The organism is Bacteroidales bacterium (genome assembly GCA_012519055.1).
In the GTDB taxonomy this organism is placed as follows: Bacteria; Bacteroidota; Bacteroidia; order Bacteroidales; family Salinivirgaceae; genus JAAYQU01.
Genome location: JAAYQU010000010.1, coordinates 1 through 57,671, shown reverse-complemented (window position 1 = coordinate 57,671; position 57,671 = coordinate 1). Strand labels below are relative to the sequence as shown.

Annotated in this window: 42 protein-coding genes (1 of these 42 running past the window's edge); 17 read left to right on the top strand and 25 right to left on the bottom strand. The window is 36.6% G+C overall.

The window, feature by feature from the left end; genetic code table 11:
- A protein-coding gene (locus GX311_02040; protein NLK15159.1) for an N-6 DNA methylase crosses the window boundary here: on the top strand, nucleotides 1-421 show its final stretch. Its footprint begins 2,528 nt before the window's first position; only the last 421 of its 2,949 coding nucleotides appear in the window; the start codon falls outside the window, past its left edge; it ends in the stop codon at nucleotides 419-421.
- A 45-nt stretch (nucleotides 422-466) separates the two neighbouring features.
- Here GX311_02040 and GX311_02035 read toward each other — a convergent pair whose 3' ends face one another.
- Complete coding sequence (locus GX311_02035; GenBank protein NLK15158.1) at nucleotides 467-1,045, bottom strand: HutD family protein; 579 nt, start codon at nucleotides 1,043-1,045, stop codon at nucleotides 467-469.
- Between the two features lie 196 nt (nucleotides 1,046-1,241).
- Nucleotides 1,242-2,108, bottom strand: coding sequence for a radical SAM protein (locus GX311_02030; GenBank protein NLK15157.1), 867 nt, complete (start codon nucleotides 2,106-2,108; stop codon nucleotides 1,242-1,244).
- 135 nt (nucleotides 2,109-2,243) lie between these two features.
- On the opposite strand from GX311_02030, the gene GX311_02025 reads away from it, so the two are divergent.
- The 6 genes from GX311_02025 (at nucleotide 2,244) to GX311_02000 (ending at nucleotide 12,903) form a co-directional block, all read left to right on the top strand.
- Entirely contained in the window at nucleotides 2,244-2,780 is a 537-nt protein-coding gene (locus tag GX311_02025; protein NLK15156.1) for a hypothetical protein, read from the top strand.
- A 20-nt stretch (nucleotides 2,781-2,800) separates the two neighbouring features.
- A complete protein-coding gene (locus GX311_02020; GenBank protein NLK15155.1) occupies nucleotides 2,801-3,331 on the top strand; it encodes a hypothetical protein in 531 nt (176 codons plus the stop codon).
- A gap of 417 nt (nucleotides 3,332-3,748) precedes the next feature.
- Nucleotides 3,749-7,252, top strand: coding sequence for a DUF2723 domain-containing protein (locus GX311_02015; GenBank protein NLK15154.1), 3,504 nt, complete (start codon nucleotides 3,749-3,751; stop codon nucleotides 7,250-7,252).
- Between the two features lie 279 nt (nucleotides 7,253-7,531).
- Nucleotides 7,532-8,062 carry a porin family protein gene (locus GX311_02010; protein ID NLK15153.1) on the top strand — a complete coding sequence of 177 codons (531 nt, stop codon included), beginning with the start codon at nucleotides 7,532-7,534 and terminating at the stop codon, nucleotides 8,060-8,062.
- A 327-nt stretch (nucleotides 8,063-8,389) separates the two neighbouring features.
- A complete protein-coding gene (locus GX311_02005; protein NLK15152.1) occupies nucleotides 8,390-10,723 on the top strand; it encodes a glycoside hydrolase family 92 protein in 2,334 nt (777 codons plus the stop codon).
- Between the two features lie 254 nt (nucleotides 10,724-10,977).
- Nucleotides 10,978-12,903 (top strand): T9SS type A sorting domain-containing protein, encoded by a 1,926-nt coding sequence (locus tag GX311_02000; GenBank protein NLK15151.1) that lies wholly within the window; start codon nucleotides 10,978-10,980, stop codon nucleotides 12,901-12,903.
- Between the two features lie 70 nt (nucleotides 12,904-12,973).
- On the opposite strand, the gene GX311_01995 is transcribed toward GX311_02000, so the two are convergent.
- The 5 genes from GX311_01995 to ssb all read right to left on the bottom strand — a co-directional run bounded on the left by GX311_01995 (nucleotide 12,974) and on the right by ssb (nucleotide 16,711).
- Nucleotides 12,974-13,687: a geranylgeranylglyceryl/heptaprenylglyceryl phosphate synthase gene (locus tag GX311_01995; GenBank protein ID NLK15150.1), complete on the bottom strand. Its 714-nt coding sequence runs from the start codon at nucleotides 13,685-13,687 to the stop codon at nucleotides 12,974-12,976.
- The gene (locus GX311_01990) at nucleotides 13,668-14,300 is read right to left on the bottom strand and encodes a 4'-phosphopantetheinyl transferase superfamily protein (GenBank protein ID NLK15149.1); all 633 of its coding nucleotides are present in this window, start codon (nucleotides 14,298-14,300) and stop codon (nucleotides 13,668-13,670) included. Before GX311_01990 ends, GX311_01995 begins: the two co-directional genes overlap by 20 nt.
- A gap of 1 nt (nucleotide 14,301) precedes the next feature.
- A complete protein-coding gene (locus GX311_01985) occupies nucleotides 14,302-14,898 on the bottom strand; it encodes a gliding motility lipoprotein GldD (protein ID NLK15148.1) in 597 nt (198 codons plus the stop codon).
- A 3-nt stretch (nucleotides 14,899-14,901) separates the two neighbouring features.
- Nucleotides 14,902-16,107 carry a gliding motility-associated protein GldE gene (gene gldE, locus GX311_01980; GenBank protein NLK15147.1) on the bottom strand — a complete coding sequence of 402 codons (1,206 nt, stop codon included), beginning with the start codon at nucleotides 16,105-16,107 and terminating at the stop codon, nucleotides 14,902-14,904.
- A 175-nt stretch (nucleotides 16,108-16,282) separates the two neighbouring features.
- Complete coding sequence (gene ssb, locus GX311_01975) at nucleotides 16,283-16,711, bottom strand: single-stranded DNA-binding protein (protein NLK15146.1); 429 nt, start codon at nucleotides 16,709-16,711, stop codon at nucleotides 16,283-16,285.
- A 376-nt stretch (nucleotides 16,712-17,087) separates the two neighbouring features.
- Between ssb and GX311_01970 the strand changes: the two genes are divergently transcribed.
- Complete coding sequence (locus GX311_01970) at nucleotides 17,088-18,971, top strand: methylmalonyl-CoA mutase small subunit (protein ID NLK15145.1); 1,884 nt, start codon at nucleotides 17,088-17,090, stop codon at nucleotides 18,969-18,971.
- Between the two features lie 21 nt (nucleotides 18,972-18,992).
- Nucleotides 18,993-21,140, top strand: coding sequence for a methylmalonyl-CoA mutase (gene scpA / locus GX311_01965; protein NLK15144.1), 2,148 nt, complete (start codon nucleotides 18,993-18,995; stop codon nucleotides 21,138-21,140).
- 108 nt (nucleotides 21,141-21,248) lie between these two features.
- Here scpA and GX311_01960 read toward each other — a convergent pair whose 3' ends face one another.
- Nucleotides 21,249-23,141, bottom strand: coding sequence for a DUF2779 domain-containing protein (locus GX311_01960; protein NLK15143.1), 1,893 nt, complete (start codon nucleotides 23,139-23,141; stop codon nucleotides 21,249-21,251).
- A 343-nt stretch (nucleotides 23,142-23,484) separates the two neighbouring features.
- Here GX311_01960 and GX311_01955 point away from each other — a divergent pair, with 343 nt between their 5' ends.
- From GX311_01955 to GX311_01940, 4 genes are all read left to right on the top strand, one after another.
- Nucleotides 23,485-26,370: an insulinase family protein gene (locus GX311_01955; GenBank protein ID NLK15142.1), complete on the top strand. Its 2,886-nt coding sequence runs from the start codon at nucleotides 23,485-23,487 to the stop codon at nucleotides 26,368-26,370.
- Nucleotides 26,371-26,599: 229 nt separating this feature from the next.
- On the top strand, nucleotides 26,600-27,394 hold the full coding sequence (locus tag GX311_01950) for a thymidylate synthase (GenBank protein NLK15141.1): 795 nt from the start codon (nucleotides 26,600-26,602) through the stop codon (nucleotides 27,392-27,394).
- A gap of 15 nt (nucleotides 27,395-27,409) precedes the next feature.
- The gene (locus tag GX311_01945) at nucleotides 27,410-27,925 is read left to right on the top strand and encodes a dihydrofolate reductase (GenBank protein ID NLK15140.1); all 516 of its coding nucleotides are present in this window, start codon (nucleotides 27,410-27,412) and stop codon (nucleotides 27,923-27,925) included.
- A gap of 47 nt (nucleotides 27,926-27,972) precedes the next feature.
- A complete protein-coding gene (locus GX311_01940) occupies nucleotides 27,973-29,058 on the top strand; it encodes a bifunctional 3-deoxy-7-phosphoheptulonate synthase/chorismate mutase type II (protein NLK15139.1) in 1,086 nt (361 codons plus the stop codon).
- Between the two features lie 77 nt (nucleotides 29,059-29,135).
- Here the strand turns inward: GX311_01940 and GX311_01935 are convergent, their stop codons facing one another.
- The 8 genes from GX311_01935 to GX311_01900 form a co-directional block, all read right to left on the bottom strand.
- Entirely contained in the window at nucleotides 29,136-30,038 is a 903-nt protein-coding gene (locus GX311_01935) for a hypothetical protein (GenBank protein ID NLK15138.1), read from the bottom strand.
- Nucleotides 30,039-30,132: 94 nt separating this feature from the next.
- Entirely contained in the window at nucleotides 30,133-30,525 is a 393-nt protein-coding gene (locus tag GX311_01930; GenBank protein NLK15137.1) for an HIT family protein, read from the bottom strand.
- A gap of 14 nt (nucleotides 30,526-30,539) precedes the next feature.
- Nucleotides 30,540-31,019 (bottom strand): transcription elongation factor GreA, encoded by a 480-nt coding sequence (gene greA / locus GX311_01925; protein ID NLK15136.1) that lies wholly within the window; start codon nucleotides 31,017-31,019, stop codon nucleotides 30,540-30,542.
- Nucleotides 31,020-31,107: 88 nt separating this feature from the next.
- Nucleotides 31,108-32,151, bottom strand: a complete 1,044-nt coding sequence (locus tag GX311_01920; protein NLK15135.1) for a PorV/PorQ family protein — start codon at nucleotides 32,149-32,151, stop codon at nucleotides 31,108-31,110.
- A gap of 27 nt (nucleotides 32,152-32,178) precedes the next feature.
- Entirely contained in the window at nucleotides 32,179-36,420 is a 4,242-nt protein-coding gene (locus GX311_01915; GenBank protein ID NLK15134.1) for a T9SS type A sorting domain-containing protein, read from the bottom strand.
- Nucleotides 36,421-36,448: 28 nt separating this feature from the next.
- Nucleotides 36,449-40,162: a TonB-dependent receptor gene (locus GX311_01910; protein NLK15133.1), complete on the bottom strand. Its 3,714-nt coding sequence runs from the start codon at nucleotides 40,160-40,162 to the stop codon at nucleotides 36,449-36,451.
- 109 nt (nucleotides 40,163-40,271) lie between these two features.
- A complete protein-coding gene (locus GX311_01905) occupies nucleotides 40,272-40,661 on the bottom strand; it encodes a hypothetical protein (protein ID NLK15132.1) in 390 nt (129 codons plus the stop codon).
- Nucleotides 40,645-40,827 carry a hypothetical protein gene (locus GX311_01900; protein NLK15131.1) on the bottom strand — a complete coding sequence of 61 codons (183 nt, stop codon included), beginning with the start codon at nucleotides 40,825-40,827 and terminating at the stop codon, nucleotides 40,645-40,647. The genes GX311_01905 and GX311_01900 overlap by 17 nt, the downstream gene beginning before the upstream one ends.
- 305 nt (nucleotides 40,828-41,132) lie before the next feature.
- Here GX311_01900 and GX311_01895 point away from each other — a divergent pair, with 305 nt between their 5' ends.
- Complete coding sequence (locus GX311_01895) at nucleotides 41,133-41,534, top strand: hypothetical protein (GenBank protein NLK15130.1); 402 nt, start codon at nucleotides 41,133-41,135, stop codon at nucleotides 41,532-41,534.
- A gap of 165 nt (nucleotides 41,535-41,699) precedes the next feature.
- Here GX311_01895 and GX311_01890 read toward each other — a convergent pair whose 3' ends face one another.
- The 6 genes from GX311_01890 to GX311_01865 form a co-directional block, all read right to left on the bottom strand.
- Nucleotides 41,700-43,814 carry a hypothetical protein gene (locus GX311_01890; protein ID NLK15129.1) on the bottom strand — a complete coding sequence of 705 codons (2,115 nt, stop codon included), beginning with the start codon at nucleotides 43,812-43,814 and terminating at the stop codon, nucleotides 41,700-41,702.
- Between the two features lie 97 nt (nucleotides 43,815-43,911).
- On the bottom strand, nucleotides 43,912-45,174 hold the full coding sequence (locus GX311_01885; GenBank protein NLK15128.1) for an HlyC/CorC family transporter: 1,263 nt from the start codon (nucleotides 45,172-45,174) through the stop codon (nucleotides 43,912-43,914).
- 71 nt (nucleotides 45,175-45,245) lie between these two features.
- A complete protein-coding gene (gene lptC / locus GX311_01880) occupies nucleotides 45,246-45,842 on the bottom strand; it encodes an LPS export ABC transporter periplasmic protein LptC (GenBank protein NLK15127.1) in 597 nt (198 codons plus the stop codon).
- A gap of 35 nt (nucleotides 45,843-45,877) precedes the next feature.
- A complete protein-coding gene (locus GX311_01875) occupies nucleotides 45,878-47,224 on the bottom strand; it encodes a hypothetical protein (GenBank protein NLK15126.1) in 1,347 nt (448 codons plus the stop codon).
- A 35-nt stretch (nucleotides 47,225-47,259) separates the two neighbouring features.
- Complete coding sequence (locus tag GX311_01870; protein ID NLK15125.1) at nucleotides 47,260-48,528, bottom strand: hypothetical protein; 1,269 nt, start codon at nucleotides 48,526-48,528, stop codon at nucleotides 47,260-47,262.
- The gene (locus GX311_01865) at nucleotides 48,521-49,234 is read right to left on the bottom strand and encodes a type III pantothenate kinase (protein NLK15124.1); all 714 of its coding nucleotides are present in this window, start codon (nucleotides 49,232-49,234) and stop codon (nucleotides 48,521-48,523) included. The genes GX311_01870 and GX311_01865 overlap by 8 nt, the downstream gene beginning before the upstream one ends.
- A 193-nt stretch (nucleotides 49,235-49,427) precedes the next feature.
- Here GX311_01865 and GX311_01860 point away from each other — a divergent pair, with 193 nt between their 5' ends.
- On the top strand, nucleotides 49,428-49,820 hold the full coding sequence (locus GX311_01860; protein NLK15123.1) for a DUF1987 domain-containing protein: 393 nt from the start codon (nucleotides 49,428-49,430) through the stop codon (nucleotides 49,818-49,820).
- An 85-nt stretch (nucleotides 49,821-49,905) separates the two neighbouring features.
- Complete coding sequence (mfd, locus tag GX311_01855; protein ID NLK15122.1) at nucleotides 49,906-53,241, top strand: transcription-repair coupling factor; 3,336 nt, start codon at nucleotides 49,906-49,908, stop codon at nucleotides 53,239-53,241.
- 34 nt (nucleotides 53,242-53,275) lie between these two features.
- Here mfd and GX311_01850 read toward each other — a convergent pair whose 3' ends face one another.
- Nucleotides 53,276-54,529 carry an O-antigen ligase family protein gene (locus GX311_01850; protein NLK15121.1) on the bottom strand — a complete coding sequence of 418 codons (1,254 nt, stop codon included), beginning with the start codon at nucleotides 54,527-54,529 and terminating at the stop codon, nucleotides 53,276-53,278.
- Nucleotides 54,530-54,931: 402 nt separating this feature from the next.
- Here GX311_01850 and GX311_01845 point away from each other — a divergent pair, with 402 nt between their 5' ends.
- Nucleotides 54,932-55,303, top strand: a complete 372-nt coding sequence (locus GX311_01845; GenBank protein ID NLK15120.1) for a hypothetical protein — start codon at nucleotides 54,932-54,934, stop codon at nucleotides 55,301-55,303.
- Between the two features lie 31 nt (nucleotides 55,304-55,334).
- On the opposite strand, the gene GX311_01840 is transcribed toward GX311_01845, so the two are convergent.
- Both GX311_01840 and GX311_01835 read right to left on the bottom strand, forming a co-directional pair.
- Nucleotides 55,335-56,885, bottom strand: coding sequence for a leucine-rich repeat protein (locus GX311_01840; protein ID NLK15119.1), 1,551 nt, complete (start codon nucleotides 56,883-56,885; stop codon nucleotides 55,335-55,337).
- Between the two features lie 252 nt (nucleotides 56,886-57,137).
- Nucleotides 57,138-57,671 (bottom strand): T9SS type A sorting domain-containing protein (locus GX311_01835; protein ID NLK15118.1); only part of this gene is annotated, 534 nt, incomplete at its 5' end.

The window sequence follows — 57,671 nt, the reverse complement described above, 5'->3', positions numbered from 1 at the left end:
AAGAACAATGCACTTCTATAATCCTATAAGTGAAAAAACACCTTTTAAATATAAAGACATTGACCAACAACCCTTTATCGACAAAGCCGACCAAATGCTTTCGTTAAACAAGTCTCTGCAAGAAATATTGCAAAAATTTACACGTATGCTTGAACGCCGTTTTGAGATTGACAAAATACCTAATCGGCTGCAAGAGTGGCATACACTTTCGTTCAACGAGTTCCTTAATGAACTACGTAAAAGAAAAGTTAAATTATCGTTGGCACAAGAGACAGAGTGGGAAGATTACTTTCACGCCGAAAAAGAGAAAGCTACCACTATCGCAGAACAAATTTCTGCAACCGACCGCGAAATAGACCAAATGGTGTATAAACTATATGATTTAACCGATGAGGAGATAGAAATAGTAGAAAAGGGGTAAATCTTTAAAGTTTTAACTCAATTGTTCATTGCACATTGCTAATTGCTAATTGATTAAGGTGAGTTCAACAACAATAACATCCGCTTTCGTGACAGCCTTAATATCAACGTTTTCATGATTAGACGGAGTGTCAAAAAATAGAACATCGCCACTATCTACTATTTTGTCACATATTTGTAACTTGCCAGAATAGATGTAAAAAAGAGCTTTCTGTGTTTTTGTGCTAAAGTTCACTGTTTGAGCACTTTCTGCGCTTAACCCCAAGTGTCTAATATGACCTCTTACGTTACCTTTTGTCATTAGGTTAAAATCCGTAGCCTTGCCAATGCTTCGGGTATCCCACTCTCCGGAAAATGTGTCGGTATCGAACTTACCTAACGTTTTGGAATAACGCCCCTCGTGTATTAACTCTATTTCTCCGTCTAAAATCATTATCTCGCGATTTACATCGGCAAGTTTTGTAAACTGAGACTCCTCAATCTCGATGGTTGCCGTGCTTACACGAAACAGAAAGTTTCGCTTTTGATAGTCACTTCCTTTTGGATAGATAAAAAGCTCTGTGGTGGTTCCTCCCGACCAGTTTGTTGTTTTGTGTGATTGCTTCTGTATTACAAGTATTTCCATATGTTTGAATAATTTAATTTCTATTTCATGTTTGGGCTAAAGCCCACTAAACACACACATAATCACATTCCACGACTTAAAAGTCATGGCTATTGACATGATAATCAGCTAACTAATTAACAATTCTTCATTCGTAACTTGTAACTCGTAATTCGTAATTCATAATTCGTAACTCGTAACTCGTAACTCGTAATTATTAATCAAAAAACCTGCATCTTTGGCAAAGAGGCTCAACTTTTTGAAAATTTCTAAACCCGTTAATAATAGCCGTTGCTCTTGGGGAATTGATAATCTCCTGCAAGTCGCGCTCAAAAATATTTTGCAAATTAATAACTCCCTCACTATCAATGCAGCATGGAACGACCGTGCCATCACTTAATATTGCTATTTGGTCACGTAGCCCTAAGCAAGTTCCTTTGGTTCCTAAAATAGGCAGAGAGAGATTAGCCCACTGGAACTCAAAATCGGAATTCAACCACAACTTGTCGTTTATTTTCAACCCTACGGCGGGTTTTAGCGTTTCTGCAATGCTAAAATCTAAATTAAACTCTGTTTCAATGGCTCTAAAAAGCTCTGTATTAGATAGATGTGTCTCTCTACTGTCATTAGATTGGTTCCAAAATCGTAGCGATATTACAATATCAGTCTCTCTGTGCGCTAACCTTATAAAACTGAACACGGTTTGCAAGTAAAGCTCTTTTGACAGGTTTTTCGGCAACTCGCTATAGCAGTGTAACGATATGTTAATCTGCTTAATAGCCGTTTTTGAAATCAAAATATCGCTTGCGCTGTTTAGTAAAGTTCCGTTTGTTACCAAAACTGTTTTAAGTTTGTATTGTGCGCACAGATCGAGTATATCGCTCAGGTTCGGGTGCAAAAGAGGTTCACCTTTAACGTGCAGATAAATATAGTCGGTAAACTGATGCGTCTTTTGCAATATCAGCTCAAAATTGGCAACCGACATATACAGCTTTTCCCGTTCGGATACTGAACAGAAGCTACAACTGAGATTGCACTCGTTGGTTATCTCGACGTATATTTTTCTGAATCGTTTTTTGGGCATGGTTAATTCTACAAACCGTCCTCCACTTTGCTTGACAATAAATGAATAAAAGTATAGATTATTATTCGTAGGCGCAACTTTTTATGCTAAATTTGTGAGTAAATAAATTACATTTATTAGTTGAATCTACCGATCATGAGACTTATATTACTACTAATCGGAATATTGCTTTACTCAAGCAGCTGTATAAGAGATATATTGGCAGATGATAAGCTGACTCTAAAAAAAGAGCCCTACATCGGAAACCAGCTAAGAATTGATGGATACTATTATGTGATGGATTTAAATAACTCAGTGATATCTACACTATTTTTTTACAGAAACGGGCTACTACTTTACGGTGGTGGCGGAAGACCTGGCTCAGTAGGGTTTGACGAGCTAGAAGCCGATTTATTTACATCTGAAACGTTTCTTAACACGATTAAAAATCATAAATCGTGTTGGGGAATTTTTCAAATAATTGATAATGAGATACGATATGAAAAGTGGTATCCATCATCAGGAGGAGGAATGCCTGCTTATTTAAGTATAGGCGAGATACAAAACGATACCACCTTTGTAATTACAAAGGCAATACGACCGAAAACAGATGAGACATTGGTGCTAAATGAAGTTTTCCACTTCAGAGCATTTGCTCCTAAGCCAGATAGTACGAACAATGTTATACCATAGGATAAATAAAAGTATTAAAAGTGAAAAGAATAATTATATCTCTCATAATAATTTGTTCTGCAAAACTCGCCCATTCTCAAATGTATTGCGATGACATACATGAGCAACTTGACACTATCCAATTCGAAATTTTTACCCAAATATGGAACGACAAACAGTTTTCCGAAATAAAAGAGAATATCATTACCGAGTGCAATAAAACAGATGATAGCTTATTGATATGTTCATATTCGTTTGAAATAGTTTTTACCAGCAGTAATATGCCGTATCAATGTTGTTACACAGAAGACATGAAAATTATTTATGAGAAAAAATACAGAAAAAAACATGGATATAAGATGATAGATCAAATTAAGATGTTAGACTCGCAAATGAACTTTCTTAAATCTGTTGAAGATAACAACAAAATCCCGATGGAGATGATTAATTACTTTATACTTAGATTTTCTGTTTCTTGTGACGAAAAACCAAATGAGTATTTTCAATATAAAATCTTTTACGACACAGACAACATAAACGCAACACTTACAGAATCATGTTCATTGAACTAAAACACTCTAAATTAACAAAGCCGTAAAAAATGATAATGTTCCGAAAATTATGTTTTAGAATCGAGTCCAAAATTTGCAAATGCAGCCACTGAAGTGAAAATTTCAAAATAGTAATAGAGCACTGCAATATAGTATAGATTACTGTTCGTAAAAACATCCACCTATGTTAAAGTTTAGTTAAATAAATTCAACAGTAACTTTAATCAAACTTAATATCCATTCAACTTACTTTATTTATAACACGCTAATTTTCACAATTTTATATTACTAAAACGCACTATATATTTCCCTAACTAACAGTTTTGGTAAGATGTTACAATTCTACCTATTTTTTAATTCGTCAAATTGTCTATAAAAAATTTAAAAAAGTTTGTAGCTTTGCCATTTAGTAGCGAACTGCAAAAACACTTAATTACAATGAACTACAGAAAAATGAATTTGATAGGCGGCTGGCTGACATTTGCCATCTCTGCCTTTGTGTATCTAAGCACAATACCTTACACAACAAGCTTTTGGGATTGTGGCGAGTTTATTGGCTCGGCTTATCGAATGGAAGTTTGCCACCCACCAGGAAGCCCACTGTTTCTAATGATGGGACGACTATTTTCAATGTTCGCCCCCACTCCCGCAGATGTTGCCACAATGGTTAACATAATGAGCGGACTGGCAAGTGCCTTTACAATTATGTTCCTCTTCTGGACAATCACACACTTAGCCAAGAAACTGATAGACCCCGATAACAGCGAAACAGTTGGTAAAACATTGGCTATCATGGGAGCAGGTCTAACAGGTGCGCTTGCATACACTTTTTCTGATACATTCTGGTTTTCGGCTGTTGAAGGAGAGGTTTACGCTCTATCGTCACTCTTTACAGCAGTCGTCTTTTGGGCAATTTTAAAATGGGAGAATGTTGCCAACGAACCGTCGGCAAACAAATGGCTTCTCCTAATCGCATATCTCATGGGGCTTTCAATAGGTGTCCACCTTTTAAACCTGTTGGCAATTCCCGCAATTGTTATGGTATATTATTTCAAAAAATACGAACCCAGCACCAAAGGAGTTATTGGCGCACTATTAGTATCCGTTGTTATCCTTGGAGCAATAATGTACGGCATAATTCCATATACTGTAAAAATAGCATCATGGTTTGAACTTGGCTTTATCAACGGTTTAGGAATGCCTTATGGAACAGGTATGGCGATATTTGCAATATTGCTGATTGGCGGACTTATTTGGGGAATACACCGAACCTACAAAAAGAAAAAAGTTGTACTAAACACCGTACTACTCGGCGTTTCGCTTATAATCTTAGGATACGGCTCTTATGCAATGACCGTTATACGTTCAAATGCAAATCCCCCGATGGACCAAAACAATCCGGAAAATATGTTCAGTCTGCTGTCGTATCTAAACCGCGAGCAGTACGGCGACAGACCACTATTCTACGGTCATGTCTATTCTGCACCGGCGTTAAGTAGCACTCCAAAAATATCATACCGACCAAAAGATGGCAAATATGTTCCGTTCGACAATGGTATGAACATTAAATACGATGATAGATTTTATATGCTTTTCCCACGTATGTTCTCAGCTAACGAAACACACATTGAAGAGTATAAACGTTGGGCAAATATAAAGGGTACTCCTATCACAATAAACTACGGACAAGAACCTGAAACGAGAATAAAACCAACTTTTGGAGAAAACGTTAAGTTTTTAATTAACTATCAGCTTGGCTTTATGTACTTCCGATACTTTATGTGGAACTTTGCCGGTCGCCAGAACGATATTCAAGGACACGGAGAGTTGGCAAATGGAAACTGGATAAGCGGAATACCTTTTATCGACAACGCCCGACTTGGAGATCAGTCACTCCTACCCGACTCGTGGGAAAACAAAGCCAACAACAAATACTATTTCTTACCACTGATTCTTGGGATAGTTGGGCTACTATATCAATACTTCAGAGACAAAAAAGATTTTTGGGTTGTAATGCTTCTGTTTGTCTTAACAGGAATTGCAATTGTTATATACCTGAATCAAACGCCGATACAGCCACGTGAGCGAGACTATGCCTATGCTGGCTCGTTCTATGCCTTTACAATTTGGATAGGGATGGCGGTTTTGGCTCTGTACGAGCTACTACAAAAGGTTATAAACAGCAAAGTGTCAGCTGTTGCTGCAACGACAGTTTGTATGTTAGGTGCTCCAATAATTATGGGTGCTGAAAACTGGGACGACCACGACAGATCAGGACGTTACATGGCACGCGATTTTGCATACAACTACCTGAATTCCTGCGACGAAAACGCCATTATCTTTACTATGGGCGATAACGACACATTCCCAATATGGTATATACAAGAGGTTGAAGGTGTTAGGACTGATGTAAGGGTATTGTGTCTTCCATATTTAAGTACCGATTGGTACATAAACCAACTGAGACGGCAAGTCTGGGAAAGCACACCCGTTAAATTTACAATGGAGCCCGAAAAATATGTCATGGGAACGAGAGACATGGTTTATGTTTTCGACCGTAAAGAGCTGTATATTAACGAAAAATACGAGGCTTCAAAGAAATCGTTAGAAGAACCATACAACAATTTGTATGATCTGTTAGTATCGACACTAAGTAAAAGCGATTTTCCCAAAAGCGAATCCACAACATGGAATCAACTTAAAGAAGATAGAGATAGAATATATCCAGCCCAGCTTATAGGTCTTTCACGCATGTTGACGCAAAGAGATGCTATAGTTAAATACAAGATTAATGAGCAGAAAGCCAGACAATTAGAGTCTGAAACAAGTCGTGTTCAGGATCTAATTGGATCAGCGCCACTTCCTGCAAAACTTGCAATGAAATTTGTCTTAGACGACAATATGAGTACTAAACTTACAACTGGAGAAAGCTATTTACCGGCAAGACGACTTATAATTCCCGTTGACAAACAGAAAGTTTTAGCCTCTGGAACAGTGCAACCAAAAGATTCCGCTAAAATCGTTGACAACATTGTGTTTGAAATAAAAGACAATGTCATAGGTAAATCTGATTTAGCTATGTTAGATCTTTTTGCAAACAACGACTGGGAACGTCCTATCTATACCACATCGACTGCCGGTGCCGGAGTATTTACTGAATTATTAAGACAATATTCTCAAAATGAGGGATTTGCATACCGATTTGTCCCAATCAAAAACGAAACTGGCGGAGACGGAAGTATCAACACCGATATCTTGTACGACAACCTAATGAACAAATTCATGTACAGGAACTTAAACAACATGGATGTTTATTACGAGTGGACTGAAATCAGATCACTACGCACAGTCTCTCTTCGGGACAAATTTACTGCTCTCGCCGATCAACTTCTTAAAGAGGGAGAAAAAGATAAGGCTGTTGAAGTTATGAAACGTTCATTTGAGGTTCTTCCGATAGAAAGACTGCCCATTGATTATTTCTCACGCAATGCTATCAGAACATATTACGAAACAGGCGATATTACAGCTGCTGATAGCATAGCGCGTCTGGCTGCTATAAACGCTATTCAAGAAATCAATTTCGTTTTACAACCCGATCCTTTAATTGAGAACGGTTATGTACGAGAAGAACAACTTGCATATTTCTTATTACAAGATATTATGGAAGTACTAAGACGCTACAATCGCACCGATTTAAAGAACGAGTTAAGCAGCTATTTAGCTAAGAAATTAGAGAACAAATCAAAACTAATTCCCGAAATAGCAAACGCACCAGATGAGCATAAAGAGCTTATACGAATGCTCTTTTCTATAGATCCAAAATACACTGACACTTGGTTAAAATCTCTGACACCAGAACAAAGAAGTGTTATAGAGAAGTTTTTATATCTCAATGAATATGAGTCGAAAGTGATTAATATTTATGCTCTCTGGGCACTTTAGCAATGAACAATTGAGTGTTAGGATGTTGTAGAGACGGAGCATGCTCCGTCTCTTTTTTCTTAATATCTCTTAACTTCTTAATGGTTTAATACCAATTGTAATTTTAAAATAGTCCAATCGGTATTATCCACAATAACGCAATCTGCAAAACCATGTTATTTATTTGTTAAAGAGGACAAATGGTATCCCTTTATACTTTTAAAAGGCATATACTTGCACATAATCAACGTCAGTTTAAGTATAATGAAAAATCTAATAACATTAAAAACAGCTAAAATTATGAAAACTAAGATTTTTGTATTATTGATGACGCTTAGTTCTATAGCACTGTCGGCACAAGAGAATACTGAACCTTCATTGGGAATGGGAGGAAATTATGGTGGTTTTACAAGCCTAAAATCAGGTAGTGTATCAAATGGACTATACACTAACTTATTTGTCAATTACCGTTTCAACAAATTTGACTTTTCCCTCGGATACAACGTTACATATTACAATAAACTAATAGATAAAAAAGCAATTTTTAGCTACAGTAAGGGCTATTCTGGCGCAATGCTCGGTTTAGGATATTGTTTTTATAAAAATGAGAGCGAAAACCTGATGTTAGGTGCAGAACTAGTAGGTGTGAATGCCTTTTCAAACTTTTTTAAATTTGAAAACTGTTATATGGATCTTTTGCTAAAAATTCATCTATCAGATTTTCATTGGGGTTTAGGAGTGGGATATATGCAAAACAACATTAAAGAATATTTCCCGTCTCAGATAAACAATATGACATTTTCTTTGCACATGGGTTTTTATATCTTATGATTTGGGAAACAATATATTTTGAACACAAATCAAAGCAAACTTGACGGATATCTTCGACTTGAAAAGCCTGAATGAAGTACTATTACCACAATGTTAGAAGCATCTGTCGCTGTTGTCATAGCAACTGTATTAATGAAGTAGGATATATCATAAGGTGTTTTGTAGTGTCTATTAAAATAGGGGTTAAAGTGCAAATTTCAACCCTTATTTATTTTAAAACTGTTCCGTTTTACACAAATTTCAGTAACTTTATGATTCGGAATTATAGCAGAATTATCAGTAAGTTTTTCTATTTGGAATCAAACTTTACTCACTTATAACAAAAACATGAATAAAATATCCTATTTATTGCTTATACTACTATTGATGTCTCAAAATCACTTATTTAGTCAAGATTTAAAGTTCGTAAATTACGTAAACCCCATGGTTGGCACTAAAAGCATGGGACACACTTTTCCGGGAGCTTGTGCTCCTTTCGGCTTGGTTCAATTAAGCCCCGATACGGAAATGATTCCTCACAATATTGACGGTGTTTATCAGCCCGACGCATATAAATATTGTGCTGGTTATCAATATGATGACAAAACCATTATAGGGTTCAGTCACACCCATTTCAACGGAACAGGACACTCCGATTTAGGCGATATCCTGATTATGCCGATGACTGGCGAAGTAAAATTAGATATGGGAACCGAAGAAAACCCCGAGAGTGGCTACCGTTCACGATTTAGTCACGATAATGAGAACGCCCAAGCTGGTTACTACTCCGTTCTTTTACAAGACTATAATATTCTTGCAGAAATGACTGCGACTGAACGTGTAGGCGTACATCGCTACACTTTCCCGCAAAACACAAAAACAGGACATATCATCATTGATTTGGATTACGGAATTTACAATTACGACGGCAAAGTTCTAATGGCAAACCTACGTGTCGAAGATGAATACACCCTTACAGGTTACCGTATCACGCGCGGATGGTCAAGAATGAATTACACACATTTTGCCCTGAAGTTTTCAAAACCTATCCAAAACTATGGTTGTCGTAACAACGAAAAAGTTCTATATAACGGTTTTTGGCGAAAATTTGATATGACCAAAAACTTCCCCGAAATGTTCGGAAAACATCTGACAGCCTATTTCAACTTCGATTTTTCAGACGGCAAACCCCTCGAAATTCAAGTGGCACTCTCCCCTGTGGATTGCATAGGTGCAATGAAAAGCCTTGAAGCTGAAACTGCCGGAAAATCGTTCGACGATATTCGTAACGAAACGCAACAGAAATGGGAAAAAGAGCTTAGCTGCATCAAATTTGAAGCAGACGAAGAGACAAAATATATTTTTTATACAGCACTCTATCATACCATGATAAACCCCTCTGTTTATCAAGATATTGACGGACGCTATCGTGGCATAGACCACAACATTCATCAAGCCGAGAACGGACAAACCAACTACACAGTTTTCTCGGTTTGGGATACGTTTCGTGCGCAACACCCATTGATGAATCTGATAAAACCTGCACGAAGCACTCAGTTTGTCAACTCTATGTTAAATCACTATAAACAAAGTGTACATAAGGCGTTGCCCGTTTGGTCGCACATGGGAAATGAAAACTGGTGTATGATTGGCTATCATTCCGTTTCGGTTGTTTCAGACGCAATTGCTAAGGGATTAGATATTGATAAAAAATTAGCATTAAAAGCTTGCGTAAACAGCTCCAACATTGACTATTTCGACGGCACAGGCGATTACAAAAAATATGGATATGTGCCTTTTGAAAGAAGCTCGTCGGCAGCCTCTATTACATTGGAATACAGCTATGACGATTGGACTATCCACGAGTTGGCAAACCGTTTAAACAACAGTGAAATCAGCCAAGAGTATGCTCGCCGAGCGTTAAGTTACCGTAATATCTTCGACTCCTCCTTGCACTTTGCTCGTCCGAGACTCAAAGATGGAACGTTTAAAGAGGATTTTGACCTGTTGGACACTCACGGACAGGGTTTTATCGAGGGAAATTCGTGGAATTACTCCTTTTTTGTACCACACGATGTAAATGGATTGATACACGAAATGGGTGGCGAAAAACAATTCGTTAGTCGCTTAGATTCGCTTTTCACGATGGACCTTCCTGCTAAATATTTCGAAAAAACCGAAGATATTAACGAAGAGGGTCTAATGGGCAATTATGTGCACGGAAACGAGCCAAGCCACCATGTAGCCTATTTGTACAAATGGACAAACGAGCCGTGGAAATCGGAACACCGTCTTCACGAAATTATGCGTCAGATGTATAAAAACAGAATAGACGGACTGTCAGGTAACGATGATTGTGGACAGATGTCTGCCTGGTACATCTTTTCAGCATTAGGATTTTACCCTGTTTGCCCGGGCTCAGACCAGTATGTAATCAGCTCTCCCAAAACAAAAGAGGCAACTATTTATTTGGAAAACGGAAAAACATTCACTGTTAAAACTGTAAACCTTTCCGATAAAAACGTTTATGTGAAAGCCATAAAGCTTAACGGTAAAAAATATGAAAAGCATTTTATAACACATTCCGAGATTCTCAAAGGTGGCGAAATACTCTTTGAAATGAGCAACAAACCAAACAGAAAATCTGCTTCTTATGAAAAACCCTATTCATTTACAAATTAGAGCCAATGATTTTGAAAATCCAATCTTGTATTTCTTAATATTCGTCCTTCAAAATGACCTTTGAAATGACCTCGAACATCACAACTTTACACGAATTTTGAAAACTATTCACAAAACAAAATAAATTTTGTAACTTAGAAATTAAATTCGTATCTTGAATCATTATAAAAAATATACTTTTAAAAAACTATAAAACTATTTATGCAATAAATTCCCTTATCCAAGGGATTTAATACATCAAAATAAAAAACATTATGAAAAAATTTAATCTTTTATTAGTATTAGTTTTTGCCATGCTTTGTAACATTAAAGCGCAAAATAGATTGGAGGACATACGAGTTAGTCCTAAAACGGCCGTAGGTAAGGCAACATCATCACAAACAGCACCTATTAGAGATGGAGAAGTTATTATACATTATGACGGTGTAAATGTCGGTGGCGTTGGAACGGATAGCGTTGCAACATTTACTGCTGCTGTAAGGCTAACTAACGATGAATTAGCTGATTACTATAACGCTTTCGAAATTACCAAAGTCCAATTTTACATCAGAGGTACAGAAGCAACAAACACCACCATCAAAATCTACGGAAACGGAACCAATACAACAGCCGGAGAATTATTAGTAAGCGAACCTACTTCTGCTCCACAAGAGGGGTGGAACACTCACACACTTACAAATCCCTTGCTACTTGAATCAGGCGACTACTGGGTGGGATATGAAGTCGTAACCACAGGAGGCTTCCCTGTAGGAAAAGATGCAAACACTACGGTTGCAGGAAAAGGTGCATGGATTTATTTCGAGGAAGATGGCTGGAATGAAATAACAGCTATAAGCCTTAGTGGTAACTTTAATATTCGTACAGTAATATCACCCAAGGACGGAGCTCCGTGCATACCTGTTACAAACGTTCAAACTACAGTAAACGAATCGAATATAACTATTACATGGAACCCTCCGGCAAATGAAAACCCACGCACTTATACAATTACCAGAAATGGAAACGAAATTGCAACAGGAGCTACAGAGACCACCTATACAGACAACGATTTATCCGCCGGCACATACAGTTACTGCGTAAAAGCAGTTTACTCGGAATGTACATCAGTACCAGCATGCGCAGAAATTGTTACAATAGGAGGTACAACAATATTCTATCCTGCAACAAACATTCAAGGTATTGCAGAAGGTTCCAATGTGAAATTATCATGGAATGCACCAGAAGCAAGTGATGGAGAAATCATACTTCAAGAGAGTTTCGAAGGCTATCCAAACGGTGAAGAGACACAACCACCGGGATGGATTGTTCACGCAACACCCGATGAGGACGGAGACAGATGGGTTACTATTGATTTAAATTATATAGAATGGATTACAACATGGCACGATGGACCAGGAGCAATGGGTTCTTACTCATGGGCAGTATGGCCTATCGACCCAGACACATACTTAGTTACACCACCAATAGATGGAGCTACACGAATTAAATATTACGTTGCAACTAGAACCCAATACCCTGATCATTATAGCTTAATGGTTTCCAAGACAGGAACCAATCCCGAAGATTTCGTAGCAATTTTCGATGAAACCCCAGTGCCGGAAAAAGATAACACAGAACAGGATAAAAATTCTTATGACAAAACAGTAGTCTGGTTCAAACGCGTAATAGAACTTCCGATAGGAACTAAACACGTCGCTTTCCGACACCACGACTCTTATGACAGAAATATCATTCTAATAGATGATGTGACAGCATATAGCGGCGCACCTTTAGGCGATTACACTTACACTGTTACCAGAAATGGTGCTGAAATAGCAAGCGGACTTACAGAAACAGCTTTTATGGACACTTATGTCCCGGGCGGAACAAACGAATATTGCGTAAAAGTAGTTTACAAAGAAGGCACATCTGAACCCGCATGTACATCTATTACCGGCATCAACGAAAACATGATTGGTAAAATAAAAGTATATCCCAATCCGGCTAAAGACAACTTAACCATTGAGTGTCCGGAGGAGATAAGCAAGGTAGAAATGTTTGATGTTCTCGGTAGAATAGCTTTAAGCAACGAAAACGTTTCTAACGCTACAGTTGATATATCATCGTTAAACAACGGTGTTTACTTTTTAATTATCCACACCGCAAGCGGAAATGGCGAGTATAGAATAATTAAACAATAAAAGCCATGTAGAGACGTCATACCATGGCGTCTCTTTTTCTTAATATCTCTTAATTTCTTAATGGTTCAAACTACACCTCCAACTCACTCAAAAACTCACGATTTTGTTCAAAAACCGTGCCTATTACAACTAAATTGGCGCCTGCTTCAAATACAGAATTTATCTGATTTACACTGCGCAAACCACCACCAACAATTAACGGAATAGTTACCGCATCTCTAACCGCTCTAATAATTTCAATAGACACAGGAGAGCTTGCACCCGAACCAGCCTCTAAGTAGAGAGCTTTTAATCCAAGCATCTCTCCGGCAAGTGCCGTGGCAACAGCAATATCCGGTTTATCATTGGGAATTGGCAAGGTGTTACTCATATATCTCACCGAATTAATATTGCCACAATCAAACAGCATATAGCCTGTTGGAATTGTCTCAATTCCGTACCTTTTTATTAAAGGCGCAGCCACAACATGCTGACCAATTAAAAACTCTGGATTTCGCCCCGATATTAACGAAAGGAATAGAATTGCATCAACCTCTGGATTTATTTGTAACAAACTGCCCGGAAACAGAACTGTTGGCAACCCTGAAATCTCCTTAATTTGCTTTGTTATCTGTTTTGTTTCATTAAAAACTAAACTTCCACCAACGAAGACTGCCGAGAGTTTGTTTTTTATATCAGGCTCAGACAATAGCTTAATCGAGTCAATATCAACCTTATCTGGGTCAACTAAAAGAGCTATGTTTTTTTTGCGTTCAAAGAGTTTGTTAAAAATCATGGCAAACATTTAAATTGTCAACAATCCAAACCATTTTAAAGTTCCCGATTGTTTCTAAGTTCAAGTTGTTAAGTAACACATTTTTTTTCAAAAATCGGCACGATATCACACCCGACATAAAATCTTTTATTGGCTCTATTTTTATATCTCTCTTAAAATCAACCTCTCCGCTACCATAAAGTTTAAAGACAGCTTCTTTTACACACCACAGGACTGTTAACTCCTCGTCTGTTTGCGCAAAGCTAAGCTCACTGTCGGAAAAAACCCTGTGGGCAACTTTGGATACACGTGAGCTAACCACCTCAATATCAACAGCACACCTATACTTTGAGACTATAACAACCACCATAGTGCCTGAATGTGATATACTTATATGATGCGATTTGATTTTGGGTCTGCCATTCTCGTCATAGCGAATTTCATCGTCTGTGCCGATAACATTTTGTAAAAGATATCTTACCACCACCCACTCTCTTTTGCGCCTTTCGTTATTTACACATTGATAATAAGATTTATCGTTCGCCGAGAAGTCTGTCTTTTCGGTAAAAAAAGATAGATCTTCGGTAACATTCCAAATAGCTATGGTGTAGTGTTCAAGCTGACGTTTTGCGAATAGAGGCATGTCAATTCCATTGTAATGTTTTTAACATATGCTCAATATCATGCTTCGCAAAATCGATGATTGGAGCAAGAGAATCTTCGTTTGGACGACTATTTATATAAAGCGAACCCCGTAGAAAGTGCTTAGTCGAGTCGGTAACCACAAATTGAATATTTGAGGCAACATCGCCGCGTATACGATATAAAATTCCATAAACCCGTTTTTCAGGATAAAGAATTAAAAACTCATCAATCCCTGACGATTTTATTGTGTGCTTATATACAAAATAATGAACGTCTTCAGTAAGTTGTTTAAGATTACCTTTTACGGGTTTGTAGCTGTAGTGAATCTCAATACCGTAATGAGGATATGATAAATTAAACCAATGCTCACCCTTTGGAGATCTCTTTTCGGTATAAACCATATAATCGGGCTTCTCAAAAGATAAAAAGCTATACGACACGGGTTGATATGTGTGCTCGGGGAACTGAAAACGCAGATAGCCCATTGGGCGAGGCGTATATTTTTCACGACACGAAAACATTGATAGTAAAGTTACAAGCATCACAACTGTCAATAATCGACAGATATTACTCCTTAACGCAGATTTTACCAACATAACTTACTCAGATTGCTCAACTTTTACCTCTACCTTTTTAATTCTTCTACTATCAACCGATTCAATTTTAAACACGAAGCGCCCAATTTTAATAATATCGTATTGCTTAGGCATCTCTCCTGTTTCATTTAAAATTAATCCTGCCAGGGTGTCGGCATTAACATCGCTGAAGGTATCTCCATCGCATCCGACAACACGACAAAAATCATTAATAGAGACTTTGCCGTCAAACAAGTATGTGTTATCATTTACGCGAGTGTAATTGATTTCCAATTCGTCAAACTCGTCACTTATTTCGCCAATAATCTCTTCGATAACATCTTCGAGCGTAACAATGCCCGATGTTCCGCCGTACTCATCAACAACCACTGCCATATGGATATGTTTTTCTCGCAACTCCTCAAGCAGATCGTTCACACGTTTATTTTCAGGCACAAAGTATGGTGGTCTAATCATCGACTGCCAACCGAAAGTTTCTGGCTTATTCAAGTGTGGCAACAGGTCTTTTATGTATAAAATACCTTTAATACTGTCTATTGAATTGTTATAAACTGGTATTCTGGAATAGCCCGACTTTGTTATTATTTGTAGCAAGCTTTTAAAGTCGGTCTTTATATCAACCATAACTATATCAACACGAGGAACCATTATTTCGCTCGCCTCGATTGACGTAAACTCAACTATGCCTTTTAGAATGTCCTCCTCTTCAGTGGTAACATTCGATGTAAGCTCAATGGCTTCGGATAACTCATCGGCAGAAATTGATTCGTTTTGTTTTATCCTTCTGTCTATAATTGTACTTCCTTTTACTAAAAGAGCACTAAAAGGTTTTAAAATAACCGAAGCCACAGATATTGGGATAGCCATATTTTGAGCCACTAAATTGCTTTTATTTGTGGCTATTACCTTTGGAACAATTTCACCAAAAAGCAAGATTATAAATGTTATTCCAACTATTTGTACAAGGAATCCCACTACTGGATAATTGCTAAAATCAAAAACCTTATTCGTCAAATAGGAGCCTAAAATTACTATTGCAATATTTACTAGGTTGTTGCTAATAAGAATAGTACCTAATAAACTTTTAGGTTTCTGAAGCAATTTAATTAGCGCCTCAGTTTTTCTTGTTTTTTTCTTCTTTATTTGTTCAATATCTGAGGGCGCAAGCGAAAAGAATGCCGCTTCAGATCCTGAAATTAAGCCTGACATTGTTATCAATATCAGCAAAACAAAAACACCTATAAAAAACTCAAAATTAAAACACCCTTCCTTTATCAAACTCACTGCCTGCGGGTACGGTTCAGTATCCAAAATAATTCAATTTAGTTCAACAAAAAATGATTAATCCCTAAATAGCTTTGGGACTAATCACCCAATAATTATATTAGAACGGAAGATCGTCTCCTATATCTCCATTATCAACAGTTTCATCAGAACTAAAAGAATCTGCAGAATCTTGAAGTCCTTGTTGCGTTCTGTTGTCTCCTCCTTGTGGACGACCTAACAATTCGAATCTTTCTGTTATGATTTCGGTAATGTATCTGTCTTGACCTTGCGATTCATACTTACGGGTACGAATTTTCCCTTCAATCATAATTTGGGTTCCTTTTTTAACATAATCCTCTACAACTTTAGCCAACTTGCCGCCTACTACTATGTTATGCCAATCGGTTCTCTCTTGTAGTGTGCCTGTTTTATCTCTATATCTTTCGTTGGTCGCTAAAGGGAAATTAGCTACGCTGTTAGTCTCGAAGTGTCTGATATCAGGGTCTTTACCTACTCGTCCTAATAAAAATACTTTGTTTAATGACATAATGTTTTTCTATTTTTGTGGTTAATAATTAAACTTCTCAAAAATACACCATATTTTTATATTATCTAATTTCAAATGACAAAATAAATATTTTTATCACAAGAAAATGGTATAATTCAGAAATTTGGTGTTAACTTCGGTTAATTTGTATTAATCAATTATGCAAATCATTATAACGACTGTTGCATATACAGTAAAACACAGTTATACAAACAGTTAAACACGCGTTTTTATTAAATGTTTTGCGTGCGAATAGGGTCGATTATATTTCGGCAACACTCATTCGCACAATACGTTAAAAATTTCACTTCTAAAACTGTCCCGATTAATACAAAAACTTGGTAATTTTGCAGTTAAATTAAAAAAACAGTCTATTATGTCAGAACAGAAAAAAAGTAACCGATTGTTTGATGAATTTCCACCAGTAAGCCCCGAGGCTTGGAAAGAGAGAATAGTGGCTGACCTAAAAGGTGCCGATTTTGACAAAAAACTTGTTTGGAAAACTCGCGAAGGCATTGATGTTCAGCCTTTTTACACCGCACAAGATCTGTCAGGGTTAAGCCATTTAGACAACAATCCCGGGGAATTCCCTTACGTACGTGGCAACAAAATCAAAAATAATGATTGGCACATAAGCCAAAATATTTGCGCTTGCGACGTCAAAAAAGCAAACAAAAAAGCTCTTGATATTTTAAACAAAGGAGTAACATCAATTTGCTTCGAATTCCACACGGATAAAACACCCACGGCTAACGATATCGAAACATTGATAGAGGGAATTTGCGTAGAAGCCATAGAGCTTAATTTTGCAGGAGTTGTCGGCATTGTTGATTTCTCAGAAGCACTATTACAAGTTTTGAAGAAACACAAAATCGACCCGTCAAAACTCATCGGCTCAATTAATTACGACCCAATTGGCAGATTTACACTAAAAGGAAAATTCTGTACAACACAGCAAGACGCATTCTCTAAATGCGAAAAAATAACAAAACTGTTTGCATCGTACAATCAGTTGAGAACCATTACTGTAAGCGGCATTCACTATAGCAACGCCGGTGCAACAACAGTTCAGGAGCTGGCTTTTGCGTTGGCTGTAGGTAGCGAATATATTGCGCAACTATCGAAATTGGGATTGACCGCTGCCGAAATCAATAATAAAATGAAATTTCACTTTGATATCGGAGGAAATTATTTCTTTGAAATAGCAAAATTCCGTGCAGCACGTCTTCTATGGTCACAAGTAATGCAACAGTACGGCGCAGCGAAAGCAGATTCTAAAATGTACATTCATGCGCAAACATCAGAATGGAACAAAACCATTTACGACCCCCACACAAACGTCCTACGAACAACAACCGAAGCGATGTCGGCTGCGTTGGGCGGTGTACAATCAATGGTTATTGACCCGTTCAACACTATTTACGAAGATTCAAACGAACTATCGGAACGAATTGCACGTAACCAACAAATTATCTTAAAAGAAGAGTCATATTTCGACAAAATTATCGACCCAGCAGCAGGTTCATATTACTTAGAAACTATCACACATAAGATTGCCGAGAAAGCGTGGAAACTTTTTGTTGAAATCGAAAACAAAGGCGGTTATTTAGCAGCATTCCGTGAGCAGTTTGTACAAAACATTCTAAATGAAGGAGCCAAAGCACGCAGACAAGCTGTTGCCAACCGACAAGAAAATCTTCTCGGAACAAACCAGTTCCCAAATTTCAAAGAAGAAAAAGAGCATATAAATCCCGATGCACTAAAACCCACGGATTTAACAAAACCCGATGCAGAAGTTCCCGGAATTATTCGCTACAGAGGAGCGCAAGAGTTTGAGCAACTTCGTTACCGCACTGACGTGTATGCTAAGAAAAACAGAAGACCTCTGGCATTTATGTTGACTTATGGTCCTGTGGCATTTAGCAATGCACGTTCGCAATTCTCGCAAAACTTCTTTGCTGTAGCAGGATTTGCGGTAAAAGACAATCCCAATTTCGACACAATCGCCGATGGTGTTAAAGCTGCAAAAGAGGCAAAAGCTGACATCGTTGTTCTTTGTAGCTCAGACGATGAGTATGCAACCATTGCTCCACAAGCATTAGAGTTATTGGATAAAAAAACCATTTTGGTGGTTGCAGGTTTTCCAAAAGATAGCGTTGAGGAGTTGAAATCGAAAGGTATTAATAACTTCATTCATGTACGCTCGAACGTACTTGAATCGCTTACAGGTTTCCAAAAGGAACTTGGAATTTTAAAATAACAAACTCTTAAAACTATAGTTATGAGACCAAAATTCACCGATATAGATTTTTCAAAAATAAAAGCCGAAAACCCTACAGGCAAAGCTTGGGAGGAGGCTCAAAAAATAGCCAAAGACTGGATTACAGCAGAAAAAATTGCTGTGAAATCTGTTTATAGCAAAGATGATTTAAAGGGCATGGAGCATTTAAGCTACGCAGCAGGTATCCCTCCATATTTACGTGGACCATATTCTGCTATGTATGCCATGCGACCATGGACAATTCGCCAATATGCAGGCTTCTCGACCGCCGAAGAGTCTAACGCATTCTATCGCCGTAACTTGGCATCGGGTCAAAAAGGACTTTCAGTAGCATTCGACCTTGCCACACACCGTGGCTACGACTCTGACCACCCAAGAGTTGTCGGAGACGTCGGTAAAGCAGGCGTTGCAATAGACTCAATCCTGGATATGAAGATTTTGTTTGACCAAATTCCATTGAATAAAATGTCGGTTTCAATGACCATGAACGGAGCAGTACTGCCGATTATGGCGTTCTACATCGTCACAGCATTGGAACAGGGTGCAAAATTGGAGGAACTTGCAGGAACAATTCAAAACGATATTTTGAAGGAGTTCATGGTTCGTAATACTTACATTTACCCACCAGAATTCTCAATGCGCATTATTGCTGATATTTTTGAATATACAGCCAAGAATATGCCCAAATTCAACAGTATATCAATATCGGGATATCATATGCAAGAAGCCGGCGCAACCGCCGATATCGAAATGGCATACACCTTAGCAGACGGATTGGACTATCTGCGCACAGGACTAAAAACAGGTATGTCTGTTGACCAATTTGCGCCACGTCTTTCGTTCTTCTGGGCTATAGGAATGAACCACTTCATGGAAATTGCAAAAATGCGCGCTGCACGTATGTTATGGGCAAAGATTGTGAAGAAATTTGATCCACAAAATGTGAAATCAATGGCATTGCGTACACACTCGCAAACATCAGGTTGGTCATTGACCGAACAAGACCCGTTTAATAATATCACGCGTACTTGTATCGAAGCAATGGCAGCGGCTTTGGGACACACACAGTCACTCCACACCAACGCATTAGACGAGGCTATTGCACTGCCAACTGACTTTAGCGCACGTATTGCAAGAAACACTCAAATATATATACAGGACGAAACCCAAATTTGTCGCGTAGTTGACCCATGGGCTGGTTCGTATTATGTTGAGGCACTTACAAAAGAGTTAGTAGATCGTGGCTGGGCACTTATCGAAGAGATCGAGAGCATGGGCGGTATGGCAAAAGCAATCGAAACGGGAATACCCAAAATGCGTATCGAAGAAGCCGCAGCACGCAAGCAGGCTCGTATCGACAGTGAAAAAGATACTATCGTGGGAGTAAACAAATATCGTCTTGAAAAAGAAGACCCAATAGATATTCTCGAGATAGATAACACTATGGTACGACTTGCACAAATAAATAGATTAAAAGAGTTACGTAAAAATAGAAACGAACAAGAGGTTCAAGCCGCCTTAAACGCTATAACAAAATGCGTTGAAACGGGCGAAGGCAACTTGTTAGAGTTGTCGGTTATTGCTGCACAAAAACGTGCTTCGCTTGGCGAGATTTCTGACGCTTGTGAAAAAATTGTAGGGAGATATAAAGCTGTGATACGTTCAATATCAGGAGTATATGCTTCGGAGTCTAAAGAAGATGACGAATATGCACGCGCAAAGGCATTGTGCGAAGAGTTTGCTAAGAAAGAGGGTCGTCAACCACGTATAATGGTTGCTAAGCTCGGACAAGATGGTCACGACCGTGGTGCCAAAGTTGTAGCAACGGGCTATGCCGACATCGGTTTCGACGTTGACATAGGTCCACTATTCCAAACACCCGAAGAAGCCGCTAAAGATGCAGTCGATAATGATGTTCACGTTATTGGAGTATCATCGTTAGCCGCAGGTCACAAAACCTTAGTTCCGGCTGTTGTGAATGAGCTAAAACGCCTTGGACGTGAGGATATAATGGTAATTGTAGGCGGAGTTATTCCACATCAAGACTACGAAGATCTCTACAAAGCAGGCGCTATGGCTGTATTTGGTCCGGGAACACGTATCTCCGATGCAGCTATAAAAATTCTTGAGCTTTTAATGGCTGAATAATAATTTAGAAACACAAAAAATCAAAGCCAACTAAATCATATGATTTGGTTGGCTTTATTTGTAATCTAACGTTACTTCCTGTTAATGTATCAAGGCAAAAAGGGATATTTACACCCCTGTTAGTTTTCTAAAATAATCATAAATTATTACCATTGCAAGAGTGTCAAGTTCGCAATATCTTTTTAGAGACTCAATTGTTGAGTTTCTTTGACCATCGGGCATTTCGGCAAACTGTATTCTTGCAAATGCTGTCATTGCGGCTCCTCCGTCTGCGACAGTTTCACCGGAATCGTAGTCAGAAATAATAATATCGTTAAATACAGGACTTAATAATTTATATGGGTCTATAACTTGTCCATTATCATCAAGTTGACACCAAGTCATATTATCAGAAAAGTTTATACTTGTAACGTTTATTTTGCCTATCGGCTGTGAATATTTGTCTTTCACATAATCAGATTCCATTACTGCTGGCAAAACGGCTTTAATAGAGTTCGATCCTTTCATTCTTGGATGATAATAAAAATCCTTTACCAACTTCAGCATATCAACCATTGCTCGTTCCTCTCTATCGCCTGTTATTGATATAATAAACTTTTTTAACTCTTCTTTATCCGGCAAGTTCTCTGCGTTAGTATCCTCAATTTGCTTTAGAATTTGGTTCAATACTGTTTTTTCATGTGCTGCATATCTAAAAATTGTTCCGTTATCATTTTCGAGTGCTTTTTTTAAAGCTCTTACAAAATCAAAGTTGGGAAACTTACCTCTTTCAATTTCAATAAATTCAGTTTTATGTTCTACTTTGCCACTCTTGTGCATAATGTGATGAGAGAACTGAAAAGCAATCTGCTCGTATGGTCTTTGACCTTTGTAAAAAGGAATTGCAACCATACAAGTCTCAAAATCAATAAAATGTAATGGATAATTAAAAGATTGCATTTGATTTCTTAAACCTTCTTCTTCGATAAAAGGAGTATTATCTTTGGTTTTATATTTTTCTACTTGCAGCCATTGTCTCTCTCCTACAGACAATGCGATTGAAGTTTGGTCAAAATCTCCTATATCCTCCTTTTCAACCTGATCTAAGAAAAAAACTCCTTTATCAAACATTGATTTTTTCTTTCTATTATTCCATATTTCGGACATTTTTGGTTTGGTGTACTCTTCATCGCTCCAACTGTAATGCTTCGACCAACACTCTTTAAACCCCGATTTTGATAAATCCTCGCTTTGAAATTCGCAACTAAAGCACATGTGAGAAAGTTCCGAGTCGATTTGTTGTCCTTTGGAATGCAAGTCTGCCCAATGAGTAACTTTTTCTTCAAAACTAAGATTATCTTTATCTGGCTCAGTTAATATCTTGTAAACCTTATCACTTACATTGATTTTTGACAAAACAGGCTCACCTATTCCATGCTTCTTAATCATTTCGCTATTTAGCAAAACGCTTGTACGTTCAGCACTCTCTTTGATAAGTCTAAACATTTGATTTAACCCATTAACAGTTGCAGCTTTTGACTTGTCGGCTAACATCAAAAAGGAATCAATTTGCCAGTGTGGAAAAGCCTTTTTCATTACAAAAGTTTGAAAAGCAACATCTTGAATGTATGGATCTTCAAGTTTAAAATCTGGTTTCTCTCCGTTAAAAGATTTTGATTTAACCTCGATTAAGTTTATTATATTGCCTTTTTTCTCAAGAATATCGACTCTGATAAAAAAGTTTTTGTATTTAATTGCTGCCTCAAAAATTACTACGTTTTCATTTTTTAATAATTCATTGGTTTTCTCTAACGGAACGTCATAGCCTCTGTCCGCAATATTATGACCACCCGGATAATATAGTTTTGCGAGTTCTCCCACCTGATAGCCGCCCTCTGCAAGAGCTTCAAGAAAGCTATCTTCTTTTTTACTATTGTCATATTGAGTATCTCTATCCTGATAATATAATTTTGCAGGACAATCTAAACAGGTTTTAAAACGAGATTTTGTAAAAAGTTTCATTAGTTTTTATTATTAAGTACTAAACTTTTGTTTTTAGACAGTTTGGTCTATAAATATACTGTTATTAAAATGCACCGCAAAATATGCGGTAAAAAATCTCGGATTTCACCGCCCATTTGTAATAACAACAAATTTATATTTATCCATTGAAAACTTCGCTAACTTGTATTGTCATAAAAAACAAACGTGGCTTTCTGTTTCGATTGAATCAAAGACAATTAATTTGCACCTTAAGCGTTTTTTTACACAATTTTGTAACATTTTTGAGTTATTTTTGTCTTATAGTGATAAGACAAAAAAGTTCAGCAAACAATTTAAATTTTACATAACTAAATATATTACTATGAAATTACAGAAACAGTTACTTATTTTATTACTCCTGTTGCCACTTTTTGCAATAAATATTGCTAATGCGCAAACAGACAACAACGTCCGCGAATACACTCTTGAAAACGGACTTACAGTAATTTTAGATGAAAACCACGACAAGCCCGAAGTCTTTGGGTTGATTACGGTAAAAGCAGGTGGGAAAAACGACCCTGCCGATGCAACCGGAATGGCTCACTATCAAGAGCATATGCTTTTTAAAGGCACAACAACCTTGGGGACTATAGATTGGGAAAAGGAAAAACCTCACATTGACCGTATATTCGAGCTATACGACCAATTAGGAAAAACCACCAACGAAAATGAACGCAAAGAGATTCAAGCCAAAATCAACGAAGAGTCTATAAAAGCGAACGAATACGCTATACCCAACGAACTTAGCAACCTGATTAACGAAATGGGTGGCACTAATCTCAATGCCGGAACTGGACCCGACTACACTGTTTATTACAATACATTTCCATCTAATCAAATATTAAAGTGGTTAGACTTATATGCGCACCGCTTTACTGAACCTGTTTTTCGTGGGTTTCAAGCAGAATTAGAGGTTGTTTACGAAGAGAAGAACCTCTATAACGATCAGTTCCAAACCAAACTTTTTGAAGAGTTCCAAAAGCATTTTTTCAAAAATCACCCTTACGGTCAACAAACGCTAATAGGTACTATCGAAGATCTGAAAAACCCATCGCTAACAAAGATGTATGATTTTTTCAAAACCTATTATGTCCCAAACAATATGGCGCTAATTCTTGTAGGCGATTTTAATTCAGAAGAGATAATCCCCATTATTGAAGAGAAATTCGGAAAATGGGAACGTGGCGAAGTCCCAGAACCAAAAGTTTGGGCAGAATCCCCATTCAACGGTCGTGAATTTCACGAAGCCAAACTAACACCAATCAAAATGGGAATACTTGGATTTAGAGCACCATCAGGGAAAGATGATAATTATGTTAAAGCGGAAATAATGACAAATCTGCTAAACAATAGCTACTCTACGGGTCTATTAGACAAACTTTCAGACGATGGAAAGTTATTAGGGGCATATGCACTTAATTTGCCTTTTCAGGATCATGGGGCGATATTAGTACTTTATATACCAAAGTTAGTGGGTCAAAAGTTAGAAGAGGCTGAAAAAATCATACTCGAAGAGATTGAAAAAATAAAAAAAGGAGAATTTGACGATGAAACACTTGAAAGTATCAAAAAAAACGAATATATCTCCTTTGTTAGCAACATGGAGAACAATTCCAATAGAGCTTTAGAGTACAACAACTATTTTACATCAGGAAGAGCAATCAGCAATTTATATAAATATCCAGACATCGTAAAAAGTTTGACCAAAGAGGATATTACCAATATGGCTTCCGAAATATTTGGCGAAAACTATCTTTCATTCAATTCAAAAATGGGTTTCCCAAAGAAAGAGAAAATCGAGAAGCCCGGATTTAAGCCACTATCAACCAATACAAATGAACGCAGCCAATACGCACAACACTTGGACAAGATAGAATCATTAGAACCCACATTTAATACTATTGATTTTGATAAAGATATTGAACGTATATCTGTTTCTAATGGCGTAGAATTATTAAAAGTAGAAAATCACATAAACGATATATTTACATTAATGATTGAATACAAAGTTGGAGAAGCAGAAATCCCTCTTTTATCGTACGCAGGTCAAGCTGTTAAATATTGCGGAGCAGGCGATCTATCACTTAACGATTTAAAAAACGAGTTTGCAAAAATAGGTACAACATTTAACTCATGGTCATCAAGAACATCGACTTACATCGACATTAAAGGTGACGAAGAAAACCTTGACAGGACACTTGAACTAATTGGGATGCTAATAGACAAACCAACATTGGAGCAATCAAAGCTGAAAACCATAATTGATAGTGAGTTGGCTGTCCGTAAAGTGGAACGTTCTGAACCCGACGCTGTTGCAAACGCACTATATAACTACGGATTATATGAAAATAAATCAAGTTACATTGACAGATTATCAAGCAAAGAGCTAAAAAAACTACAAGCAACGAAAGTTGTTGATGCTTTTAAAAAGGCAACAACCTACAATGTCCAATTTCGTTTCACTGGCAAAACATCTGCGAAGGACGTTTCCGATATGATTATAAAACATATACCTATGCATGAGAAACCACTGATAGATAAAAATGAATTGGACAAGCCAAGAAAATCATATTCTGAAAACACTGTGTTTTTCGTCAATAAGCCTAAATCACGTCAAAGCAAAATGTTCTTCTACTTTGCTGGCAATTCGTTCTCACCCGAGAAAGCAGTAGAAATTGAAGCATATAATGAATACATTGGCGGCGGATTCAATGGGCTAATTCTTCAGGAAATAAGAGAATATCGTTCATTGTCTTATGCCGCAGGTGGAAGTTTTAGCCTTCCGAAAGAAGTAGGGAAACCATACGATTTTTACGGATATGTTGGCACACAATCTGACAAAACGTTAACCGCAATGGAGGTGTTTACTTCACTAATCAGAGATATGCCCCAAAAGCCAGAACGTACAGATATGATTCGTAACTATCTTGACCTCTCCTCACAAACCAAAAGACCTGGTTTCAGAGATCTTGCTTACTCTGTCGAAAACTGGAAACTTTTAGGATACAAGGAAGACCCTATGATCACAAAGTTAGAGGGATATAAAAATTTAACTTGGGAGACTATCAACAACTTCTATATCAACGAAGTAAAAGACAAGCCAATGGTTTATATGATTGTTGGAGACAAAAAACAGATTGATATGAAAGAATTGGCTAAATACGGAAAGGTTGTTGAGATAAAAGAGAAGAAACTATACAATAAATAACATTTTGAATTTTAAAGTTACAGGGCTGTTAATGAAATAACAGCCCTTTTTTTACTGGTTTACGTCAGCTAAATTACAGATTTATAAAGATATCAGTCATGTTATACTAAACAACTTTTAAACTTAGGTGTTATGAATTATAAAAGTTTAACCATAAAAATTCTTTTATCCCACCAATAAATTTTATTTTCGTAAAGATTTTACAAACGAATTTCAGAAATTATTTATCGTGAAACAATATTTAGACTTATTGCAACACACCATTGACAAAGGAACAGTAAAAAAAGACAGAACCGGCACTGGTACAATATCTGTTTTTGGATATCAGTACCGCTGTTCTCTTCAAGATGGGTTTCCGTTGCTTACCACAAAAAAACTGCACTTAAAAAGCATTATTTACGAACTTTTATGGTTTCTGCAAGGCTCAACCAATGCTAAATATCTCCAAGATAACGGTGTAAGAATTTGGAATGAATGGGCAGACGAAAACGGGGAGCTTGGACCAATTTACGGTTATCAATGGCGTTCGTGGCCCAAGCCCGATGGTGGACACGTTGACCAAATAAGTGAGTTAATACACAGCTTAAAAAATTCTCCAGATTCCCGACGACATATAGTTTCTGCATGGAACGTTGGACAAATAGACCAAATGGCATTGCCACCATGCCATATTCTGTTTCAGTTTTATGTCGCAGATGGCAAACTCTCCTGCCAGTTGTACCAACGAAGTGCCGATCTTTTCTTGGGCGTGCCATTTAATTTAGCAAGCTACGCACTGCTAACAATGATGATTGCACAAGTCGTTAACCTACAGCCCGGCGACTTTGTCCATACATTTGGCGATGCCCATATTTATCAGAACCATATTGAGCAGGTAAAGCTTCAATTGTCGCGAAAACCAATGGCTTTACCACAAATGCTGATTAACAAGGATATAAAGTCAATATTTGATTTCTCTTATTCCGATTTTGAACTAATCAATTATAATGCACACCCTCATATCAAGGGGGAAGTTTCAGTTTAACAAACAGATATTACAATGTTTTCAATAATAGTAGCAGTCGACGAACTTAACGGCATAGGAATTAATAATAAATTACCCTGGCATATAAGTGATGATTTGAAAAACTTCAAACGTATCACTTCTGGTAAAGACAAGGCTGTGTTAATGGGGCGTAAAACGTGGGAATCACTACCAATAAAACCACTTCCTAAAAGGGGAAATATAGTTCTTTCCCGAAATGCAAATTACGTTGCTAAAGGTGCAAAAGTTGTTAGCACATTTGAAACGCTTATCGAACATTGCCTTACTTTTGAAGAAGTTTTTGTTATTGGTGGTGCTCAGATTTACAATATGTTTATGCCTTTGGCTAGCAAATTATACCTTACACGAGTCCACTCGACTTTCGTAACAGATACTCGTTTAGACTCCTTAAATCTTGACAATTGGACGTTAATTTCTGAGGAGAGACACAGTAAATCTGAAAAGAATCAATACGATTTCTCTTTCCTTGTTTACGAAGAAAAAAAGAGGTCAAACTTAAGAAAGCTGTAAAGGGAATTGTTTGCACAAAGCCTTAATTTTGAAAGATTTACAAAAACATGAACAACATAAAACTTTGGCAACCTAATACAACGCCGTTTATTATTGCCGGTCCGTGTAGTGCCGAAAGTCGCGAGCAATTAAACTCGTGCGCTTCCAGTTTAGTGAGAACGGGCAAAATAGACGCATTTAGGGCGGGAATTTGGAAGCCAAGGACTCGGCCCGGACAATACGAAGGAACAGGAACAAAGGGGCTAGAATGGCTTGTAGAAATTAAAAACAGATATGATTTGCCGGTAATAACAGAGGTGGCAACAGCAAAACATGTTGAGAAAGTTTTGAAAGCCGGCATTGACATGATTTGGATAGGCGCAAGGACTACGGGAAACCCGTTCTCAATACACGAAATTGCTGAGGCTCTGACAGGTGTCGATATCCCTGTTTTTGTAAAAAATCCATCTAATCCCGATTTAGAATTGTGGATAGGAGCAATAGAACGATTCGAACGTGCAGGAATAACTAAAATTGCAGCTGTTCACAGAGGATTTTACCCTTTTGAACCAACCTTGTATAGGAACATTCCAAAGTGGGAAATTCCTATTGAACTAAAAACCAGAATGCCCGAATTAAAGATAATTTGTGACCCTTCACATATCGCCGGCAACAGTGCTTTAATTTTTGAAATAGCTCAATATGCTTTCGATATCATGATGGACGGATTAATGATAGAAGTTCATCCTAATCCTAAGATAGCTAAAACGGACGCAACTCAGCAAATTACTCCGACTGATTTTGCTTCAATAATTGATAAGCTTAAAATACGCACCCAATCGGGACATGTAAATATTGACCAATTAGAAAGAATGAGACTACAAGTTGATTCAATAGACCAGCAACTTATAGAGCTATTGAAAAAAAGGCTTGATATTTCTAAAAAAATGGGAGAGTATAAAAAACAACAAAACTTGGCACCATTTCAGATTAAAAGATGGCGAAATATCATCGAATCGAGAATAATTTATGCCGCAGACCTTGGTATTGACCCTGACTTTATGATGCGAATACTACAATTAATCCATAAAGAATCAATCGCAACTCAAAATAAAATAATGAACTCGGGGAATTCAATTAACAAAGGGCAATGAATATTTACAAAATTGGGTATAACGTGGGTTAGATTTTAACGTAGAGACGGAGCATGCTCCGTCTCTACACTTTCCACTCAATCGTTAATTGCATTAATGTTTAACTCTAATTCTACTTGGTTCCCTCTAAAATATAGGTCCTTAATATCAAACGAAAGAACATTTTTTGAAACTCCTTCATCTATATTATCGGAGGTTTTGTGCAGCTCACTCATTTTGCGTATCTGTTCACTGTATATCTTACTATACTCACCTAGTTTAACATTCAGTTCGCGCATTATATTTATCCATAACCCAAATCGATATATCTGTGCAATTGAATCTCCCAGCTGTATATACTGATAGCGAGTAATAGGGAATGAATAAATTTCCTCGTTAGAAGAAGTATAAACCTCCTCTACAGAGGCATATCTTGTATACACAAGTGTTTCTGATGGACTTTTATGGTCGTCAATGGTTATCTCAATCTGTTCGCTATATTCGCTATAACCACCCCATTGGTATTCGATATTAAATTTGTTGAATAAGAAATCATACAAGACAGTGTCTGTCGAGGAATTGATTTTAGCATAAATAATTGCTTCATTGTAGACGGTAAACTGCGTGTCAGTAACAACTATATTTGGAATTTTACTGCTGTTTACATGCAGCTCGACCATAGATTGATATGTACTGGTGTTTCCTCGATATACTTCTGAGGAGTATCCTGTTGTATAATTTTTAACTTCTACGTTTTGCATAAGAGCAGCTAAAGCAATGGCTCTTTTTGTTGCTTGACATATTGCTGACGTGCTATCTAAACCAGGATCAGAAATCCCAAACACATATGTTTTATTCAGGCTATTAAAGCCACATAATTCTTGTGGGATAACAGAAGCTTTAGCTCCGAATTTATAATAATCGGGATTAATATTTTGTCCATAACTGCAAAAAGGCAGTAGTACGCCGAAAATAAATATTTTAACCGACAATAATCGCATAATTTTATCGCTTTTTTATGAGAAATATATAACTAACGGCAATTTAGTAATTGTAATTGGATTCAAAAACATTAAAAAGTTAAAAAATAACTATTTATAAGTTTTTTGCAATCAACTCTTGTATCTCCTTCATTCTGTCGGGAGAAATCTTAAGTTTTGGGTTTTTGAAATCGCAATCATCCATACTGTTGATAGGAATAAGGTGCATATGAGCGTGTGGTACTTCTAGCCCGAACACTCCTACTGAAACTTTTTTGCAAGTAAATGATTTCTCAATTGCCTTTGCAACATGTTTAGCAAAAATTGCCATTTCTGAAATTTCTGAATCAGTTAGATCAAAATAATCGTCGATTTCTCGTTTTGGTACAATTAAAGTATGTCCTTCTTTAATCGGGAATGCATCGAGGAAAGCTATAAATTTTGAGTTTTCTGCAATTATATAAGCAGGTATTTCTCGATTGATAATTTTTGTGAATATCGAAGCCATTTTTTTAGGTTTAGTTAGTCTAATAAACTGATATTTAGTATCTCGAATTGTATTTTCCCAGCCGGCACAGTAATTTCAGCAATATCTCCAACAACTTTGCCTATTAGTCCTTTTGCAATAGGTGTAGAAATACTGATTTTATTTTGCTTTAAATCAGCCTCTCCATCAGGAACTATAGAGTATTCCATGACTGAGTTTGTTTTAAGATTTTTGAGTTTAACTTTAGTAAGTATCTGTACTTTAGAAATATCTATCTGATCAGACTTTATAACTTTTGCATTACGAATCTTCTCTTCAATCTGAGAAATTTTTAATTCCAATAAACCTTGAGCTTCCTTTGCTGCATCATATTCAGCATTTTCAGATAGATCGCCCTTGTCACGTGCTTCGGCTATCTGTTTTGAGATTCTATTTCGCTCTACATTGATTAATTCTTCCAATTCAGTCTTTAACTTTTTAAGACCTTCCTCAGTCATGTAGTTTACTTTTGACATATAGCGAATTTTTAAATTATAATGGAATAAAAAGAAAAGAATCCCGCACAATACGGGATCCCTTTCACTACAAATATACAATTATTTTTTATAACGTCACACGTACACCGACTGAGTGGACTCCACCAAACGGATTAGTATCACGATATGAATAATCTATTTTCAGATTTGTTTCTCTTTCTTTATTAAGAGGGATTTGAACAGTAGCACCTGCGCTTAAACCTGTAAACACAGTCTGCCTTTTTGCACTATCAAATCCATCTTTCTCGTAACAGTATCCTCCTCTAACAAGCACATAATCAAATATATTATACTCTACTCCGACAGAATACTGGTCGCGCGTAAAAGAGTTACTTGTAAATGTTCCTGCCACAGTAAGGTTATGACCCTCCATTAATAGAAAATCATTTGATAACCCGATACGTATTAGTGATGGCAACTCTAATTCCGCTGATTGATAATCAAACGTCATGTTTAATTCATCGAGGGTGTATCCTCTAAGTGACAAGCCATTACCTGAATATTTCATTGTAGGTCCAACATTCTGCATAGAAACTCCAAAACGGAAGTTATCTCTTTCTCCTGTTATGTATTGGATACCTGCGTCAATTGCTACTCCTGTAGCTTTTACATTATCGATGGATTCGTTTATAAGCTTTATTACGGCTCCACCGTAAATTGCGTTAGAAAACTGACGTGAGTATGCAGCTGAAATAACACTAAACTTAGGACTGAAAGTATTACCTGTTCCATCAGGGTGTTCAACTGTGGTACGCTTAATGTCACCGAAAGACATTAAACTAACTGCAGCTGTCAGCGCTCCGGCTTCCCCGACTTTTGAGGTAAAACCAAAGTTATTAATGTTAATATCTGCTCCACTTAAGTAATTAGTATGAGTAAAACCTAAGTCGAACTTATTAACAAAAGCTGTCCCCGCAACATTTAGATACAAGGCTTCTAAACCTGTTATAGAAGACATGTTAGAATTGTTCCAGCCGGCTGATCCTGCCCATGGGTTTATCAGGAGCTGCACTGCCCCAGCTTCACCAGCTCTCTGTTCATTCCCGGCATGTAAATTACCTGCCAATAGAAGTGAAACGAACAAACTTGCTATAAATATTAACCTTCTCATAATTGTCTCATTTTTTTCAATTAACTTCTAAAAATTCGATAGGTCAGCAGGACGAAGCACTCCAAACCATTTGATAATTTTTTCGCCTACGTTTGGCACTGACACATGTATAATATATGCACCTCCAGAAATTGGCACATCTGATGTATTTGTTAAATTCCAATCAATCCATGTTTGCTCACTTGATTTCTCGAAGCTTCTAATTAAAGTTCCTGACAAGTTGAATATTTTGATTGAACAGGTCGGTGGTAAATTAATTATTTTAACAATGTTGTCTAATTGTGTAACTTCATATGCATTATGAGCGAAATAAGGATTAGGTACAACTCCTATTCTTTCTAAGCTTTCATCAGCCTGTTTTTCTGTAAATTTCTTAGGAGCCAATTCATCTAAAGAAAAAGAGAAGTACGGGTAACCTTTATTAATTGCATCATGTATAGGATCCTGATAAACACCTATATTTCTATGATAAGGATTACCTATACCTATGCTTATCCTAACGTCATTATCAGGCATTTGAGAATATGATTCCCACTGATATCGTCTTGATATCATGGGTATATTTACCCAGGAAACATTAAGCATAGCCTGTGCAATACGGTTTTTAGCATTATTGATTGTTGCTTCGTTCGATCTTTTATGGAACAAACTAAACAACAAACGACCCTCGTCATATCGTGGGAAATTCCTTATTTTCAAAGATCCGTCTATAATATTGGCGTATCCTGTACCAAAGACATAAATAAAGTGTTTTCCTCCAAATTGTGGGATTCCATCAATTGAACTGAAACTGTTTGTGGGGTTCCATATCATATCTCGACCCTTTTGTCCAACTAAATATGAATCTTCTCCAAATGCTATATTTAATCTCTCTCCTGTTTCAACGTCAATAGCGTATCCGGGGAACCAACTCATACCGTAAGCTGATATAAAGTTAGGATCAGAAGGATTGTCGGATGGGTCCATTGTCATAGAATCAGCTGCGACGCCAAGTTTATTTAACGATGGTGCATGACGAAGCATGAACTTGGTAGCTCCTCCCTCAGAAATAGGGTTTGGATATACAACAATGCCATTATTATCGTATGTATTCTCACATGTTTCAATCACGATACAGCGTGTCCATTTTGAAGTATCTTTAGTGATTACAAACTCAATACTCGGAAGTCTGTACTGGTTGTAATTGATTGTTTGTGGTTTTTTGTCAGGGTTTCCCGGACCATATTCACTTGATGATACAAATTTATATGGCGCCCAGGTTCCTCCTAGTACTTTTTCGTAATCTTGTTCAGCATCACCAGGTACGTCTTCAAACGGTTTTGCATCGAATGTTCCAGAACGAATCCAGTTATAATATACCGGACCTTCTGCATCTGCAAGACCATTATACCATGGCATTGCCGGGTTATTATAAGTTATTGAAGCTCCCAAGAAACCGTTCTTAATTCGTTTCAAATTTCTCATTGAGCTAACAACAGTAACAGGATACTGACTTTGGTATAAGTCTATAGCAATACCATACTCAGGTAATATATATTCGTACCCATGTCGCATCCAAACCGGACCATGTAGTGTGTCAACACCATTGTGAACTAAAGTCCACTTAGTTCCCAAAATTAGCCCGTTGTTATCTGTGTTTTGAGCTACTCCTGCCACAAGAATATAATCTACAAAAGGAACACCGCCCGTGTTAACTGAATCTGGTTCTAAGAACAAGTCGAAATTTCCGGGTTTAACGTTCAAAGGATCAATAACTATTACACGTGCAGGACCTCCGTTTTTAGCATATTTTCTAACTTCAGCTTTCCACGGTGTTGGACTATTTGCACTATTCATAATCTCATCTATTGTTTCATCAGATAGTTGCAGACGATTCATTGAGTTACCTCGTCCTGACAAATAGCTCATAGGAGGTATATCACCATAATCAGAATTCAACATTCCAGCCATACCAATGTCTCCAGGCCTTGGCACGAACTCATATTTTTTGATTTCACCAACAGTACTCTTACGACTTGCCAGATAAGGAGTCTTCTGACCATCAAATGTCTCTGGCAGGTTTTGATTGTATGTTTTGTAGTTATTATAAGCATACGAAATGGCGATATAATAATACTTCTTATAGTTTACCAACTGCTCTTTTGTAAATTCGTCGCGGGTAACCTCAAAAGTGTGCTTAATACCGCTATTGGCGCCATTAACCATAACCTGAAAAGAGTTAGCATTTGCATGGGGATCCCATGTGTAATTTACCAACATAGAGGCATTGTTTTCGATATCACATTGATAAACAAGTTTAGATACATTCTCATCATAAATTTGATTTACCGTAATATCTTTGTGTTTTAGCTGGAACACCTGATATCCCTCAAATACATAATCCCTGTCAGAAAAGTTATGCGTAATAAATGGGTCTGTCTCTTTATATTTCTCCAAATAGTTGTTTGAAGCTGGAGGATTATCCAAGTGCATGATAAATTTCCTATCTAACTCGACTGCTGTTAATTCAGGAGCATGAGGACCTTCAATCATTCTAAAACAGTTCTCAAACAGTTTTTGACATTTATCATCAGCCAATTTCAACAACTCAACTGAATGCAATGGGTCTTCTGATGAAGTACGAGCCCATGGCACACCTATTGTAATATAGTTAGTAGCACCGGGTCTAAGGACAAATGGTCCTGCCGATTGCAACAATCTACCATCTGAAGGAGCTTCTTGTCTCCAACCTTCATCATCATTAGGATCGATACCACCGGTTCCCCAGTTACATTTATCAGATTTCCAAGGGAATAAAAAGTTAGCTGGCAATGTTCCTCCTTTACCATTTCCTCCATATGTCATTGTCTCACCATCTTTCCAGATTCCTCTCAAATAGTTGTAATAGTCCATAGCCTCATCGGGGTCATCCATTCCATCAGGACCTCCGTTGATGAAATAAACAAAACGTCTCATTCCCCAACGCTCGTTATCAACAATACGGTCTCCAAAGTTCAATCCGTTAATATTACCATTGAAAATATCGAAATTACTAACTTTTATACGACCGACTATTTCTCCGTCAACGTCAAGAGAGTCAATATAACCATTTTGACAATCCGGTTCTACTTCTCCAAGACCGGGCCAGTTTGAAACGTCATCCATATCGTTTGGATCCTGGTATGGTCCTTCAAAAAAGTCAAATCCAACTGCCGGAGGGTTCTTTCCATAGGTATTACCACTTCCGTTACCATCAGGACCGCCATTATATGCAAAACTCAATCCTCTGTTAATGTCACAACCAACTAAGTCATCTGTTGGATCACCTAAGTCAGCATCCACCCATACACCAAAGAAAGCGTTATTCAATGAGTATGTTGAACGGTTAATTAACTGATAGTTGTAGAATGTCATATTGTTAAGCTCATCATTTGATGAAAACGCAAATGCCTGTGCTCTGATCTCCATTCCAATTGCAGCCCCTTTCGACTGGGTATGTATATTACCTTTATCGTTATATACCCACCATAAAGTCTGATCTCCATAGAGAGTAACCGAAGAGTTGTTTAAACTATCGGCTCTACGTTCAGGGACAAATTTACATCTGCTCGTTGCCTGGAACTCGTAGTTTGGATAGTCTCCACCGTCAATATTGTAGCGACCATTACCGTCAACATCGGCGTATGGTGCTAAATAACGGTCATACTCTTCACCTTCTGTTCCAAAGTCAGGACCATTACCCGGCCATTCCTGTAACACCAATGGGGGTGAATATCCCGGGAACTCCTTTTCTCTTTCTTCTGCTGGCAAATTGTACCAGGAGATAAATTGAGAAACCATATCACGGTCAACTTTCCAAATTTTATCATATTGGATACATACATCAACCGTAACGTTTGACATATTATCTCCTTTGGAGATTAGTGGACCGGGCCAATAGTCATCTTGACCATCGTAGTCGAAAATTCTGGCTGCAACACGCAATTGACCATTAACGTCAACTCCGGCAACCCAAATTCCACCTGCAAAAACAGAATGCTTACCACTACCTTTTGGCACCTCGTAGCTTGCATTACCATCCTGCCACATACCGCCGTGTGTTTTAATAACGGCTTTAACGTTGTTCAAATCAACGAAGAGCTTTGTTCCTCCGCGAGTACAACCCGAAGTTACATTCTTCACCCCCTTGGGAGCTCCTGAACTGGTGTGACTCGTCGGCAATGCTGCATGTACAGCTGTGGCGAAAACTGTACATGTCAAAAATATTATAATTCTTCTTAAGTCTATCATTGCTATATAGTTTTACTTTATTACGCTATTAGAATGAAAATAATACCCCAATTCTCGCGGTTCGAGGTAATCTATAATTATACGGGCTGTTAATCAATATTGAATATACTTCCCTATATGCCCTTTCTGATGGCATTTGACTTATAGCTGTCTGGTTTTGACCAAAAGTCAGATATCCATTATCATCAGGGTTACCTGTTGTTGAATATACAGAGGCTATGTTAAGTGTATTTAAAAGGTTTGATACGTCTAAATAGACATTCAAGATACCTTTTTTATCTTTCCCTTCACTATCTGTACCTATCTTTATATCAAAATCTTTATCAACACGCAAGTTTATGGTAGATGTCCAGGGTAGATTGTTTCCGTTCAATTTACCTATTAAATAATTTGTACCCATCTCGCGCATTGAGTACGGAGTTCCACTACCAGCCATAAATGTTATGTTTACTCCTGCATTAGCAAATATATCCCTACCCCAGACTTTAGGACCATTATAATCTTGACCATCCGAGAATCTATAGTCAATTACAGCACTAATTTGATGTCTTGAGTCAAAATCCAGCGGATATATAGTCCTTAAATTTGGGAAACCTTTTATAATTAGGTTATACGCAGTAGTAGCATCTGAACCTGTACCTTTAGCGAACTGTAATGTATATGATGCTCTTAAAGAGACGTTACCTGTCCGGCGTAAATCGTACGCTGCAGTAAAACCTTTTACAGTACCAAAGTCAAGGTTTCCGTAAGTTAGATAGTTAACCGGATAGGCACCTGCGTAGCTCATAAGCTGAATCATATCGCGCATCTCGCGATAGAAAGCTGATAGCTTAATTGAGGATGTTTCTGATACCTTTTGTTGGAAACCTAACTCATACGCTATGGTTTTTTCAGGTCTTGTGTCTGGATTTGCGATAACACTTTTCTCCTGATCCATAATAAACAGATAGTTCAAATAACTAATTTGTCCCACAGATGGGCGTTTTGTAAGCACGTCGTAGTGAGCATAGAAAAGAGCCTCATCAGATATTGGGAAACTAAATGCAATACGAGGCATTGGTGTTATTTCTGGCTTATAGTCAGTAAACGAGTTTAAAAAGCTTTGCGAACCGACCTGAGCTCCATCAACCAAGAAAGGATGTATCTCTCCAATTGCTGCGCTACTTAGAACAGGAGTACCCTCAGAATTATACCATGATCTTCCATCACGGAACCCTGTTATATCGGTGGGATCAGTAGAGCTGTTAACATAAATTGTTGAACCTGTAGGAATATGCGATGGAATTTTCAAATTACCATTATCGTCATACATCCAGGGATACTTAGATTGCGAGAAAGTTTCTCCTACAGTGTGCGATTCGAAAAAGAGATATGGGTCTTTCAAAACTTTTTGATTCGCATCAAAATAGTCGACTCTTAAACCTATGTTGAACACCAAGTCATTGAAAGCAAATTTATCCTGAATATAACCTGCCATATAAATGGGCTCGTAAGGCGCTATCTCTCTGGAATAGTGTCTGTTGCCCAATTCATCAGTAAAGGTTTTGGTAAAAAAGTCATTAAAGTTTAATTTTCCTCTTGTTTTGTTACCGGTATAATCAAATCCGTAGTATGAGACTAATGAACTTCCTCCACCAAAAAGTTCATCAGGGCTAAAAAACTCTATACTTAAATCCGAGGGATCGTACCCGTCAATATTTAACCAGGTAGTTCCTCTAGGATCTAATCCCTGTGACAACCTAAATCTAAGGTCAAACATAGATTGTGTTTCTCCAGATCTTAATCTGGGATACAATATGGTGTCTGTAAAAATCGGATTTCCATACGGGTCGGTTACCTGTACGCCATTAACTGTTAAAAATTGTGGCATTGGATTATTGAAATCCAATTGCGAAATATGCTTATTGGTCAGCGAACGCGCTAAGAACCACAAACGAATTGGTGCAGTGGTATAACCTCTGTCCGTTCTCTTTTCATATTCAAAACCTGCAGAAATCTCGTGTCCTTTGATATCCAATGATAGAGATCCTGTTGCACGAATTTGAAAATTATCAATTTTTCTATATCTATTGTAAACTGTTCCCGGCATGGAAATACCCATTGACCCTCCAAATGTAGCGAAGGTTAACGAGCTTGGTACGGAACCATTAAGATATCCTCCTCCCACTAACAGGTCAACCTCGGTAGGCATAAATGTTATATTATTTGCGGGGTTATAGTTTTCATAATATCTTTGGTTGTAAACGGCTAACAGAGGATTTATATCAGTTGCGTAAATTGTGTCGAGAGTATAAAGGAAAGCATCTTGAAGATATCCTATTCTATTTGCTATAGGGTCGTAACCATATTCGAATGTTGGTATATCACGGAACATCATACGTCCGTAATAACCATATTTAAACAGGTCATCCATATATTCAGCATGTCCAATCTCGTTTTTGTATTGTGTTACGTCAAGCTGTAACGAATAGTTGATATTGCTGATTAAACTCTCTTCTCCCTCAGTCTGTTGGGTGCGAAAACGTTGGTTAAATCTTACATAACCTCTAAGAGTCATTGATTTTTCTAATGGATTATTATCAGAGTTTGCAAAAGAGAATTCATAAACGTCACCTTTATATCTATTGTAGTCAAATGTTCCACCAACAGTAAACTGACCGCTTTCAAATGGCTTGTAGTCTAGTTTAGCTGTTGCCATTGCCTTAAAGCTATTAACATTACGGCGTCTTTTGATCTGTTCGTATGCTTCGGCTCCAAAATAACTAGCCCTTAATTGTGTTGAACCTCCCACCCCAACAAACGGATATCGTTTTATTGAATCAAGAAACTCATCTTTCATTACATATTGACGAACAGCAAAAGGTCTTGGGTCTGCTATTGCACCAACCTCTCCCGCTAAAAGAAAACCAACTATAGGTTCTTTAATTATTCGTTCTGGATTGTTTGGATCTACACTCTTTTTGTTGATAAGCGGACCACTAAGGTTGATTGCCGCCATGTGATCCCCATATTTGGTTAAAAAGGTTGAGGTGTGTCCTTCAAAACTTCCGTAGAAGTGTCTGCTTGGGCCTCTTGTGACAATGGAAATTACACCACCGGTAGCATCCCCATATTTAGCAGATAGACCTCCGGTAACAACTGAAACCTGCTCAATTGCACTTTTGGGCAAACTGCTGGATCCACGAACTTTAACGCCGTCAACGTAGTAAACTGTTGCTTCTGTACGAGCACCACGTACTGATACTACCTCACCGTCTTCAGCGTAAACGCCGCCAACAGTTGCGGCAACTGCATCTGCCGAACGGCCTTGCATCTTGCCAATGTCTTCTGATGTTACAGTACCTCCCGATTGGGTGTTGTCTTTCGATATCAAAGGGACTTTGTAATCGACAACAATAACTTCATCAAGTCTGTGTGATGACGGTACTAATTCAATATCAATAAACCGAATTTGGTCTGCAACAACTAACACAGCATTAATCTGTGCAGTTGAATAGCCTACAGACGATGCCCTTAACGTAAAACGTCCAGCCGGCACAGGCTTTATCAGACAAATTCCGTCAAAATCCGATGTTCCACCAGTGATCTGAGTTCCATCCTGCTCAACAACGACGTTGGCAAATGGAACAGGCTCTTTGGTATCTGCATCGAAAACACGCGCTCTAACCGTCCCAGACGATTGTGCGCAAACTGTTCCAACTAGTAGAACAGAACTCACAACAAAGAGTAATTTTCTAAACATAATCGCCTATTTTTGAATAAATATTCCTTTTTTTAAATCGGTAAATATAGATATTCTCTTTTTACTTTCGCAATAAAATTGCATAAAAAGTTAATATTTTGTTAATATTTCAATCATATGGTCTCTTAATTATTGCCGAATATATTATCGCTTTTTTAAACATATTAGGTCTAACACGTTCTTTTTCTTGACTGTTTTCATTTTTCGTATTTTTTAAAATCTGTTCTTTCCTACGTGTTTCTCTATGAATTAAAATTGATGATAAATTGTAGTCTGATTGAGACTTTTGATCCTCTATTTCGGTTATATTATTTTTTTCTACGGAAAAATCATTTGCTTCTTCACTTAAAACATCAGTAAATATAGGTCCGCCATCTGCATCAGTAGGGGGAACACTCTCCGCAATTACAGATTTTCTTTTAACTGCTTTTCCAACATTAACAGCTATTACAATCACAATAAGAACCACATAAACTAATATTTCAAAAATCTCGTCCATATAGTCTCTTCATTTTATATTTAAACATTAGATAATCACTGACTTGTGGCTTCCCCTTGTTAAACTTATCAGCCATTTTCCGTGATTCTTTCATTCTCTTTTGTACTTTTTTTGTCTGTTTTGTTTTGGCATATTTTTTTGCAAGCTTATCCGTTTTTTTATCCATTATCTTCATTTTGGAAGCCTGCTTTTTTTCTACTTTTGCTATTTTTCTGTAGTACAAATATTCTTTTGCTGATAGTCTGCCACTCCTTTTCAAAGAACGCTTATCAATTGAATATTGTTGCTGTCCAAACCCATTGACAAACAAATGCAAAAAAACTACACATAACAATGGCTTAATTTTGCAATACAATTTATTGTTACTTTATATTTTTGAAAAACGAAACATTCTACATACTTTTGTACGTATAGTTTATCAAATCGTGTATTACAATGTTGCCGTCAAAGATAATAAGATATTTTATTTTTTTGTCACTTTTTGTTTTTGTAAGTTGTAAAAATGAAAAAACTCCCGTTCCATATGGACCTGTGGACATCCAGCTTGATTTGAATAAAGCCGAATTTAACTCGTTTATTATAGGTACACATGTTTTTATCACAGGGGGAGGAAGTGGACTTGGTATTGTAGTATATCGTCTTTCTCAAAACGAGTTCAAAGCTTATGATCGCATGTGTACGTCAAAAACCCACAACGAGTGGGTTCGGTTAACAGATAGTCCCAACAGTGCTATATTGTTAGAGTGTCAAGAGTGCGGGTCACGGTTTAGTTTAATTGATGGCTCGGTAAATAAGGGTCCTGCTTATTTTTATCTAACAGAGTACCAGACTTATTATAATCAAACATTAAACACTTTGTGGATCACTAATTGAAAGCAATTAGCAATTAGCAATGAACAATGTGCAATTGAGGTAAAAGTTGAAAGGTAAAAGTAGAGGAGCATGCTCCGTCTTCTCTCAATCCCCTTCCCTTAATAAAAATTAAGAAAAAGAGACGCCACAATGTGACGTCTCTACTTTATAAATTTTTAACTCAATCTATTGAAACAGCAATCTGTGATCTTCAATTTTTGATACGTCTTTCAATATTCTTGAAATTTCGGAACTTGCCCTTGATTGCAACGTCATTCGTATATTATGTTTCTCTACATCGTAACTCATTTCATCAGTTGCAAGCTCATGTTTTTCAACAACAGAGATGACATAAACTCCGTTATTCCCTTCAATAGGTTCCGACAGTTGTTCTTTATCCATTGTAAATGCTATACCATTTATTTTTGGTTCAATTCCAACTCCACCAGGTACATTGAATGCTGAAAATGTGAGAGAGTTTACCTCTTTGATTTCTGCCTCCATTTTTTCAGCAAGCTGTTCTACACTATTATTTGCTTCTTTCAATGCGCTTTCAAAATTTGCAATTATTGTTTTAGCTTTCTTTTGTTTTTTTACATTATTTTCTATGGTCGGTCTTAAATCATCAATGGGTGTATAACCCTTCTCATTTCGTTTTTTCAAGAAAGCTATAACATAATTATCTCCCAATTCAAATATCGGAGAATTATTATTTCGATGTGTTACAAGAGTTCCTTCGGTTGCGAAGAATGCTTCACGTATTAAAGTTCTTGCATTATCCAGACCTCTGATTTCACGTGAATTTTCATTCAACATGCCTGCAACTCTTTTTACAAGCCCATGCTCCTCAACTTTTGTATTAAAATCATCTGCGGTACGAATCGTAGAAGCGAAGCTGTTTGCTTTTTGATATATTGAAGTTCTTGTATTATCACTAGCACTGATTGTACGCTCAAGAGTTGCTAATTGAATTTTCAACTCCTCTTTTCCGCGTGCAACAACTTGAATAACATAAAATCCCTCAGGCGATAATTCAACAACTGCATTTCCTGTTTTAACGGATAATAGAGATTGTCCATATGGCATATTTTCAACATTAACCCACTCGGGTTTAACGCTTTCTTGACTTTCACTAAAGCTGGCAAAATCTGAAATTTTTGCACCTTTATTAATTAGATCAACTATACTATCAGCCTGATTTCTCATTACCTCAACATCTTCTTGTCTTTTGGGGATAAGAATTACTGCTGCCGTTTGTATAGAGTCGGGCTGCATCTCTTTTGCTGCAAGCTTTGTTAATTTATACTTATTGTCTTCTATGTATGGACCATACATTTCTCCGACTTGTAGGCTAAACATAACAGAGTCAACAAAAGTATTACTGTATTCGTTTTTACGATAGAATTTGCCGTCGTATGAACCATCAGAGTTAGCATTAACGTAGCTTTGATTGTCTTGTACCATTGCAAACTCTTCTTGAATATCTTGCAGCTCTTCAACTATTGCTTCAATATCGGTGTCAGTTGCTTCAACAGGGAAAAGTACATACTCAAGATCTATCGACAAATCCTGCTTATATTGTTCTTTATGGTCTTTATAGTAATCTTTCAACTCCTTATCTGTAACAGTTACAAGTGAGTCGTTAATAGAGGTATATGGTACAAAAACCGCTTTCAAATCTACTTTAGCTGATTTTTCAACAGATGCGTTTTTTGCTTGTAAATCAGTTACATATATTCCCTTATTGATTGCTGAAAAATATTTGTCGTTTTCGCGTTGTTGTAGCAAATATTCTTCAAATGACATCCATGCTTGACGTGAACGTCCCGTATTGTCTGCATCTAAGTTTTGAAGAAACAGGACTACACGTGAAGGATCAAAGATTCCTGTCTCCGGGTCTTGAAATATGGGAACGCTCTGAACTTCAGGATGTACATTATTACCCTTAACCATATCTAACAGCTCTTCACTTGAAACTGTCAAACCAAGTTTCTCTAATTCGTTATTCATAATCAACTTGCTAACAAGTTGGTCCCAAACTTGATCTTGAATCTGGGCGTAGGTCCTGTCGTCCAATGAGGTTTGTCCCAAATGTTGTTTCATGTTTTCAACGGCTTCATCAATTCGCTGTTGATATTCTACGTAATAAATTTTTTCGCCATTAACTTCGGCTATATCGGGCTGTCCTCTGTACGCGTTTCTGCTTGAGAAGAAGTCTCCAAGAATAAAAGCGAGTAAAGCTACTCCCACCACGGCAATCAGTAATCCCGAACGACTACGTATTTTTTCTAATGCTGGCATATTGTTAAATTAATAAAGTTATACATATTATTTGAGGGCACGAAAGTAATAAAAATGATTGATTTGTGCAAAAGAGAGAGATTTTTGTAACTTCTTTTTACAAAACTGTTAATTCGACGGTAATAATTTGTGTGCCTGAAGCCCGCACAATCTTGAATTTATAGTTTTGTATAGTAATTATTTGATTTTGTTTAGGTATATTTCTATGATGATACAAAATATATCCTGCAAGTGTTTCGTATTGATCGCTTTCTTCGAAACCTAACCTGTATTTCTCATTTAACATATCAATTTCTAATCTTCCGGATAGGAGATATTTATTATCATCAATTTTTTTATCTTCATACTGATTTGTATCATGTTCATCTTCAATTTCTCCAATTATCTCTTCAAGAACATCTTCAAGGGTAACTACTCCATCGGTTCCTCCAAACTCATCGACTACCAGTGCTATACTTTTTCTTTGCTTAATTAATTTTTTCAACAATTTATTGGCTGGCATTGTCTCGGGAACAATTAATACAGGGTGCACAATACTTTTTATGCTTTCTGGCATTGAGAACATATCGATTGTGTGAACGTATCCTATGATGTTGTCAATATTGTTCTCATACACAAGAATTCTTGAATATCCTGTTTCTGCAAATTTGCTAGTAAGGTTAGATATTGAATCAGAAATATCAATAGCAACAATTTCATTACGAGGAACTATGCACTCACGCGTGGTAATGTCGTGAAAATCAAGAACGTTACGAAACATTTTAACATTTTGCTTTGATGTGGTTGGATTGTTTGTTATTGATTGATGTTGCGTGAGCAAATCGCTTAAATCATATCTATCAAAAGCCAGCGTTGTTTCTGTAGTTGTTGATTCTCCCCTTGTTATTATTCTTAAAAAGAAATTAGAGATGTATGTAGTAATTTTTGCAATAGGATAAAATATAATGTAAAAAAACATTCCGGGAACTGCAAAAAATCTCAAAACCCTATTTGGATTTATTCGAAATAAAATTTTGGGTGTAAATTCACCTGTTATTAATATAATAATGGTGGATATAATTGTTTGAGTAAACATTATCAACCAATCTCCGGAAACAAACATTGCAATATATGGTTCTAATATTAAAGCTATAAAAATTCCATATACGACAAGGGCAATATTATTTCCAATAAGCATTGTTGAAATATATTGCGCTGGATTTTTAACAAAAACACCCATTATTGCCGATAGATATCTGTTCTTTTTTCGCTCAATCTCTATTTTAAGCTTACTTGATGATAAATAAGCTATCTCCATTCCCGAGAAGAAGGCAGAGAATGTTATTGTTATCAATACAATTATAACGTATGTGATATTCATCTTTTTTTATCGGTTGTTACAAAGGTAATAGAATAAACTTTCTATTAAAACTTGTCGTCAACTAATTTAGTTTATTTTATGTCGGGATAAATTTCCATTAATGTGTCTGTTTCAACATCATCATCTGAATTAAACTCACTTTTATTGATACTAAAATCTCCTGAAATATTGAAAATTTCCCAGTCAGTAAAATCTTGCTTGGCTCTAAAGCCCCGTCCAATAATAATAGCGTCTTTTTCGGTAACTTTTATAAATCTATCACTCTTTATCACTTCGTTTTTTTCATCCCACTCAATGTATTCTGTGTTAAACAATGTTCCTTCAATGTTCTTTGCCTCTACATCACCCATTGCTTCCCACCTATTATCATTCTCATAATATACAGCTCTATTTGCAGATAAATATGATGTCACATTCATACTGTCATCAAAGAACTCAACAACTATACCATCAGGGAATTCGGTTTTGGGTTCTTCCTGATAGCTAAATACGTTTACCGTTTGAGTTATAACTTTTAGTTTTACTTTGCCGTATTGACTATGCAACAACTCTACTTTATTTGCCGACAATCCGGGGTAATTCACAATGTCGGGAATAGTTCTGTTATCGTGGATTCCTTCAGCACAGGCATTAAACAGAAATAGGATAGCCACTAAGATAGTAGCCATCCTACTTGATTTGTTTCGATATAATAATCTATTTATCACTTTCTAAGTCGTACGCGTGTTCTCTCGTTTATCCAACCTGGAACTACATATTCTTGACCTTCGGATAAATCGTGGAAAAAAGCATTTTCTAAAGTTGGGAAATATGCTGAGTATGTGTATATTAATTTATCTGCTTCTTCCGTAACGGTTGGGTCAACTCTTTTTGCCTGTATAAATTTATCAACCGCTGCCCAATAAGCTGTATTTTGTTCAAATTCTACTTCACTGATACTTCTATTATATTGTACATATAATCTGCCGATTAACATAATTGTTTTACCATCGTTTGGATTTATCTGAAGTGCTTTATTGGCTATGTTTCTAGTTTCTGACGGACTTTTTTCAGCTACAAAATAAATTAAAGCTAATTCTGAATAATATTGAGCTTTTGTTACATCGCTTTCTTCTAAATTAATTGCCTGTTCATAATACGATATGGTTTTATTAAACTCTTTTTTTGCCAAAAAGAACTTTCCTAAATTATATGCTGATGAAGCTGATGGTTCGAGCTCGTATAATTTTTCGGCTGCTTTTGCAAAGAGTTCAGTGTCTTCACATCCTACTGTTCTAAGAAGATTTACGATGGTATTAAGATTACCAATGTCATCAGGATTGCTTGTATACTTCCTTTCTAACACAGGGGTCAATGTTTCACAATCAGCGGCACCACTGTTAGAAAAAATCAAATTAGCGTTGTTTAGAATTTGCTGGTTAGTCTCCCGTTCTTTTTCATCTTTTGAGTGCTTAATCTTATGTTCCATTATGTCGACAGAAGTAGCAAAGTTATTAATCATCTGGTCTCTGTCGATTTCTTCTTTCAGATATCTTGATAATGAAATCTGCATAAAGGTGTTTATAGCAAAATCTGGAACGTCATTTCCATCGAGCTTTATAGCCTCGACAATAAAGTTGTATGCCTCTTCTGATCTAGTTTCGTCAAGTTCGCGCATATCTAACGCTTTTCTTGCAAGCACCTCTCCTCGTTTTCCAAAATATTGACTTCGTTGATCATAAATCAACATAATGGTATCAACATAAGCCTTTCTAAGCTCCGGATCTTGTGTTTCGTTAAAAAGTGTCTTATAAATAGTTACACCGTGTAAATACATATTGTAACTACATCGAGGGGCTTCGATAAAAATTACTCGCCAGGGAATAACGGCTTCTTTATAAGCCCTTTGTTTAATGTACTGTTGATACATTGATAAGTTTTGCAATGCTCGAATACTGTCTTCTCCTTTGCCATACTTAGAACCGTCTTCAACTCCTTTTTGTGCAAATACGGTGACATTAAATAACGTTAAAGAGATTGTTAGTACAGCTAAAATTCTTTTATAAATCATGATTTTTACATTTTAGGTTTAACACTGTTTAATTATTAATCATATTTAGGTTTATAAAACCACATTTCACTGAATCTTAGTTTTAAATTAAGTCTTATATAATGATCTTTTATCTGATCGTTTTTATTTGTTCCCATTTGTCCTAACTGCAGGTCAATGTCAACATTGTAAAGACCTCGCCTTATTGGTAACCCAACACCAGCAGCTATTCCAAAGTTTAAGATTTCGGTATCAGATATCGAAATGTTGGTACTTTCTAAAAATGCTCCAAAACGATAAGTTGATCGTTTTGCATAGCTAACAGCTGAATTCCATTGTGGTATAAATGAATATCCTAAAGCCAAGCGATGTGAGTTCTTTGTGTTTTCAAAATTTGTCGACAACCAATTTGCAAAGGTATAGTCAATTGATGCTGAATATTCATTAAGAGATGTTTTACCGAGTCCGACTGTAAAAGACATTGGTTTCTCAATCTGTACAGTCTTATCGTTGTAAAATATCATTGTGTCTGAAAAAACATTGTCATCTGCTGACCAAATGTTTTCACCATTTGTAATTCCTTTTAAGTATGTCTCTTTTCCTTTTATTTTAGATTTAGGTGTAAACGACAAACCAAAATCGTATCGCTCTTGTTCTGTTTTATCCAGTCTGTAATGCAACCCGAACGACACATTAAAATCACTTATCTGTTGTTTCAACCCTTCCTGCAAATGACTTGCGGACATCAATTCCGGAAACATTAATGTGTTCGTTTCTTCAAGTTTTCCGAATAAGTATTCTGCAGATACTCCAACAGAAAAATCTTTAAAAATGTCAAAACTATTAATTAAATACAATTTGTTAATACCGCCTGAACCTATATAATATTTTTCTTCATTACCCACACCTGCAATTGTTTTACGATCAACAATCTCATAGCCACGAGAAGAGATAGGCATTAAACCGAGACTTGCCGACCAACGTTTAGACCCTCTGAAGCCAAAAGCAAAATAATTCAAGTTGCTAGAGAATGAGTTTTTTGACAATCCTGTCGCAGACAAATGAGAAAAATTTGATTTTATTCCAAACTCCATCACAAAAGACAACGTGTCAATTGAACTAATTGCTGCAGGATTGGAAATATTTAACGCATTTCTTTTATACAAAGTAACCGAAGAACCTCCCATACCACTATTTACAATATTCCCTTCATTTTCCATTAGACCAAAACCAAGTTTTGAATATGGACTTTCTGTCTGTATTTGGGATAATACTGAATGAGAAACTATTGTTGTTATAATAAGAAATATCAAATATCTATACATTGTATAAAAGTATGTGGTTTAACCCTATGAGTACTAAATTTGGTTCTACAAATATCGCTGTTTTTATTATATTGACAAAAAAATGTGCGTCTCCTCCTGTTATTATTATGTTAAGACCGCTATAAATTTCACTAAAGTGCTTTATAGTGGTTTCTATCTCATATTTTAGTCCATTAAAAACACCATTTTCTATTGCCTCTACTGTTGATTTCCCATATAATTGTTGATTATCAACAGCGCTTACTAAAGGTAGTTTCTCTGTATGTTCGTTTAAAGATAGATATCTTAATTTAAGTCCTGGAGATATATTTCCGCCCTTAAAACAGTTGTTTACAACTAAATCATAAGTAACCGCTGTTCCAATATCAATAATCAGACTAGGTTTATTGGGGAAAAGAACTGTTGCACCAACCGAACCTGCTATTCTGTCTAACCCCAAAGTCTCTGGTGTTTTATAATCAATTTTTATGGGTAATTTTGTTTTATATGACAGAACATGAAACGGTATATTTTTATCTGTCATATAATTATCTATTCCTGTTAATAATTTCCCTGAGGAAGCAATAATAGCAGCATTAGTGTGAGTACTAAACAAGTCGTCGTAACATACATCTTTGGTTTCGACTGTTTTTTTATCAATCAGCTCGCTATCTTTGAAATATCCTACTTTTGTTGTTGTGTTTCCTATATCAATTACTACATGCATCAATGAGCGGTTGTATATTTATTCAATCGTAAATTTATTATTTAACAATAAAATGCCGAAAGTAATATTAAAACAGATAATAATAACATACTAAAAACGAAAATAATTGTTGAAATTGTATAATAGTTAAAAAAAACGGTTGTTTTTATCATAAAAATATTATCTTTGGAGATCTAATTCTCTTTTACTAACTATGGAAGCATTAATAATTGAAGCCACCCCAAAAACTCCAAGAGTAATATTAGACCCGGTCGAAAATCATTTTGAGATTTCCGGTATGTCTTTACCTGAAAATGTTGTCAAAACATATGACCCCATTATCAAGTGGGTTGATGAAAATATGGGCAAAGTAAAAGGCGATCCGATCGTTTTCAAGTTCAAGTTGGATTATCTAAATTCAGCATCTGCCAAAATGATTTCGGTAATTCTTACAAAGCTTGAAGAGGATTACAAGTCCGATCTTCCTATCGAAATTGAGTGGTATTACAATGCCGACGACGATGACATTCGATCAGAGGGTGAAATTTATTCAATGCTTAAAAAAGTGCCAATTAAACTTATCGAAGTGGCAAACCCTTTCGATTAAAGTCTTTAATAAAAATTTTAACCTAGCCCTGTGATTAGCCATCATAGGGCTTTTTTAAAAAATCAGCAACAACAGAAATTAATTGATGACCTCACATTTCAATCTTTCCTCATTATTTGAAAAGTACCTGAGACATAAAAATGTTGACCCATTATTAAAAAGATTTTCCAAAACAGGTACCATTTCATTATCAGGACTGAACGAATCGGCTTTCAGTTTTTTTCTCTTCGCTCTTTTCAAAAAATCTAAATCTGATATTTTTGTCGTTGCCAACGACCGCGAAGAGGCAGCATACTTGCACAACGAAGCGCAATCAGTACTTGGCGATGAAAATTGTTGCTTACTTGTCTCTGACTTTAAACGTGCCGCTATTTATGGGCAACACGACCCGGAATCGGCGCTCATACGTGGTGAAAGTATTAGAATAATTGTTGATACAAAAAGAGAGCCTCTTTTTATTGTAACATATCCCGAGTCACTTATTGAAACCTCTGTTTCTAGAGACGATATCGTCTCTAATACAATCTCATTGCATAAAGGTGAAAACCTGTCACCCGACTTTTTAACCGATTTACTTCTAACATATAATTTTACATATGTAGATTTCGTATATGAACCTGGTCAGTTTGCAGTTCGAGGTGGTATTGTTGACATTTTTTCATTTTCAAACATCTCCCCCTATCGCATTGATTTTATGGGTGATACGGTTGACAGTATCCGCGTTTTCGATATTGAGACCCAGACGTCTGAATATCAGACTGATAGCATGAGCATAATTCCTAACCTGGGCATAAACAAAAACGAAGGAAACAGAGTTCCAATATCACACATATTACGCGAAAACACAGTTATTGTTTATGACGATTACAGATTTACAGAAAGTAAACTTAAATTTTTGTGGGAGACATCGATTGAAAAAGAAAATGAACTTGAAATTGATATAAAAAACATTGTTACAAATGCTGACGAGTTGCTAAAAAACTTAGAACATTTCCCAATAATCCACAATATTAGGAATATAGACTCGGATACTCCTTTTACATTTCAAGTCGAACCGCAACCGAATTTTTCAAAAAATTTTGAGCTTCTACAGCAGACTATTACTGAATACAACAAGTTGAATTACGAAGTATTAATTGTATCTGAACAGCAAAAACAGATTGATAGAATTAACGCTATTTTAAATCAAATTGATAACACCTTAAGTTTTCACACAACTTTAGGCACTGTACACAAGGGCTTTATCGATCACGATTTAAAAATTTGTGTTTTTACCGATCATCAAATTTTCGACAGATACCACAAATACAGAGTTAAGCTTGGATTTACGCGTAAGGATGCCCTTACTTTAGATGATATTACCTCTTTACATCCGGGCGACTATGTTGTACATATCGACCATGGTGTGGGATATTTTGGTGGGCTTGAAAAAATTGAGGTCAACGGGAAAATTCAAGAGGTTATAAAATTGGTATACCGCGATAACGATACGTTGTATGTCAATATTCATGCGTTACATAAAATTAGCAAATACAAAGGTAAAGATGCCATTCCTCCGAAGATCCACAAATTGGGTTCTGCACTATGGCAAAACACAAAAAGCAATGCTAAAAGTAAGATAAAAGATATTGCTCGCGAGCTTATTAGCCTCTATGCCGAACGTTTGCAACAACCGGGATATTCATTTTCGGCTGACTCTTATCTAAACCAGCAACTTGAAGCGAGTTTTATTTACGAAGATACTCCAGACCAAGAGCTGGCAACCAAAGCTGTTAAAGCTGATATGGAGAGTTCGTCACCAATGGACAGATTAGTCTGCGGTGATGTTGGATTTGGTAAAACCGAAGTGGCAATAAGAGCCGCTTTTAAGGCTGCCTGCGACAACAAACAGACTGCAGTACTTGTGCCAACAACCATTTTGGCTTTTCAACATATGAAAACCTTTACCGAAAGGTTAAAAGACTTCCCGGTACGAATTGAATATGTTTCAAGAATGAGAAGCACTAAAGAGGTAAAGGCTGTTTTGCATGACTTGAAAAATGGTTTGGTCGATATTATTATAGGCACGCACAGACTAGTTTCCAATGACGTACAATTCAAAGACTTAGGACTGTTAATAATTGACGAGGAACAAAAATTCGGTGTAAAAACAAAAGAGAAACTCCGAGCCATGAAAGTTAATGTAGACACACTTACTTTAACAGCTACACCTATTCCTCGTACACTACAGTTTTCGCTTATGGGTGCCCGCGACTTGTCAATTATAAAAACTCCTCCTCCTAACCGACTTCCCATTACAACAGAGGTACACACTTTCGACACCAATATTATTATGGAGGCTATTGATTATGAAATTAATAGAGGCGGACAGGTCTTTTTTGTACATAATAGAATTCAAAACATCGTTGAAATTGAAAGAATTGTAAAGGAGATTTGCCCAAAAGCAAGAGTAGTTCACGCTCACGGACAAATGGAGGGTCGGCAATTAGAAAAAATCATGCTCGAGTTTATTGACGAGAAATATGACGTTTTGATTGCGACCACCATAATCGAGTCGGGTTTAGATATTCCGAATGCAAACACAATGATTATCAACGATGCACATAATTTTGGACTATCGGACTTGCACCAGCTGAGAGGAAGGGTTGGTCGCTCAAACAGAAAAGCGTTTTGTTATCTTTTAACTCCGCCGCTACAGCTTTTGCCAGCAGAGTCGAGAAGACGTTTACAGGCTATTGAATCTTTTTCTGAATTGGGTAGTGGGCTAAATATCGCTTTACAAGATTTGGATATACGTGGTGCGGGAAATCTGTTGGGTGGAGAACAGAGCGGTTTTATATCACAGCTTGGCTACGAAACCTACCAAACCGTTTTACAGGAAGCTGTTTTGGAACTTAAAGAGCAGGAGTTTAAAAACCTGCTTGGCAATCGTCCTAACAACGAACAAGTCTCAACTATTGAAACAACAAAAGATTGTCAAATTGATACCGATTTAGAGGTTTTATTCCCGGATAGTTATATCAGCAACATTGCAGAAAGAATTAAGCTTTACAAACAGCTAGATAATATAACAACAGATGAGGAATTGCAACAATTCTCAACAATGCTTATCGACCGATTTGGTAAAATTCCAAAAGAGACGGAAGAGTTAATAAATGTTGTGAAACTTCGCCGTAAAGCCGTTACGCTTGGATTTGAAAAGATTGTAATAAAACAGCAAAAAATGATCTGTTATTTTATTAGCGACCAAGAATCGGACTTTTTCGACAGCAAAATATTCCAAAATATGCTTTTGGTTCTGCAAAGGGAGCCAAATTTAGCTCGTTTGCAGGAACACGGCGGGAAACTTAGACTTGTTGTTGAAAAAATAAAATCGGTTTCGGCAGCAAACAAGCTGCTTGAGATGTTTTTAATCAATTAGCAATTGTCAATTAAACAGGCTGAGCTTCAGTAAACTATGAATGCTCTGTTATCTCCTCCTCAACCCTTGAACTGTAAAAAAAGCAGAGTAAAAAAGCATAAGGCATAATGCCAGCCTGCGCTTCAAGCGTGGATTCGGTTAGCAGAGATAAAAAGAGTATTATTATTACTCCAAATCGCCAGCTATAGTACTTATCAAAAGGACGTTTTTTCAGTAAGTTTACAAACAGAGCCATAAGCAAAAATAGTGGGGCGAAAACTCCTAAGGCAACATGAGAGTTTAAAAATTGATTGTGACTATTTAGATTATATTTTTCAAGTGCAAAATAACCGCTGTCAGAATATTGTTGCCTAAGCTCGTCTTTCACGTCACCTGTTCCAACTCCAAACCAAAAATTTTCTTTAATAATTTGAATCGAACTCTCCCATGTTAAAAATCTAGCCACTACGTTCCCTGATTTGTGCATATTGTATTCCTCTCTTGGCTTTTGTATTTCCATAAACATTGCATCTACTCTTCTTTTTAATGGAGAAAAGAACTGATAAACAGAAAAAGATCCTAGAACAATGGAAGCAGTTACGACTATAAATATCCACTTTTTTAGGCGCTTATATAGTTTGATAATAAACCATAAAAGCATAATAGAAAAAACAACCAATCCTGCTCTGGATAGAGATAAAACGATGAAAACAGTAATAAATAGAGCAAGTAACAAATACTCACTTCTTCTTTTTTTAATTTGTGAGTTTAATGCCTTATTAAGAAGAAAGTATACGGCTATTAATAGATAAATTGACCAATAACCACGATGCATTAAGTTTGCTAACTTTGTACCTGTAAACACTAAAAGATTAGACTCCTGAATACAAACAACAGATGAAATGCAAAAATTTATAATAATTGAAACAATAGCTCCTGCAATAAAAATATTAACAAACCATTTCCATTTGATAACTGGTTGATAGAAAAGAAAAATCAAGGGGAAAATTGCAAATGATGCTTTTATGCCTAAGTCAATATAACCAAACTCTAAGTTTTTCGTATAAATAAGCCCTATTACGTGCAAACAATAAAAAGCAAAAACCCACAATCCGGGATTTCTCCAGGTAAGTTGTTTCAGAATATTTTTCTTTTTTGAAAGCTGTTTGCGTACCAATGCTTCAAGAAAAATAATTGCAGCGACTATTCCCAGAGGCTTTGAGCTAATGGGAATAATAAAAGTCATCAGATAAATGCCAATGGGTCCATTATTTAACACTTCTTGAAATTTCTCTCTCAGGGCTCTCATACTTCTAAAAAGTTTTATCTAAAGACATGTCGCCCTTACATTCCTCACAATCAATCCTTTGCGCGTCTGGCTTGGGCTGTAATAATTCATTTCTTTTCGATGATAACGGTCCAAAGGTAACAAACAAGTGTAATTAAATCTAATTGTTATTAAAAAAAACTGTTAATTCGCAGTTTCTGGATTTATACAGTTTGGACACATACAATAGTCCTAACTTTATTATTGCTCTTTTGGGCTATCTACTTGTAACATCAGCATTAACCATTATAAAAATACATACAAATGTGTTTTCTTTAATTGTAGATTTGTTTTATTAGAAAAAAAATATTGATATTTGGCGGCAGATAGCTATTGAATACTTTAATTTATTAACACAAATACTATTTATTGATATTAAATGCTATGAACGGGAATAAACCACGCATTTTAAAAGATTACGAAAAACTTCCTGAGGATATAAAAGAGCAAATTAAACTTGCGTATCCAGAAGGCTATACACAAAACCTTGTTACATATACTGACCGTGAAGGTAAATTGGTTAGTGCTTTACCATTTGAAGCTGAGGAGTGTTACTATTTGGTTAAAATGACAAAAACCGAAGCCATGCAAATTGTTGAAGACGATGATGACTTTGATGATGATGGCATTTTGAAAGACGAGGTAAAAGAGACATACGAAGAGAAATATAGCGAGTTTGATGACGATGATGATATAGATGACTCAGAATATGATGAGCCTATAGAGTTTGACGACGAAGATGATGACGAAGATTAGCATTATCAGCTAAATCAAATGGCACCTGCAATTAATTTTCAATCAAAACTTTATGTTCAGCAACACTATTTATGGTGTGTAGTTTAATAAAATAGAGACCGCGTGTAAGTGAAGACACATCTATAACGCTCTCATTATTAAACATTTCGGTTTTGTTTAACACTAACCTGCCAAGAGCATCGTAAAGCTCAAAACCATAGATTGGCGTATCGCTTTTTATATTGAGCAAGTCGCTTGCTGGATTTGGATAGATAACAATTGAGGTTTGCGGAGTATCCTCAACACCTACAAATATATTTGGGAAAAAGTCTTGCCACTGGTTAGCATTTTCGTAGAGTGTTATACTACCTTCTGGCACATTTAGCACACACGCATTAGGCTCTGTGCCTTTAGGAACTCCATAAAAGACATCTCTTTTTAGTATTACTGAGCTCGGGTCTGTTACGTAAGAAGTAATAGAAGTTAAGCCAGAACAATTGTAAAAGGCAAGATTGCCTATTGATTTAATAGAGGCAGGAATGGTAATTGATTTTAAGCTACTGCAACCATAAAACACCTCATCTGCAATTGATTTAATGGATTCTGGAAAATTCACTGATACCAAGCTAGTACAATCGCTAAAAGCATAGTTCCTAATTGTAGTTACCGATTCAGGAATTGTAACATACTTTAAATTACTGCATTGGCAAAACGCCTCTATTCCAATCGCTTTAACAGTTTCAGGGATAGTAATTGAGGTTAAACTCTTACAACCTGCAAAAGCATAATCGGTAACTGTAGTTATAGATGCCTGAAAATCAACCGAAGTTAAGCCTGAAAAAGCAAAAGCACCCATACCGATTGAGGTTACAGATTTAGGAATAGTAATTGACGTTAAACTTTCACTAAGGCGAAAAGCATGATTTCCTATTGAAACAACGGATTCGGGAATATTAATCGATGTTAAATTGAAACAATGGGCAAAAGCAAATTCTTTAAGTGTAGTGACAGATTCAGGAAGTGTAATTGAGGTTAAACTAACACAATAGCCAAATGCAGCCTCATCAATTGATTTTACAGATTCAGGAATAACAACAGATGTTAAATTGTAACATTGGAAAAAGGTATAACTTCCTATAAAAGTTACCTTATCCGGAATAACAATTGACGTTAAACTTGTACAGTTACCAAAAGTATAGCTTCCTAAAAAAGTCAATGAGTCAGGGATATTAATTGATATTAAACTGCTACAATTTTTGAAAGAACAAAAACCAAATGATATTACCGATTCAGGAATAAGAATAGATGTTATACGACTACAACCATGGAAAGCATAATTTCCAATAGCTGTAACTGTAAATACTGTATTTTTATAGGTTACAGAGCTACGTATAACTACCTCTCCGTATGGTTCTTCAGAATAATCCCAGTATGATGGATAGCCACTATATTGACAGGTTACTGCTACCGTTGGAGGATCGAGGCTTGTGACGAGGTAGTAATTGGTCTGAAACTTAAACTTTTCGCCTACTGCTTGTGCCAAGGTAGCTGTGCTAATTGCCAGAGCAAGTAGGCTGACTATTATGTGTTTGGTTTTATTCATGGGTTTCAAAACTTTAGTTTGTTTTCTAAGATATTACTATCAGCCAAAAAAAATGCTGATTATCAAAAAGTTATTATTTTACTTTGTTTCGGTTGTTGAGTTAATATTTCGAAGATTATTGAGCCTGTCAAAATACAAGCCCAACAATCGTCGAAACATACAATTGTGTTTTTAAGTTTCTTAAATGTGGCTTCGATAAACTCAGCCACCGCGAACGGTCACTGAGTTTATCGAAGTGACAGTATTAATATCCTATTCACTAATTATCAATTTCTGTGAACAACAAGCAGTGCCGTTAACGTATAAACGGACAATATAAATACCTGAGCTAAATTCAGAAGTGTTAAGCGTAAAATCGTGTGTTCCCTTCTCTACATTATTAATTTGTTTATATAGACACTCTGTACCTAACAAATCAAAGATTTTTATTTGAACGTTAGAGTATTCTAAATCTGTAGTGTAACGGACATTCAGTGTTAATCGCGTTGGATTTGGGCTAATTATCATATTATCAGAGCCAAGTCCAACTTGTAAAATATCCTCTTGTATGTTGTTTGCACTACTGCTTAACTTCCTTAACATCTCATCTTTATAATCAATATATTTTGCTATATTGGTATAATTCTGATCTTGAGCAGATTTACCGCTGTTGCTGTTCTCAATTAATTGGTCAATATATGCAAGGTCTATGGCTGCAAAAATGCGCTCTGTATTGTCATCTGAGTTTAGTTTTTCATTAAGATACGCTATCGCAAGAGTATAGTTTTCATCAAGAATCATACAATA

Bases quoted from the DNA above. Each gene is read 5' to 3' on its own strand.
- scpA (NLK15144.1), top strand. From the start codon at position 18,993: ATGAGACCAAAATTCACCGATATAGATTTTTCAAAAATAAAAGCCGAA.
- gldE (NLK15147.1), bottom strand. From the start codon at position 16,107: ATGTCAGGCTTAATTTCAGGATCTGAAGCGGCATTCTTTTCGCTTGCG.
- GX311_01850 (NLK15121.1), bottom strand. From the start codon at position 54,529: ATGAGAGCCCTGAGAGAGAAATTTCAAGAAGTGTTAAATAATGGACCC.
- GX311_01945 (NLK15140.1), top strand. From the start codon at position 27,410: ATGTTTTCAATAATAGTAGCAGTCGACGAACTTAACGGCATAGGAATT.
- GX311_01955 (NLK15142.1), top strand. From the start codon at position 23,485: ATGAAATTACAGAAACAGTTACTTATTTTATTACTCCTGTTGCCACTT.
- GX311_01960 (NLK15143.1), bottom strand. From the start codon at position 23,141: ATGAAACTTTTTACAAAATCTCGTTTTAAAACCTGTTTAGATTGTCCT.
- GX311_01940 (NLK15139.1), top strand. From the start codon at position 27,973: ATGAACAACATAAAACTTTGGCAACCTAATACAACGCCGTTTATTATT.
- GX311_01905 (NLK15132.1), bottom strand. From the start codon at position 40,661: ATGGACGAGATTTTTGAAATATTAGTTTATGTGGTTCTTATTGTGATT.
- GX311_01985 (NLK15148.1), bottom strand. From the start codon at position 14,898: ATGTTGGTAAAATCTGCGTTAAGGAGTAATATCTGTCGATTATTGACA.
- GX311_01995 (NLK15150.1), bottom strand. From the start codon at position 13,687: ATGTTTGCCATGATTTTTAACAAACTCTTTGAACGCAAAAAAAACATA.
- GX311_02005 (NLK15152.1), top strand. From the start codon at position 8,390: ATGAATAAAATATCCTATTTATTGCTTATACTACTATTGATGTCTCAA.
- greA (NLK15136.1), bottom strand. From the start codon at position 31,019: ATGTCAAAAGTAAACTACATGACTGAGGAAGGTCTTAAAAAGTTAAAG.
- mfd (NLK15122.1), top strand. From the start codon at position 49,906: ATGACCTCACATTTCAATCTTTCCTCATTATTTGAAAAGTACCTGAGA.
- GX311_02015 (NLK15154.1), top strand. From the start codon at position 3,749: ATGAACTACAGAAAAATGAATTTGATAGGCGGCTGGCTGACATTTGCC.
- GX311_02030 (NLK15157.1), bottom strand. From the start codon at position 2,108: ATGCCCAAAAAACGATTCAGAAAAATATACGTCGAGATAACCAACGAG.
- GX311_01915 (NLK15134.1), bottom strand. From the start codon at position 36,420: ATGATAGACTTAAGAAGAATTATAATATTTTTGACATGTACAGTTTTC.
- GX311_01865 (NLK15124.1), bottom strand. From the start codon at position 49,234: ATGCATGTAGTAATTGATATAGGAAACACAACAACAAAAGTAGGATAT.
- GX311_01890 (NLK15129.1), bottom strand. From the start codon at position 43,814: ATGCCAGCATTAGAAAAAATACGTAGTCGTTCGGGATTACTGATTGCC.
- GX311_02035 (NLK15158.1), bottom strand. From the start codon at position 1,045: ATGGAAATACTTGTAATACAGAAGCAATCACACAAAACAACAAACTGG.
- GX311_01900 (NLK15131.1), bottom strand. From the start codon at position 40,827: ATGGATAAAAAAACGGATAAGCTTGCAAAAAAATATGCCAAAACAAAA.
- GX311_02010 (NLK15153.1), top strand. From the start codon at position 7,532: ATGAAAACTAAGATTTTTGTATTATTGATGACGCTTAGTTCTATAGCA.
- GX311_01910 (NLK15133.1), bottom strand. From the start codon at position 40,162: ATGTTTAGAAAATTACTCTTTGTTGTGAGTTCTGTTCTACTAGTTGGA.
- ssb (NLK15146.1), bottom strand. From the start codon at position 16,711: ATGTCATTAAACAAAGTATTTTTATTAGGACGAGTAGGTAAAGACCCT.
- GX311_01860 (NLK15123.1), top strand. From the start codon at position 49,428: ATGGAAGCATTAATAATTGAAGCCACCCCAAAAACTCCAAGAGTAATA.
- GX311_01990 (NLK15149.1), bottom strand. From the start codon at position 14,300: ATGCCTCTATTCGCAAAACGTCAGCTTGAACACTACACCATAGCTATT.
- GX311_01875 (NLK15126.1), bottom strand. From the start codon at position 47,224: ATGATTTATAAAAGAATTTTAGCTGTACTAACAATCTCTTTAACGTTA.
- GX311_02000 (NLK15151.1), top strand. From the start codon at position 10,978: ATGAAAAAATTTAATCTTTTATTAGTATTAGTTTTTGCCATGCTTTGT.
- GX311_01930 (NLK15137.1), bottom strand. From the start codon at position 30,525: ATGGCTTCGATATTCACAAAAATTATCAATCGAGAAATACCTGCTTAT.
- GX311_01845 (NLK15120.1), top strand. From the start codon at position 54,932: ATGAACGGGAATAAACCACGCATTTTAAAAGATTACGAAAAACTTCCT.
- GX311_01970 (NLK15145.1), top strand. From the start codon at position 17,088: ATGTCAGAACAGAAAAAAAGTAACCGATTGTTTGATGAATTTCCACCA.
- lptC (NLK15127.1), bottom strand. From the start codon at position 45,842: ATGGCTACTATCTTAGTGGCTATCCTATTTCTGTTTAATGCCTGTGCT.
- GX311_01870 (NLK15125.1), bottom strand. From the start codon at position 48,528: ATGTATAGATATTTGATATTTCTTATTATAACAACAATAGTTTCTCAT.
- GX311_01840 (NLK15119.1), bottom strand. From the start codon at position 56,885: ATGAATAAAACCAAACACATAATAGTCAGCCTACTTGCTCTGGCAATT.
- GX311_01885 (NLK15128.1), bottom strand. From the start codon at position 45,174: ATGAATATCACATACGTTATAATTGTATTGATAACAATAACATTCTCT.
- GX311_02025 (NLK15156.1), top strand. From the start codon at position 2,244: ATGAGACTTATATTACTACTAATCGGAATATTGCTTTACTCAAGCAGC.
- GX311_01935 (NLK15138.1), bottom strand. From the start codon at position 30,038: ATGCGATTATTGTCGGTTAAAATATTTATTTTCGGCGTACTACTGCCT.
- GX311_01920 (NLK15135.1), bottom strand. From the start codon at position 32,151: ATGAGAAGGTTAATATTTATAGCAAGTTTGTTCGTTTCACTTCTATTG.